This is a genomic window from Collinsella sp. An271 (genome assembly GCF_002159695.1).
Lineage (GTDB): Bacteria > Actinomycetota > Coriobacteriia > Coriobacteriales > Coriobacteriaceae > Collinsella > Collinsella ihumii.
Genome location: NZ_NFJE01000003.1, coordinates 230,381 through 286,304, shown reverse-complemented (window position 1 = coordinate 286,304; position 55,924 = coordinate 230,381). Strand labels below are relative to the sequence as shown.

General features: G+C 65.4%; 54 protein-coding genes and 1 tRNA gene (2 of these 55 cut by a window edge). 15 read left to right on the top strand and 40 right to left on the bottom strand.

The annotated features are described in order from the left end of the window. A protein-coding gene (locus tag B5F74_RS04385) for a hexose kinase (RefSeq protein WP_087200324.1) crosses the window boundary here: on the bottom strand, window positions 1-771 show its 5' portion. Its footprint begins 165 nt before the window's first position; only the first 771 of its 936 coding nucleotides appear in the window; the start codon lies at window positions 769-771; its stop codon lies beyond the left edge, outside the window. A gap of 509 nt (window positions 772-1,280) precedes the next feature. On the opposite strand from B5F74_RS04385, the gene B5F74_RS04380 reads away from it, so the two are divergent. The 3 genes from B5F74_RS04380 to B5F74_RS04370 all read left to right on the top strand — a co-directional run bounded on the left by B5F74_RS04380 (window position 1,281) and on the right by B5F74_RS04370 (window position 4,052). Further along, window positions 1,281-2,138, top strand: coding sequence for a hypothetical protein (locus B5F74_RS04380; protein WP_087200322.1), 858 nt, complete (start codon window positions 1,281-1,283; stop codon window positions 2,136-2,138). Window positions 2,139-2,219: 81 nt separating this feature from the next. Beyond that, a complete protein-coding gene (locus B5F74_RS04375) occupies window positions 2,220-2,900 on the top strand; it encodes a PspA/IM30 family protein (RefSeq protein ID WP_087200320.1) in 681 nt (226 codons plus the stop codon). A gap of 93 nt (window positions 2,901-2,993) precedes the next feature. Beyond that, the gene (locus tag B5F74_RS04370) at window positions 2,994-4,052 is read left to right on the top strand and encodes an aldose epimerase family protein (RefSeq protein ID WP_087200318.1); all 1,059 of its coding nucleotides are present in this window, start codon (window positions 2,994-2,996) and stop codon (window positions 4,050-4,052) included. A 108-nt stretch (window positions 4,053-4,160) separates the two neighbouring features. On the opposite strand, the gene nagA is transcribed toward B5F74_RS04370, so the two are convergent. From nagA to B5F74_RS04200, 34 genes are all read right to left on the bottom strand, one after another. Beyond that, the gene (nagA, locus tag B5F74_RS04365; RefSeq protein ID WP_087200316.1) at window positions 4,161-5,321 is read right to left on the bottom strand and encodes an N-acetylglucosamine-6-phosphate deacetylase; all 1,161 of its coding nucleotides are present in this window, start codon (window positions 5,319-5,321) and stop codon (window positions 4,161-4,163) included. A gap of 123 nt (window positions 5,322-5,444) precedes the next feature. Then, a complete protein-coding gene (locus B5F74_RS04360; protein WP_087200314.1) occupies window positions 5,445-6,605 on the bottom strand; it encodes an SIS domain-containing protein in 1,161 nt (386 codons plus the stop codon). Window positions 6,606-6,834: 229 nt separating this feature from the next. Further along, window positions 6,835-7,566 (bottom strand): GntR family transcriptional regulator, encoded by a 732-nt coding sequence (locus B5F74_RS04355; RefSeq protein WP_066828649.1) that lies wholly within the window; start codon window positions 7,564-7,566, stop codon window positions 6,835-6,837. Between the two features lie 206 nt (window positions 7,567-7,772). Continuing rightward, on the bottom strand, window positions 7,773-8,846 hold the full coding sequence (locus B5F74_RS04350) for a PTS system mannose/fructose/sorbose family transporter subunit IID (protein ID WP_087200313.1): 1,074 nt from the start codon (window positions 8,844-8,846) through the stop codon (window positions 7,773-7,775). After that, complete coding sequence (locus B5F74_RS04345) at window positions 8,836-9,630, bottom strand: PTS sugar transporter subunit IIC (RefSeq protein WP_066828653.1); 795 nt, start codon at window positions 9,628-9,630, stop codon at window positions 8,836-8,838. The genes B5F74_RS04350 and B5F74_RS04345 overlap by 11 nt, the downstream gene beginning before the upstream one ends. A 93-nt stretch (window positions 9,631-9,723) precedes the next feature. Continuing rightward, window positions 9,724-10,206 carry a PTS N-acetylgalactosamine transporter subunit IIB gene (agaV, locus tag B5F74_RS04340; RefSeq protein ID WP_066828655.1) on the bottom strand — a complete coding sequence of 161 codons (483 nt, stop codon included), beginning with the start codon at window positions 10,204-10,206 and terminating at the stop codon, window positions 9,724-9,726. Between the two features lie 105 nt (window positions 10,207-10,311). Beyond that, on the bottom strand, window positions 10,312-10,596 hold the full coding sequence (gene yajC, locus B5F74_RS04335) for a preprotein translocase subunit YajC (RefSeq protein ID WP_087200312.1): 285 nt from the start codon (window positions 10,594-10,596) through the stop codon (window positions 10,312-10,314). Continuing rightward, entirely contained in the window at window positions 10,596-11,036 is a 441-nt protein-coding gene (locus B5F74_RS04330; protein ID WP_066828659.1) for a PTS fructose transporter subunit IIA, read from the bottom strand. Before B5F74_RS04330 ends, yajC begins: the two co-directional genes overlap by 1 nt. Before the next feature lie 708 nt (window positions 11,037-11,744). Further along, window positions 11,745-11,820 (bottom strand) — tRNA-Thr (locus tag B5F74_RS04325). 89 nt (window positions 11,821-11,909) lie between these two features. Continuing rightward, window positions 11,910-12,383, bottom strand: a complete 474-nt coding sequence (locus B5F74_RS04320; protein WP_087200311.1) for a YhcH/YjgK/YiaL family protein — start codon at window positions 12,381-12,383, stop codon at window positions 11,910-11,912. Between the two features lie 175 nt (window positions 12,384-12,558). Further along, window positions 12,559-13,797 carry a purine-nucleoside phosphorylase gene (locus tag B5F74_RS04315; RefSeq protein ID WP_087200309.1) on the bottom strand — a complete coding sequence of 413 codons (1,239 nt, stop codon included), beginning with the start codon at window positions 13,795-13,797 and terminating at the stop codon, window positions 12,559-12,561. A 10-nt stretch (window positions 13,798-13,807) separates the two neighbouring features. Continuing rightward, window positions 13,808-14,977, bottom strand: coding sequence for a hypothetical protein (locus B5F74_RS04310; protein WP_087200307.1), 1,170 nt, complete (start codon window positions 14,975-14,977; stop codon window positions 13,808-13,810). Between the two features lie 75 nt (window positions 14,978-15,052). Next, window positions 15,053-15,751 carry a hypothetical protein gene (locus tag B5F74_RS04305; RefSeq protein ID WP_087200305.1) on the bottom strand — a complete coding sequence of 233 codons (699 nt, stop codon included), beginning with the start codon at window positions 15,749-15,751 and terminating at the stop codon, window positions 15,053-15,055. 6 nt (window positions 15,752-15,757) lie between these two features. Continuing rightward, window positions 15,758-16,192 (bottom strand): hypothetical protein, encoded by a 435-nt coding sequence (locus tag B5F74_RS04300; protein WP_087200303.1) that lies wholly within the window; start codon window positions 16,190-16,192, stop codon window positions 15,758-15,760. A 3-nt stretch (window positions 16,193-16,195) separates the two neighbouring features. Continuing rightward, complete coding sequence (locus tag B5F74_RS04295; RefSeq protein ID WP_087200301.1) at window positions 16,196-17,296, bottom strand: NAD(P)-dependent oxidoreductase; 1,101 nt, start codon at window positions 17,294-17,296, stop codon at window positions 16,196-16,198. Window positions 17,297-17,452: 156 nt separating this feature from the next. Then, on the bottom strand, window positions 17,453-18,415 hold the full coding sequence (locus B5F74_RS04290; RefSeq protein WP_066828673.1) for a DegV family protein: 963 nt from the start codon (window positions 18,413-18,415) through the stop codon (window positions 17,453-17,455). Between the two features lie 80 nt (window positions 18,416-18,495). Next, window positions 18,496-19,080: a ribosome-associated translation inhibitor RaiA gene (gene raiA / locus B5F74_RS04285; protein WP_087200298.1), complete on the bottom strand. Its 585-nt coding sequence runs from the start codon at window positions 19,078-19,080 to the stop codon at window positions 18,496-18,498. Window positions 19,081-19,258: 178 nt separating this feature from the next. Beyond that, window positions 19,259-20,194: an ABC transporter substrate-binding protein gene (locus B5F74_RS04280; protein ID WP_158095690.1), complete on the bottom strand. Its 936-nt coding sequence runs from the start codon at window positions 20,192-20,194 to the stop codon at window positions 19,259-19,261. Window positions 20,195-20,782: 588 nt separating this feature from the next. Beyond that, window positions 20,783-21,553 (bottom strand): phosphoribosyltransferase family protein, encoded by a 771-nt coding sequence (locus tag B5F74_RS04275; RefSeq protein ID WP_087200294.1) that lies wholly within the window; start codon window positions 21,551-21,553, stop codon window positions 20,783-20,785. A gap of 174 nt (window positions 21,554-21,727) precedes the next feature. Further along, complete coding sequence (gene ricT / locus B5F74_RS04270) at window positions 21,728-23,368, bottom strand: regulatory iron-sulfur-containing complex subunit RicT (protein WP_087200292.1); 1,641 nt, start codon at window positions 23,366-23,368, stop codon at window positions 21,728-21,730. Then, window positions 23,359-24,489, bottom strand: coding sequence for a DNA polymerase III subunit delta' (holB, locus tag B5F74_RS04265; RefSeq protein WP_087200290.1), 1,131 nt, complete (start codon window positions 24,487-24,489; stop codon window positions 23,359-23,361). Before holB ends, ricT begins: the two co-directional genes overlap by 10 nt. A 2-nt stretch (window positions 24,490-24,491) precedes the next feature. After that, window positions 24,492-25,166: a dTMP kinase gene (tmk, locus tag B5F74_RS04260; protein ID WP_087200288.1), complete on the bottom strand. Its 675-nt coding sequence runs from the start codon at window positions 25,164-25,166 to the stop codon at window positions 24,492-24,494. Between the two features lie 362 nt (window positions 25,167-25,528). After that, entirely contained in the window at window positions 25,529-26,509 is a 981-nt protein-coding gene (locus B5F74_RS04255) for a hypothetical protein (RefSeq protein ID WP_087200286.1), read from the bottom strand. A 305-nt stretch (window positions 26,510-26,814) separates the two neighbouring features. Continuing rightward, the gene (locus B5F74_RS04250) at window positions 26,815-29,373 is read right to left on the bottom strand and encodes a DNA topoisomerase I (protein ID WP_087200284.1); all 2,559 of its coding nucleotides are present in this window, start codon (window positions 29,371-29,373) and stop codon (window positions 26,815-26,817) included. Window positions 29,374-29,796: 423 nt separating this feature from the next. Further along, a complete protein-coding gene (locus tag B5F74_RS04245) occupies window positions 29,797-30,687 on the bottom strand; it encodes a DUF4097 family beta strand repeat-containing protein (protein ID WP_087200282.1) in 891 nt (296 codons plus the stop codon). Between the two features lie 2 nt (window positions 30,688-30,689). Then, the gene (locus B5F74_RS04240; RefSeq protein WP_087200281.1) at window positions 30,690-31,388 is read right to left on the bottom strand and encodes a helix-turn-helix transcriptional regulator; all 699 of its coding nucleotides are present in this window, start codon (window positions 31,386-31,388) and stop codon (window positions 30,690-30,692) included. A gap of 292 nt (window positions 31,389-31,680) precedes the next feature. Beyond that, window positions 31,681-32,364 carry a hydrogenase nickel incorporation protein HypB gene (gene hypB / locus B5F74_RS04235; RefSeq protein WP_087200279.1) on the bottom strand — a complete coding sequence of 228 codons (684 nt, stop codon included), beginning with the start codon at window positions 32,362-32,364 and terminating at the stop codon, window positions 31,681-31,683. Window positions 32,365-32,403: 39 nt separating this feature from the next. Further along, the gene (locus B5F74_RS04230) at window positions 32,404-32,757 is read right to left on the bottom strand and encodes a hydrogenase maturation nickel metallochaperone HypA (RefSeq protein ID WP_087200278.1); all 354 of its coding nucleotides are present in this window, start codon (window positions 32,755-32,757) and stop codon (window positions 32,404-32,406) included. 8 nt (window positions 32,758-32,765) lie between these two features. Beyond that, window positions 32,766-33,557, bottom strand: a complete 792-nt coding sequence (gene tatC / locus B5F74_RS04225; protein WP_204212440.1) for a twin-arginine translocase subunit TatC — start codon at window positions 33,555-33,557, stop codon at window positions 32,766-32,768. After that, on the bottom strand, window positions 33,557-34,159 hold the full coding sequence (locus B5F74_RS04220; protein ID WP_087200276.1) for a twin-arginine translocase TatA/TatE family subunit: 603 nt from the start codon (window positions 34,157-34,159) through the stop codon (window positions 33,557-33,559). Before B5F74_RS04220 ends, tatC begins: the two co-directional genes overlap by 1 nt. Window positions 34,160-34,308: 149 nt before the next feature. Next, window positions 34,309-34,623, bottom strand: a complete 315-nt coding sequence (locus tag B5F74_RS04215; RefSeq protein ID WP_087200274.1) for an STAS domain-containing protein — start codon at window positions 34,621-34,623, stop codon at window positions 34,309-34,311. 60 nt (window positions 34,624-34,683) lie between these two features. Next, window positions 34,684-35,391 carry a tetratricopeptide repeat protein gene (locus B5F74_RS04210; RefSeq protein ID WP_087200272.1) on the bottom strand — a complete coding sequence of 236 codons (708 nt, stop codon included), beginning with the start codon at window positions 35,389-35,391 and terminating at the stop codon, window positions 34,684-34,686. Between the two features lie 22 nt (window positions 35,392-35,413). Further along, window positions 35,414-35,800: a hypothetical protein gene (locus B5F74_RS04205; protein ID WP_087200270.1), complete on the bottom strand. Its 387-nt coding sequence runs from the start codon at window positions 35,798-35,800 to the stop codon at window positions 35,414-35,416. Window positions 35,801-36,071: 271 nt separating this feature from the next. Then, window positions 36,072-37,355 carry an aminotransferase class I/II-fold pyridoxal phosphate-dependent enzyme gene (locus tag B5F74_RS04200; protein ID WP_087200268.1) on the bottom strand — a complete coding sequence of 428 codons (1,284 nt, stop codon included), beginning with the start codon at window positions 37,353-37,355 and terminating at the stop codon, window positions 36,072-36,074. Window positions 37,356-37,544: 189 nt separating this feature from the next. Here B5F74_RS04200 and B5F74_RS04195 point away from each other — a divergent pair, with 189 nt between their 5' ends. After that, a complete protein-coding gene (locus tag B5F74_RS04195) occupies window positions 37,545-37,799 on the top strand; it encodes a hypothetical protein (protein ID WP_066828745.1) in 255 nt (84 codons plus the stop codon). Between the two features lie 46 nt (window positions 37,800-37,845). Next, entirely contained in the window at window positions 37,846-38,259 is a 414-nt protein-coding gene (locus tag B5F74_RS04190) for a hypothetical protein (protein WP_087200267.1), read from the top strand. A gap of 298 nt (window positions 38,260-38,557) precedes the next feature. Here B5F74_RS04190 and nhaA read toward each other — a convergent pair whose 3' ends face one another. Continuing rightward, window positions 38,558-39,883, bottom strand: coding sequence for a Na+/H+ antiporter NhaA (gene nhaA / locus B5F74_RS04185; protein ID WP_239283352.1), 1,326 nt, complete (start codon window positions 39,881-39,883; stop codon window positions 38,558-38,560). Between the two features lie 636 nt (window positions 39,884-40,519). Between nhaA and thiS the strand changes: the two genes are divergently transcribed. The 5 genes from thiS to B5F74_RS04160 all read left to right on the top strand — a co-directional run bounded on the left by thiS (window position 40,520) and on the right by B5F74_RS04160 (window position 44,392). Then, window positions 40,520-40,717: a sulfur carrier protein ThiS gene (gene thiS / locus B5F74_RS04180; protein WP_087200263.1), complete on the top strand. Its 198-nt coding sequence runs from the start codon at window positions 40,520-40,522 to the stop codon at window positions 40,715-40,717. Beyond that, on the top strand, window positions 40,717-41,364 hold the full coding sequence (gene thiF, locus B5F74_RS04175; protein WP_087200261.1) for a sulfur carrier protein ThiS adenylyltransferase ThiF: 648 nt from the start codon (window positions 40,717-40,719) through the stop codon (window positions 41,362-41,364). The genes thiS and thiF overlap by 1 nt, the downstream gene beginning before the upstream one ends. A gap of 107 nt (window positions 41,365-41,471) precedes the next feature. After that, window positions 41,472-42,281: a thiazole synthase gene (locus B5F74_RS04170; RefSeq protein ID WP_087200259.1), complete on the top strand. Its 810-nt coding sequence runs from the start codon at window positions 41,472-41,474 to the stop codon at window positions 42,279-42,281. A 2-nt stretch (window positions 42,282-42,283) separates the two neighbouring features. Beyond that, entirely contained in the window at window positions 42,284-43,615 is a 1,332-nt protein-coding gene (gene thiH, locus B5F74_RS04165) for a 2-iminoacetate synthase ThiH (protein ID WP_087200257.1), read from the top strand. Window positions 43,616-43,672: 57 nt separating this feature from the next. Continuing rightward, window positions 43,673-44,392 (top strand): thiamine phosphate synthase, encoded by a 720-nt coding sequence (locus tag B5F74_RS04160; RefSeq protein ID WP_239283345.1) that lies wholly within the window; start codon window positions 43,673-43,675, stop codon window positions 44,390-44,392. Window positions 44,393-44,720: 328 nt separating this feature from the next. Here B5F74_RS04160 and B5F74_RS04155 read toward each other — a convergent pair whose 3' ends face one another. After that, complete coding sequence (locus B5F74_RS04155) at window positions 44,721-45,647, bottom strand: DHHA2 domain-containing protein (RefSeq protein ID WP_066828752.1); 927 nt, start codon at window positions 45,645-45,647, stop codon at window positions 44,721-44,723. A gap of 513 nt (window positions 45,648-46,160) precedes the next feature. After that, window positions 46,161-46,958, bottom strand: coding sequence for an AraC family transcriptional regulator (locus B5F74_RS04150; protein WP_239283344.1), 798 nt, complete (start codon window positions 46,956-46,958; stop codon window positions 46,161-46,163). Window positions 46,959-47,430: 472 nt separating this feature from the next. Here B5F74_RS04150 and ugpC point away from each other — a divergent pair, with 472 nt between their 5' ends. The 5 genes from ugpC (at window position 47,431) to B5F74_RS04125 (ending at window position 53,942) form a co-directional block, all read left to right on the top strand. Beyond that, window positions 47,431-48,546 (top strand): sn-glycerol-3-phosphate ABC transporter ATP-binding protein UgpC, encoded by a 1,116-nt coding sequence (gene ugpC, locus B5F74_RS04145; RefSeq protein WP_087200252.1) that lies wholly within the window; start codon window positions 47,431-47,433, stop codon window positions 48,544-48,546. Between the two features lie 18 nt (window positions 48,547-48,564). Then, entirely contained in the window at window positions 48,565-49,851 is a 1,287-nt protein-coding gene (locus tag B5F74_RS04140; RefSeq protein ID WP_087200250.1) for an extracellular solute-binding protein, read from the top strand. Between the two features lie 12 nt (window positions 49,852-49,863). After that, window positions 49,864-50,730, top strand: a complete 867-nt coding sequence (locus B5F74_RS04135) for a sugar ABC transporter permease (RefSeq protein WP_087200248.1) — start codon at window positions 49,864-49,866, stop codon at window positions 50,728-50,730. Next, window positions 50,730-51,575: a carbohydrate ABC transporter permease gene (locus B5F74_RS04130; RefSeq protein ID WP_087200246.1), complete on the top strand. Its 846-nt coding sequence runs from the start codon at window positions 50,730-50,732 to the stop codon at window positions 51,573-51,575. Before B5F74_RS04135 ends, B5F74_RS04130 begins: the two co-directional genes overlap by 1 nt. Window positions 51,576-51,746: 171 nt before the next feature. Further along, window positions 51,747-53,942: an alpha-galactosidase gene (locus tag B5F74_RS04125; RefSeq protein WP_087200244.1), complete on the top strand. Its 2,196-nt coding sequence runs from the start codon at window positions 51,747-51,749 to the stop codon at window positions 53,940-53,942. A 164-nt stretch (window positions 53,943-54,106) separates the two neighbouring features. Here the strand turns inward: B5F74_RS04125 and B5F74_RS04120 are convergent, their stop codons facing one another. Together B5F74_RS04120 and B5F74_RS04115 are read right to left on the bottom strand one after the other, a co-directional pair. After that, window positions 54,107-55,774 carry a UDP-glucose--hexose-1-phosphate uridylyltransferase gene (locus tag B5F74_RS04120; RefSeq protein WP_087200242.1) on the bottom strand — a complete coding sequence of 556 codons (1,668 nt, stop codon included), beginning with the start codon at window positions 55,772-55,774 and terminating at the stop codon, window positions 54,107-54,109. Further along, window positions 55,765-55,924, bottom strand: the end of a protein-coding gene (locus tag B5F74_RS04115) for a galactokinase family protein (RefSeq protein ID WP_087200240.1). 1,025 nt of this gene lie beyond the right edge of the window; 160 of the gene's 1,185 nt are visible here — the last part of the coding sequence; its start codon lies beyond the right edge, outside the window; it ends in the stop codon at window positions 55,765-55,767. Before B5F74_RS04115 ends, B5F74_RS04120 begins: the two co-directional genes overlap by 10 nt.

Here is a 55,924-nt window from a genome sequence, read left to right as displayed (position 1 = left end):
CGTGGAGTCTCCCGAGCCGGTCGCGTTGACCGCCTCGATGCGCGGCGTGCGAGCGCGCAGCGTGCGCCCGTCATGGAACGCGACCGAGCCGGCGGCGCCCATGCTGACCACGACCCACGGGATGCCGGCAAAGCGGGCGTCCGCCGCCAGGGTCTGACGCAGATCCGACAGGTCGTCGGAGGTGAAGCTCGTGCCCAGCAGGCCGTTGATCTCGGTGAGGTTGGGCTTGACGAGCGTCGGCTTGACATCCGCCTCGAGCGCGGCGTCGAGCGCGGCACCCGACGTGTCCAGCAGCACCGGGACGCCCGCCCCGGCCGCGATGGCGACCAGGCGCGCGTAGGTGTCGGCGGGAACCCCCTTGGGCAGCGAGCCGGAAAGCGTCACGCACGACGCCTTGGAAACCAGATCGGCGTAGTTGCCCACGAACGCCTCGAGCTCCTCGGCGCTCACGGTCGGGCCGCTCTCCAGAAACTCGGTCTGGTTGCCGTCGTGCAGCAGCGCGATGCAGGTGCGGGACTCGCCCGCGATCGGCGTGAAGCGATGGGTGATGCCGTCGGCGTCCATCAGCTCGCCCAGATATGCGCCGGAATGGCCTCCGAGCAGGCCGGTCGCCACCACGTCATCCCCCAGCTGCACGAGCACGCGGCTCACGTTCAGGCCCTTGCCGCCCGCCGTCTTGGCCGGCGTCACGCGGTTGACGTCGTCGATGACCAGGTGGTCGACGGAATAGCGCGTATCGATCGAGGGGTTCATGGTAACGGTGAGGATCATGTTCGTTCCTTCCTCCGGACAGCCTGCGGCCCTAACTGAACGCCATTGTACCGTGCGCGCCATCCGCCTTGGCTCGCGCGCTCGCCAACGGTCGGATCCAACCGCAACCAAACGAAAGCGGCGGGCGGGCAAAACCGGGCAAACTCCGAGCGGGCGCGTTCGGCGTACAAATGCGCGTTGAAGGTCACGCATGCCCGCGGGAGTGGGAATAATCTGTCTATTGAAAGACACGCGCGGCCGTGCCGCGCGCAGGCAGAAAGGGCATCTCCATGGGTAGATCGGGTTCACCCGGCGGGGGGCGCTCGGGCGGAGGCTTCGGCTCCGGCGGCGGACGCCGCTCGGGCGGGTTTTCCGGAGGCCGCGGAGGATTCGGAAGAAGCGGCGGCAGAAGCGCCCGGCGTCCCGGGTCGTTCGGCGGATTCGGCGGCGCGCCCATGGGAGGCATGGGGGGACCGCCCCCGCGCTCCTCGGGCGGGGGCTTTCTGGGCGGCTTTCTCATGGGGAGCCTCATGAACAGGCGCCCCACCGTCGTCGTCACGGACGGCGGAGGCAAGGGCCCGGTGCGTGGAGGCGGAAGCGGAGGACGGAGCGGATGCGCGGGCGCGATCATCGCCCTCGTGGTGCTCGCCCTGCTCGGCGCGCTCGTCGCGGCCTTCATGCCCTCCTGCTCGTCCGACTACACCGAGCAAAACGCATCGACCGTCATCCGCGAGGAGCTGGCACCCGGCTCGGTCACCGAGACCGCCTACTACACTGACCAGGATGGCGACTGGATCCACGATCCGGCGGCCCTCGAGTCAGGCATGCGCGCGTTTTACGAGAAGACCGGCGTGCAGCCCTACGTGTACATCCTGCCCAACGGGACCACCACGTCGGTGTCGCAGCTCACCGATCTCGCCGAGGAACTCTACGACCAGCTCTTCAGCGACGAGGGACACTTCCTGCTCGTCTTCTGCGATGACGGGAACGGCTCGTACACCTGCGGCTACGCGATCGGGTCTTTGGCCGCCGACGTGATGGACAGCGAAGCGTGCAGCATCCTCGCCACGCAGATCGAGCGCGCCTACAACGACTACTCGCTGTCCGAGGAGGAGATATTCTCCGAGGCGTTCGCGAACACCGCCGACCTCATCATGGGGGCAGCTGAGCGCAAGCAGACATCCGACATGATGGGGACCGTGGGGCTGGCGGTCGTCGGCGTCGCCGTGGTCGGCGGCATCGCGGTCTTCATCGTCAAGAAGAAGAGGACGGCCGACCGCGAGCGTCGCGAGCAGGCGGAGAAGATCCTCAACACCCCGCTCGAGACGTTCGGCGACTCGGACATCGAGGACCTGGCGGATAAATACGAAGATGACGCCACAAGCTGATCGGCGCGTCGATAGGCCGCCTTGCCCGCAAGGCGGCGACATAGAAGAAGAGGCACCGGCCTCCCTGCAGAAAGGAATGCAATGGGAATCTTAGAGCGCTTCACCACGATCGTGAAAGCCAACATCAACGAGCTGCTCGACCACGCCGAGGATCCGGCGAAGATGATCGACCAGTACCTCGTCGACCTCACCGAGTCGCTCGCCGAGGTCAGGCAGGAGACCGCCGGTGTCATCGCCGAGGAGAAGCGCTGCCGCCGCATGGTCGACGACAACGCCGCCGAGATCGCGCGCATGGAGGATCTCGCGAAGAAGGCCCTCGCCGCGGGCAACGAAGGCGACGCACGCACGTTTTTGGGCAAAAAGCAGCAGCTCGCGACCGCTGGCGCCGAGCTGGAGAAGGCATACGACGCCGCGCACGCCAACGCCGACAAGATGCGCCAGATGCACGACAAGCTCGTGCGCGACATCGAGAACCTCAAGAGCCGCCGCGAGACCATCAAGGCCAAGGTCGCCGTCGCCAAGACGCAGGTGAAGGTCGCCGGCTTCACCTCCAGCTCCGACCGCGCCGAGAGCGCCATCGAGGCGTTCGACCGCATGGAGGCCAAGGCGGATCGCATGCTCGACACCGCCGACGCCATGGCGGAGCTGAACGAGGAGCCGGCAGATGAGGTTGCCGACCTCGAGAAGAAGTACGCCTCTGCGGTCAACGACGCCGCCGTCGACGACGACCTCGCGCGCCTCAAGGCGGAGATGGGCCTGTAGGAGCCCGCCCCGGCGCCGTCCGGCAAGGGCAATCGGCCGTCGTTTCCCTATAATGGGGGCAGCGAATTTACGCACCTCGAACAAGGAGGAACCATGATCAGCGCAACACCTTTTGGAACGACACCGGATGGCGCACAGGTCACCTGCTATGCCATCGACAACGGCAGCATCACCGTCCGTGTCATGGACTTCGGCGCCACCATCATCGGGATCGACGCCCCCGATGAGAACGGCGAGTGCGCCGACATCGTCTTGGGCTACGGAACGATCGACGGCTACACCGCGACCAACCCCTCCTGCTACGGCGCGACCATCGCCCCTTCCGCCAACCGTATCGGCGGCGCCGAGCTCACCATCGACGGCGAGACGTGGCACCTCGTGAAGAACGAAGGGGAGAACAACCTCCACACCGACCTCGATCACGGCCTGCACAAGCGCGTGTGGAACGCCGAGGTCATTGACGCCGAGAACACCGTCCGCTTCACCACCGCCCTCGCCCACGGCGAGCTCGGCCTTCCCGGCGAGCGCGCGTTCACGGCGGAGTACACGCTCACGCCCGCCGGCGTCCTGCGCCTGCGCTACGCGGCGACCTCCGATCGCCGCACGTTCGTGAACATGACCAACCATGCCTACTTCAACCTGGCCGGCCATGATTCCGGAAGCATCTTGGGACAGGTCGTCTCCGTCAACGCGTCGCAGGTGCTCGTCGTCGACGAGCACTCGGTTCCCACCGGGGAGCTGCGCGACGTCGAGGGCACCGCGTTCGATTTCCGCTCGCCCAAGCCGCTCGGCCGCGATATCGAGGCCGACGACGAGCAACTCCGCATCGCCCACGGCTTCGACCACTGCTTCTGCGTCGACGGGTTCCGCGCGACCGGCGCGCACCTGCGTCCCGCCCTCCACGCCGAAGACCCCGAGAGCGGCCGCGTGCTCGACATCTCCATCACGACCCCCGGCGCCCATCTGTACACGGGCAACTTCGTGGGCGACGAGCATGCCAAGGACGACGCGACCTACCGGGCCAACGACGGCTTTGCCTTTGAGCCCGAGTACTACCCGAACACGCCCAACATCCCGAGCTTCCCGCAGTGCTTCTGCGGACCCGAGCATCCGTACGAGAGCGTCATCGAGTACCGGTTCTCCACGCTCTAAAACATGCGGCCCCCTGCCGGGGGATGTGCACATGAAAAAGACGGCCGGGGGCGACCCCGACCGTCTTTTTCATGTGCACATCCCCCGGCAGGGGGCCGAGCAGAAGCTTTACGCCTTATACACCGACGCGCCGCCCAGATAGGTCTCAACGAGCGTCATATCGGGCTCGAGCACCACGAAGTCGGCCGCGCGGCCGGGACGGATCGAGCCGCACACGTCGTCGATCTCGTTGGCCTCGGCGGGCGCCTGGGTGGCCATGTAGACCGCCTGCTGCGGCGTGGCGATGCCCCAGTCGACCACGTTCTTGACCGCCTGGTTCATGCGCAGGATGGAACCGGCGAGCGAGCCGCCGTCCTTCAGGCGCGCCGTGCCGTCCTTCACGATCACCGGCAGCTCGCCCAGGAAGTAATCGCCGTCCGGCATGCCGCCGGCGCACATGCAGTCGGTGATGAGGCAGGTGTGCTCGCGGCCCTTGGCGTTCATGACGATGGCGGCAGCGAACGGATTCACATGATGGCCGTCGCAGATGAGCTCGGAGAACGACTTATCGCCCGAATACAGCGCGGCGCCGACCATGCCGGGCTCGCGATGATGCAGCGGGCTCATGCCGTTGTACGTGTGGACGAACACCGTCGCGCCGGCGTCCAGGCAGGCCAGGGCCTCCAGGATGCCCGCATCGGAGTGGCCGAGCGCCACGACGACGCCCATCTTGCGCGCCTCGCGAATGAAGTCCGGGCTCTCCGGGTACTCGGCGGCGATGGCGATCTTCTTCACGAGGCCGTGCGCGGCATCCTGCCACACGCGCAGCTTCTCGATCTGCGGGGCCGACAGGTAGGCCGGGTTCTGAGCACCCTTGTGCTTCTCGGTAAAGAACGGGCCCTCCAGGAAGATGCCCTGGATGCGCGCCATGGGCTCCTCGCCCGGTTCCTCGCTCGCCTCGTACACGCTTGCGCAGGCGTCGGCGAGCTGCTCGGTGGTGGCGGTCAGCGTCGTCGGCATCCACGAGGTCACGCCGTTGCGCAGGATGCCGCGGGAGATGGTGCGCACGCTGTCGGCCTTGCAGTCCATGACGTCATGATCGTCGAACCCGTGGATGTGCGTGTCGACGAAGCCGGGGGCGATCTGCTTGCCCGTGTAGTCGAGAATCTCGCAGTCGGGCTTCTCAGTCGTATAGGCGCCGAACACGCCGTCCTCGACCATCAGATAACCGCCGTGCGCAACACGCGTCGGGAAGAAGAACGTATCGGCGGTAATCGCATAGGTGCTCATGCTGAGCTCTCCTTTCACATTCTGCAGGTGCTGCAGCTGAAGGGTACGCCCCCTCGTGTAGTAAAATGCCCACCCCGCCGGACTCGACGAGGCGGGCTGGGCAAGCTGTCGCGTCGCGCTTACTTACGCGCCGTAGGGATGGATCGTGACGCCCTTCACCACGCGGTTGACGGTGCCGGTGGGGCTCGGCGTGTCGGGCGTGTTGCCCACGCGCACGGAGTTGAGCAGGCTCACGGTCTGGCCGACCATGATGAACGGCAGGGCCAGGTAGCCCTCGGGCAGCGCGTCGTAACCCTTGAACGTGAAGGAGGCGTGCTCGAAGGCGGTCGCGCCCTCCTGCTGGATGGCGATCGTCTTCATGGCGATGCCGTCGCCGTTGATCTCCTCAAGGATGTCGAGGTCGTACTGGCGGGTGTACTCGTCGTTGTTCACGAACACGAACACGAGCGTCTTGTCGTCGACGAAGGACTTGGGCCCGTGACGGTAGCCCATCGAGGTGTCCCACGAGGTGGCGACAAGACCGCGGGCGAGCTCGAGGATCTTGAGCTGAGCCTCCTGGGCGAGGCCGCCGAAGGAGCCGGAGCCCAGATAGGTCATGCGGTTGAAGTCGCAGTTCAGGAACTCGGCGATCTCGGCCTCGCGAGCAACGACCTCCTCGCCCATCTTGGCAGCGGTCTCGATCCATGCGGCCTTGGCGTCCTCGTCAGAGCAATCGAACAGCAGCATGGTGATGAGCGACATACACGAATAGCTGCCCGTCATGGCGAAGCCCTGGTCGTTCGCGCGCGGGATCAGGATCGTGTAGGCGTTCGGGTCGTCGGCGGACTCGACGGCGAGCTTGCCCTCGGGGGCGCAGGTGATGTTCAGGAACTTGATGTTCTTCACGACCTTGCGGGCGACCTCGACGGCGGCAAGGCTCTCGGGGCTGTTGCCGGAGCGGGCAAAGGAGACGAGCACGGTCGGATCGTCCGGACGCAGGAAGTCGAGCGGCGCGGAGACGATGTCGGTAGTTGCGACGGGCATGAAGTTGAAGGCGTCGGTGTCGCCGGCGTGACGCAGGTAGGGCGCCACCGTGTCGCCGACGTAATCGGACGTGCCGGCGCCTGCGAACACGACGCTCACGCGACCGAGCTTCTTGATATCGGCCAGGAACTCCTCGACACCCGCCTTGTTCTCCTTGTAGATGTTGTAGGCGTCGCGCCACAGATCAGGCTGCTGCTTGATCTCGGTCGTGGTGATGTGGGCGCCCATGGCCTTCAGCGCCTCGAGGTCCTTCTCGAACATTTCTACTCCTTTGCAAACAAGCTCGGCTTGGCGACGAAGCCGTCGACAAGCACTGACACCACGTATCAGGGGACCGCGCATCCTCTGTCGGCCGCAAGCCCCCCAGATGACAGGGCATCCCCTACCCGTCTCGACAGGTCGAACGTAACCGGTCTGTCGTGCACGAGTGCCCCTGCGAGGGCCGAGTGCGTGCTCGCTCAGCTCTCGCAGGTGCACTGAGGTGCTCGGATCATTCGTTCCGATAGTGGAAGATCTTGTATTTGAACTGGTCAGCACGGGCAACGGAGAGCGTGTACTCGATGATCTCGTTGCCCATGTTGTACGTGGTCCGCACCAGGTCGAGCACGGGCGCGCCCTCGCTGATGTCGAGCAGATGCGCGTCGGCGGGGCGGGCGATGCTCGCGAAAAACTCCTCCTCCGCCACGCGGATCTTCTCGTGGAAGTACTGCTCGATGACGTGATAAAGCGACTCATGCTCGAGCATGGGGCGCTTGAGCGACATGAACTTGCGCACCGGAAGATAAGTCCGCTCGACCATCATCGGAACGCCGTCGGCGCTGCGCAGGCGCTTGATCTTGAAGAGCTTGTCGCCGATGCGCACGCCCAGGCTGCTGGCAAGGTTCTTGTCCGACTCGATCTCGGAGAACTCGAGGATGGTCGTCGCGGGCTTACGGCCCAACTCGCGCATCTGCTCGGTGAAGCTGTAGGTCTGGGAGAGGTTTGTGGTCTGCACGGAACGGTCGGCCACAAAGGTCCCGCGCCCGTGCTGGCGCACGACGAGACCCAGGCGCTCGAGCTCCTGCAGCGCCAGGCGCACCGTTGTGCGCGACAGGCCGTAGTACTTGGAGAGCTCGCGCTCGGAGGGCAGCATGTCGCCGGGGCGGTACTCGTGCTCGATCTTCTCGGTCAGAATATCCACCAGCTGGTCATACAGCGGCTGTTTGCGAGCTGCGATCGCCATGCGCGTCACCCTCCTTACCGGTTATGCGAAAAGACGACCCGGACAGATCTCCTCGAATTCCGAGGGGAACTGTCCCAGCGGTCTCGCCGCATGCGAAAAAACAATACGGCCGCGTCCCTCAACGCGTGCGGGTCGCGGCCGTTCACATCGATCTCAATGTGAGCAGGGATGCGCACGTAGGCGCGCGCATCCCTGCTAAACCGTCCTTAACCCCAGAGGTTGATGAAGGGGAGGGCGCCGACGATGCCGATGATGAGCAGCAGAACGATGCCCTTGATCGGCGTGAAGTTCTTCTTGGCGAACAGGAAGTACAGCAGAAGAACGAGCGCGAGCGGGACGAGCTTGGGCAGCACGGAGTCGAGCGTGGAGGCCACGGAGTAGGAAACCGGAGTCTCGGTAACCTCGCCGTAGGTGACCTGGCTCATGCCGTTGCCCAGGTCGACGATGCCGGTCTCGACGGCGTTGCCGTCGGCGTCGGCAGCGGTCAGGGCGTTGCCGTCCATATCGCTGATGGCGAGCGTACCGGCCTCGGCGGTGTCGGTGTCGACAGCCAGGTCAGCGAAGTTCTCGGCATCCTCGTTGGAGACGACGATGGTGTGGGCAGCAAGGCCGCGGGTGGTGCCGTTGGGGATCGTGAGGTTGATCTGGGTGGCACCCATGGTGACGGTCAGGCAGCCGACGACGAAGACGCCGAGGATGGAGGCTGCACGGGTGAACGCCTGCATGTTGGCGGTCAGCGCATCGATGGCGCCGGTGCCCACACGGTAGGACCAGTTCATCAGGCCGAAGCGGCAAGCGAACTGAGCGATGTTGAAGATCACCAGGAAGATGATCGGAGCGGCGATGTTGCCGGCGATGGCCATGTTCGAGGTGATGCCGGCCGTGATGGGCACGAGCGTCAGCCAGAACAGGGCGTCGCCGATGCCGCCCAGAGGCGAGGCCGCGGAAATGCGGACGGCGCGGATGGTCTGGGTATCAACCTTGTTCTGCTCGAGGGACAGAACGATACCCATAACGAAGGTCACCAGGAAGGGGTGCGTGTTGATGAAGTCCAGGTTGTGGTACATCGACGCCGCGAGGTCCTTCTTGTTGGTGTGGACCTTCTCCAGACCGGGGATCATGGCGAACAGCCAGCCACCGGACTGCATGGTCTCGTAGTTGAACGAAGACTGAAGCCAGCAAGAGCGCAGGGCCATACGGTTCAGAGTCTTCTGGTCGACCTGCGGAGCAGGGGTCAGATCCTCATAGCGCTCGGGGACGACGAACTCATTAGATGCCATCAGAGAAGTCACCTCCGTCAAATGCGCCCTTCAGCTCGGTCTGCTGCTGGAAGTCCCAGAAGGCGATGCCGAAGCCGATGAGGGTAAGGATGAGCAGAGCGGGGCCGGCGATGGCCTCGATGTTGCTCGCGATCAGGGCAAGGCCGAAGCCCATGAAGAAGAAGCCCCACATATCGCGATTCATCATGATCTTGAGCAGGATGGCGAAGCCGACGAACTTCATCATGTTGCCCGCCTGGGACAGACCGGTGTTGAGCCATGCGGGGATGGCGTCGACGATCTGCTGGCCGACGGCGAGGCCGCCGATGAAGAACAGGGTCACGATGACAGCGAAGATCAGGCCGAGGATGATCTCGGAGATGATCGTCCACTTGGTGATCGCCTTGGTGTCGGCCTTCTCGGCAGCGCTGCGGAAGAACTCAAGCAGCGGAGCGCGCAGCGTGAAGAACAGGGTCACGCCGTACTGGCCGAGGAGCGCGAACGGAATCGCGGTGGCAACGGCCATATCCGGATCCATGTCGAGCGTGCAGGCGAAGATAGCAGCCATGATGCCGCCGATGACCGCGTTGGGCGGCTGGGCACCTCCGATCGGCATGTTACCGATGGTCATGAGCTGATACGTACCACCGACGATCAGGCCGGTGTTCACATCGCCAAGGATGGCACCGATGATAGCGCCGGTGACGATGGGCTGGTACAGCGACTCCAGGAAGTCGAACTGGTCGATAGCCGCGACGAAGGTGACCAAGAAGACCAAAATGATCTGAACAGCATTAACGTCCATCTATGCTCCTCCTTTCGAATGTGTTCAATGCGAACTGTTACGACTGTTTGCGCCGGGCACATGCCAACCGACGCGCTTGAGAGACGACGACTCTTAGCTGAAGAGCTTGCTGACGTCCTCAACCGGCGTGCTCGGAACACGCCTGATCTCCAGTTCCACCCCCAAATCCTGAAGCTCCTTGAAAGCGGCGACGTCGGCGTCGTCAACGGCGACCGTCGTTGCAACCTGCCGCTTTCCCTCCGACATGTGCATGTTGCCGATGTTGACCTTCTTTATAGGCACCCCGCCCTTGACGAGCTTCAGCACGTCCTGCGGAGTCTCGGCCACGATGAAGATCTTCTGCTTGGGCGACGCCTTCGCGATGATGTCGATGGTGTGCTGCAGCGAGAAGAAGCGGGTGGCGACGCCGGCCGGGGCCGCCATCTTCATGAGGTTCTGGCGCATGGTGTTGTTGGAGACCTCGTCGTTGGCAACGAGGATGAGGTTGGCGCCCAGGGTGGAGTTCCACTGGGTGGCGACCTGACCATGGATCAGACGATTGTCGATGCGGGTAAGAAGAATGTTGGGCTCTGCCATGTTGATACGCATCCTTTCGAATCTGCTCTGGAGTCCTGTACGTACGATGCTGTTTATTCAGGGAGCCAACGCGTAGAAGGTCCCGAAAAACCGAATCCCTGGAGGTTAGCGCTGGATTTCCTGGATGGCGTAGCGGGAGACATCCATCACGGCGCCGGAACGAACCTTAACCTCGACCTTGTCGCCGTTGATGCTCTTGATGGTTCCGTAGATACCGCCGGCGAACATGATCTCCTGGCCTGGGGCGAGCTCGTTGTGAAGCTCCTTGAAGTAGTTGCGCTTCTTCCTGACGCCCACCTGAGACCAGATCAGGTAGACGACCCCCATGATGGCGAAAAGTATCAGCAGCGCCACCGAGGAGGACAGAACGCTTCCCCAGAAGCCCTCCATTAAATACCGTCCTCGCCGTCAAACTCGTCGCCCTCGGGAACGGAGGCCTCGAGCTTCTTGTGGACGATGCCCATCTTGCCGATCTCGACCGCCTGGTCGGCGAGCTCGTCGAGCGTCGAGCCTGCACCGCGGGTGAGCAGAAGCTCGATCAGCATGGGCAGGTTGGCACCGGTGACCACCTCGACATCGGCGATGTCCTGGGAGATCATCATGGCCTGGTTGAACGGCGTGCCGCCCAGCAGGTCCACGAACACGAGGACGCCGTCGGTCTCGGCGCGCATGGCGCTGATGGCGGCGCGGAGGTCCTCGCCGTAGCTGGCGGCCTTGGACCCGTCAAACGGAACGATCTGGAACGCGGGCTGGTCGCCGGCGACCATGTCGATAGCGCTCGCAAGACCGTTGGAGAACTGAGCGTGCCCCGTAAGGATGAAACCGATCATGAAACCCACCTTTCCGCGGGATGCTTTTTCTCGCAGCCGCCTGCTTCTCTTCACGAAAACTGGTAGTAACCACGTGACGTGTGACTCCATTCTAGCAGGCGCACGATTGTTTGTTATGTGTTTTCCTGCAAGCGGTCCCAATCCGCCACTCACAGACGTTTTTCTACCGTCCACCCTACTTTTTGCGTCATTACCAGCACATTTTTTCTTCTGAATTCCCCTTGAGCGGATAGTCTTTCACCTGCTGGAACAGGCTATTTTATTTCGTAAAAGTAAAATTGCGTACTCCGCACTTCCTTCATATATGTGATGAACAACGAACTGGTATGAACTGGTTCGCTTTGTCTGCTTACACGTTTAACCATCCCCACTGGTCCACACCTCTTGCAAATCGGGGACGTACCTTTTTCTTGCACGCACGCGAGGGGAATACCGAGGGACCGTGCGCCCTTCCCTGCCGTTCATGAGCCTTTGCGCGAACCTCGAGATGCATCTCAAGGCCTTTATAACCCCTGCTAGGCTCCCTGCGGCCTTGATTCGCGGGCTTTAATGCGCCGGACACGAGCCCGAAAACGAATGGTAGCGAGTGCAAACCGGGGACGTACCTTCCGCGTGCATTAATGCACGCGGAAGGTACGTCCCCGGTTTGCACTCCCCCGATGGCGCGGCATGAAAAAGGGTCCCTGTGGGGACCCTTTTTGCAATCAATGGAGCCAACGAGCGGATTCGAACCGCTGACCCACGCATTACGAGTGCGTTGCTCTACCAGCTGAGCCACGTTGGCTTGTATTGGCCGGATTTCTGCATCCGACGATTGCTTATAGTACGGCCTGACGGGCGATAGCGCAAGGGGTCAGTTTCGCCTCCACAAAACTACGCATCCCAGCAATCGTCGGCAAGCACCTTGAAGCAAATCTTCTTGACCGGCTGCGCGCCGTCGTCACCGTATTGGAGCGTGGGCATATGCGGCTCGCCGACGACGAACACCGCGAACTTCCCATCCGCCAGATCGCCCTCGATAAAGGCGCCGGCGTCCACGAGCTCGAAGTCGTCCGCCTCGTTGAACGGCTCCACCTGCACGGTATCACCCAGCGCGACGCGATACGCCTCGCGCCCCGAAAGGTCGATCTGCACATCGTGGTAGCGACGATGCGTCTCGTAGTGCGCCTCGGAAGCGCACCGGGTGGTGGCCTCCATCACGTTGGCGTACACCTTGTCGCCCAGGATCTCATGGCTTCCGCACGCAAGCTGCGCCGGATCGTTTTCCTCAAGCCAGTCGATCAGTACATCGAGTCCGCGCATCATCCCCCGGTACCGGGGCAGATCGGTCAGTGCACCGCAAATCATTCGTGCCATTCTCTCATGGTTACGACCGCGCCGCTCCCGTGCAGCGCGGCACATGCCTCGTACACCATACCAGCCCGCAACGCCCGCAGCACCCGCACCTGTAAACGGCATCGGCCCGAAGCGGCGCATCGCGCCCGGCGCCCCGCCGCGCGAAGAGGCGGCGGGCTGCATCCGCCTACGCGTGCGAGCCTCCCAGATAGCGCAGGACGCCCAGGATGATCTTTTGGCAGACCTCGCCCCCGCGCTCGGCCTCCTCCAGCACCTCAGCATGCGTGTTAGACGCCAGCCCGGCCTTGTTGGTCACGAGCGTGAGCCCCAGCACCTGCATGCCCAGCGCATGCGCCATGATCGCCTCGCAAACCGTGGACATGCCCACGTAGTCGGCTCCGAGCACGCCCAGCGCGCGCACCTCGGCCGCCGTCTCGTAGGTCGGGCCCAGAAGCCCGGCGTACACGCCCTCGGCAAGCGGTGCGCCGGCATCCTGCGCGGCGGCGCGGGCGAACTCCGCCAGATAGCTCGAGTACCCGCCCGCCATGGAGATGAACGGCACCTCGATCTCGGCTTCCGCCACGCACGCGGCGCTCGCCAGCGGATTCACGCCGGTCAGGTTCATCTGGTCGCGGATGATGCCCGTCGTACCCGGCTCGATATCGCCCACCGCGCCCGAGGCGCAGGTGAGGATGATGTCCCGGCAACCCAGGCGGTGGGCATGGCGGATGAGGGAGGTCACCTCGAGGGCGGAGTACCCCTGGTACAAATGCACGCGGCCGGGATAGACCACCACCGGCACGCCGTCGATCGTCCCCACGAGCACCTCGAAGCGATGTCCCTCGACCGGAATCGCCTCGGCAGGGAACCCCTCGATGTCCTCATAGGGAATGCGGCGCACCGCGCGCACGCGATCGGCCACAGTGCCCAGGCCGCTTCCCAGCACGATGGCCGCCGGATGCTCAAAACTCGGCTCGCAGTACTTGACCAGCTCTTCATCGACCACGGTGAATCCCTCCCGCTTCAGCATCTGCGCCGCCACGCCGTCGCCCGGCACCACCCGTCCGGAAAACGTCCCGTCGTAGATGGCGCCCGACCCGCATGACGGACTCCGTGCCTTCAGGATAGCAAGCCGTGCACCCGAGGCCTTCGCGATATCGACCGAACGGGCCGCACCGTCCGTGTACGCGCGCGTCACGTCGACGCCGTCGGAGCGCACGACGCGGTCCCCTCGCACCTCGGCGGGCGTGCGCGGGCACTGCAGGCCGCCGAGCATCTCGGGGCAGATGGACGCCACCGCGCGCTCGCCGCCTTGAGCGCGCAGCCGCCGGGCCAGGCGCAGACACCCCAAATGAGGCTTGGAGCCCCCATCGTAGCGACAGGCGGCTCCAAGCAGGCAATCACTTATGACGATGCGCAGCGGCATGCGCGCATCCTTACTGGTACAGACCGTACAGGTCGATGTCGGCGTTCGCGAACAGGCCGTTGCGGAACTCCGACCACGTCGTGGTGGCCTCGGAGCTCGACTGCGCGTACAGCTGGTAGGCGGTGTAGTAGGCGGTCAGCGCCTGCTCGTAGCTCGCGGAGTCGGCCGTGAAATCGGTGCCCGACAGCGCACTGTAGTAGGGGCCGTCCTGCGAGGCCCAGGTGCCGGCAGCGCTGTCCCACTCGTCGCCGGCGAGCCCGATGATGTAGTCGGCGTATTCCTTGGAGCGCGTCGAGGTGTCGCCGTTCTCGGGCTCCGTGGGCGCCGTGGGCACCGTCGAGGTGCTCTCGGGGACGATCTGGTCGTACAGCTTCTGCAGGGTCGCCTGCTGACGCACGATCTCTTTGGCCTGGTCCTCGCTCACCTGGTACTGCTCGGCCATGGTAGCGAAGTCGGACATGCCGATGGTGTCCTGGGCGAACTGGATCATCTCGTCCTCGGAGACCGTGATGCCGCGCGCGTCGGCCTCGCCCAGAAGGATCTGGTTGCGCACGTAGGCGATCGCGGTGTCGGCGGTGGGCGTCGGGTAGGTGCCGTCGTCCTGTTTCACCGCATCCAGGCTGTACTGCGACTCGATGAGCTCGCGCGCCGTCACGTCGTGGTCCTCGCCGTTGTACGAATACCGGGCGACCGTGGTGTCGAGCTGGTCGTCGGTGAGCGTCGCCGTGTCGATGCCCTCGGCACCCGAGGCGAAGCCGCCCGAACCGATGAAGTAGCCGACCACCGCGGCGACGATCACGCAGATGACGGCGATGGCCGCGAACAGCGGCATCTTGCTCTTGCCGCCGCCCGTGCCGCCCGCACCGGTGCCGTCCTTCGTGTCGGAAGGCCCGCGCGGGACATCGGACGACGCCGCGGGCTCGGCGTCCTTCGCATCGTCGGCGTCCTTCTTGGCATGGCGGCCGAAATGGCTGCCAGCGCCCGCGGCGCCCACGGCGCTCTGCTCCTGGGCGTCATCGGCCTCGTCCTCGCCGTCGGCCTCGGCGGCGATGTCCTCGGCGCTTTTGCCGGCGACCAGATCGTACTCGGGCGTCGGCAGGTCATCGGGCGTATCGGAGCGCTCGATGATCTCGATGCCGTCGATGACGTCGTGCTCTTCCTTCTTCTGAACCAGACCCATGGGTAGGTACTCCTTCACTCAGGCGCGAGCCCGCATGCGCGAGCGCGCGCGTCGGCAGCCGCAGGTCCTTTGCGGCTACTCCTCGTCGTCGTCCATGTCGCTGTCCTTGGCGACAGCGCGGGCGCGCTTCTGCGGATGGTCGAGCTTGAAGCGCTTGACCAGCGCATTGTAGATCTCCCCGGAACGGGCCTTGAGGTAGGAGCCCTTCCCGTTCTCGGCATCGAACTGTAGGCGGCCGGCCAGCTCGCTCGCCACGCCGCCCTCGATCTTGCCCGACGCGAACGTGTGCAGGCAGCCGAGCATATCGCGATACTCGAGATCGCCGTGATAGCACTGAATCGCCTCGTCGAGGATCGGCCACACCTTCTTGGAGCGGCCGCGCTCCGTAGCGCCCCACGTGCACAGCATGCGGAACGCCGACAGGCGAAGCGTCGACGACAGGTCGTCGAACAGGGCGGCCTCGGCCCCGTCGTAGGCGGCGCCGATCTCCTTGGCGTGATCGGGCACGAGGATCGTCAGCGCGTCAAGGATCTCCCAGCGCGTCTGCGCCTCGGGGCGATACAGCGCGTCGATGAGGTCGGAGATGTAGGGTACGAGCAGGTCGGGTTCGCGTTCGGCGAGCAGATGAACCACGCGCGCGGCAAGCTGGCGCTTCAAGCGGCTGCGGCCGGCAAGGTCGTCGATCAGGGCCGCCAGCGCATCGCGGTTGTGCTCGACGCCGGCCAGACGCTGGGCCTCCTCGGCGGTCAACTCCTGGTTTAGCTCTTCTGCCATAAACTATTACCTCGCATCCTTTGCGTTCGTCCGTGTCTTGGACCGCTTGTCCTCGGTAACCGAGATCAGATCCGGAGCCGGCGCGCCTTCCTTCCGGCGGCGACGGCGCTCCTCGCCGCCTCCCCGCTCGGCGGTCTCACGGTGCGAGCGGTTGACGTTGAACATCTTATCAAGCGCGCGCCACGGACCCGTCGACTCCCCGAAGGCCATCTTGAGCCCCGCGATGCAGCCGGCAAGCAGGCCGATGATCGCGCCGTAGAGCAGCGGCAGCCCCGCGAAGATGAACGCGAGCAGCACGGTGACGATAATCGCCGCGGCGTTCATCTTCCAGTAGTCCGCCTTGGTGACCGCACGCTCGCCCACATTGCTGCCGATCAGAAACCCGATGTAGACGCCGAACAGCAACAGCAGCAGCGAGCAGATAAGAAATGCTATCTCCATGCGCTACTCCGCGTGGTCCTCATCGTGATGGTGCCCGCAGGCGCACTCGTGGCCATCGTCGTGATGGTGGCCGCCGCAGCACTCGTGGTCGTCGCCGCGGTGGTGATCATGGCCGCAGGTGCACTCGTGGTCGCCATGGCCGTGGTCGTGGCCGCAGCCGCACTCGTCGTCCTCTTCGTGGGCGGCGGTGTACTTGGACCAGTCGAGACCGGCGGCGACCGCCTCGGCCTCCTCCTGGTACAGCAGCGTGACGGCCTGTGTGCCCAGCTCGCCGCCGCCGATGGCCTCGAGCATGTCGTAGAGCGTGAAGGCGGTGTCGGCGCCGGGCAGCGCGATCTCCTTCTCCTCGGCGACCTGCAGCGCCAGGCCGATATCCTTGAGGAAGTGCTTGACCATGAAGCCGGGCTTCCAGTCGCCCACGAGCGACTTGGGCGCGAGCTGCTCCATGGCGCCGGACTTGCCCGTGCCGCCGAGAATCATCTCGCGCGTGAGGTCCAGATCGAGATCGGACTGCTGGGCGAACGACAGGGCGTCGGCCATGCCCACCATGGACGCGGCGAGCGACACCTGGTTGGCGAGCTTGGCCGCCTGGCCCTTGCCCGCGCCGCCGAAGCAGAAGATCTTGGCGGAGAAGGTCTCGAGCACCTCGCGAACCGGGGCGATGTCGGTCTCGGTGGCGCCGATGATCAGCGTGAGCGTGCCGGCGATCGCGCCCGCCTCGCCGCCGGTCACCGGGCAGTCGAAGGCGTGCTTGCCCATGGTCTCGGCGGCCTCGGAGATGTCGCGGGCGAGCTCGGGCGAGCTCGTGGTCAGGTCGATGAGGTAGGCGCCGGGCTTCGCGGACTGCAGCAGGCCGTCGCCCGCCAGGTAGATCTCCTCGACGTCGGTGGGGAAGCCGACCATGGTGAACACGACATCGGCGTCCTTCGCCGCCTCGGCGGGGCTTTCCGCCCAGTGCGCGCCGCGCGCGACGAGATCGTCGGTCTTGGATTTCGTGCGGTTGTAGACCGTGACGTCGTACCCGGCGTCCAGGATGTGGCCGGCGATGGGGGCGCCCATGATGCCGGTGCCGATAAACGCGATGCTGGGCTTCTTGTCTGCCATGTAACGAACTCCTATCTCAGGTGTGTATAGCCAAATCAAAACACGTATCTACCCACAACCCGCCCCCTCGCGCACGTCTCACGCGAGAAACACGGGCCTCGGTGGCATGCCGGCCAGGCCATCCCGCATCCGGCACGAGGTCGCAGCCGAGATGCGCTATGCGTCCGCGCCGCGCACCTTCTTGGCGATACGGTCGGTGAGCGAGATCTTCTCGGCGCGGTCGCGCCCCCAGAAAATCAAGGCGACCATGCCCGGGCCCACATGCGCGCCGATGGTGGGGCCGACCGCCCCGCGGATGATCGTGATGTCGGAGCAGCCCTCCTCCTTGCGCACCGCGGCCTCGACCCAGTCGGCGTCCTTTTCCGCATCGGCCGACACGATCGTGATGGGCAGCGAGGGGTCGAGCACGTAGTTTTCCTTGAACGACTTGATGAGCGACTTGAGCGCCTTCTTGCGGCCGCGGTTGACGCCGATCAGCGACAGCGAGCCGGACAGGTCGAAGGAGAGCTCGGGCTTGATGTCGAGCTTGGAGGACAGCTGGGCAGCCGCCGGCGGGATGCGGCCTCCCGCAGCCAGCGAATCCAGGCTGTCGAGCGTGAAGTAGCCGTGCACGTAGGTCTTGGCCTCGTCCGCCCACGAAGCGATCTGCTTGGCGGAAAGGCCGGCGGCGCGCTGGCGCACCGCCTCGAGCGCCAGCAGCTCGCCGCATGCGCAGGGCAGCGCGTTGTCCACCACGTAGAGCTCGAAGTCGGGGTACTGCTCGCGCACCTGATCGGCCGCGGACAGCGCCGAGTTGTAGCTGCTCGAGAGCGCCGAGGTGAAGCACAGGTAGACCGTCGGCGTGCCCTCTTTGGCGCACTCGGTGAAAAACTCGAGGTAGCGGCCGAGCGACACCGCCGACGTGGACGCCTTCACGCCCGAGCGCAGCTTGTCGTAGAACTCCTTGGGCGTGATCGAGGTCCAGATGTCGTCGGTGTACTCCTCCCCGTCCAGGATATAGGGGAAGCCCAGGATGTCGACATCGAGCGACGCCGCGATCTGCGGCGTCAGGTCGGCGCAGGTGTCGACGACGATCCGCGCGCGCTGCGCGTGACCGGAACCCGCTGAGGTGCTGTTCATAGAAACCCTTTCGCGTATCAAAAAAGCGGCCACCCCGCATGGGATGGCCGCCATCCGAAAACGTCATGCTTGAGAGCATTCTACTCGTCGGGGTCCTCGATCTTGGGCTTGATGATGCCGTATCCACCATTCTTACGGTGATAGACCACATTGATCAGACCCGTGGTGGCGTTTTCGAACACATAGAAGTCATGTCCGAGCAGATCGGTCTGGACGAGGGCCTGCTCCTCGGTCATCGGCGTGATGTCGATGATCTTCTCGCGGACGAGCTGGTCGTCCTCCTCCTCGGGAATCAGCAGGTCCGCCAGATCCTCGACGGGCTTGACGGGCGCGACGTCCGCCGCCGACGGGCCCTGCTGACGGTTGTCCACGACCTTGGTCTTGAACTTGCGCAGCTGACGGGTGACCTTGTCGGACGCGATGTCGATGGCCGAGTACATATCGGTGCCGTGCTCGGCGACGCGGATGACCGAGCCGCGGGCGCGAACCGTGACCTCGACGATGGCAGGGGTGGGATTTGAGGGGTTCTTCTCATAACGCAGGACGACGTCGACGGTCATGGGTTCTATGTCGAACACCTTGCACGCCTCGCCGACCTTCTCTTCTACGCGCGCACGCAGAGCATCGGTAACTGTGGTCTTCCGCCCAGAAACCTTGATATCCATACGTGGCTCCTTTTCTATCCGGGAACAGGACGTATCTGTGTTGTACCCACAAAATTTGGTAGAAAAACGGCAAATGAAACTCGCCCGTTGGCGAATTTGACGCCGCCGAACACCGATACGAGCGTCTCGCGGGACCGATATTAGGTTATGCGAAGCCGTCCGACCCTGATGCGCCGCCTTATGCGCCGAGCTCGTTGATGTCGACGCCGTCGAGCAGCATGATGCCGGTGTCCCCGCCGTCGCCGGTCGCATCGTCGGGACCGGTGGACTCGACCGTGATGCCCGTGAGCATGTGGTCGGAAAGCGACACGGGCAGCGTCCCGAACCAGGTGGCGTGGATGGCGTCGAGCGTGCCGTCGTCCGCCATGTCCTCAAGCGCGCCGTTCACCTCGTCGATCAGGGTGGAGCTGCCCTCGCTCGCCGCGATGCCCAGCACGTTCACCGCATCGAGCGTGCCCGCGAACGAGACGCCCTCGTAGGCACGCGCAAGGTAGCCGCCGCTCGTCGCGTCGCACGCCACGCAGTCGACCTCGCCGGAGCTCAACGCCTCGAAGCACTCGTTCACGTTCATATAGGTGCTCTGCTGGCCGACGACTCCCGCCTTGTTCAGGGAATCCTGGGCGGCGGAGGAGCCCTGCACGCCAACGGTCATGGACGCCAGGTCGTCGACGCTCAGCGTCTGGCCCTCGTCGGTTTTGGCGAACAGCGCCGAGGAGTCTTCCAGGCAGTCGCCGAACACGGCGATCGATTCGTCCTCGTCGGATGTCGAGGCGCCGAGATAGATGTCCGCTTGGCCCGATTCGAGTACCTGAGACGAGCTGGTGGCGTCCACAAAGGAGACCTTGAGGCCCAGGCGATGCGCAAGTGCGGCGGCCACGTCGGCATAGTAGCCGGTCACGGTGCCGTCGGCATCGGTGATTCCCTCGGGGGCGCTCGCCGTGTCGAACGCGACGGTCAGCACGCCCTCCTGCACCAGGTCGCCCGACCCGAGCGCAGGTGCGACCTCCTCGCGCACCACGTCCGCACGCGAGGGGATAAGCAACGAGCATCCGCACGAACCTATGGCGGCGGCCAACGCAAGCGCCGTCGCAACAGCTCGACCCGTTCGCCCCATCCCAGCGCAACCCATCTCGACCGTCACCATCCATCCGTATGAGCAGCGCGGGAGCCGAACACGCCTCCCGCGCGCTTGCTGCAGTTTGTTCCCCCAGCTGACCTGGTCTTTGACCCCACACCTGCGCACCGGGACGTTTGCTCAGTCCGCCGCAGCGGACATCACGACTAGCCCGCTCGCCCGCGGGGCGCGTTTCGCCCCTGGCATGTAGAACGGACGGTGCGGCTTACCTCTAGGACGCGCCATGATCGCGCCGCGCGCACGCGGTCGCTTACGTGGATCCCTTTGGCCGCGTCTGCCTTGGACTAGGAAGAGCGTTTCGGCAGGTCGCCGCGCTCATCCGCAACCACAGCCTGGTGGGAACGATGCGCAGTATACCAGCTTGCGACCGCTTCAACGCAAAATTGACGCACTGTTCATCATGGGAAACGCCGATCGGCTCGTGCCTTCCCCTAGGAGGGGGACGGAGGTGCCGATGACACAGAGCGGACCCCTTCGCCCTTCTCGGGAGTGCAAATCGGGGGACGTACCTTCCGCGTGCACTAGTGCACGCGGAAGGTACGTCCCCCGATTTGCACTCGGTATCCCCTACGAACCGCCCACGACGCGCGCGAGGGAGAGCGCATCGACATGGCGCGCGCCGGCGTCGATGAGCGCATCGGCTGCCGCGGCGACGGTGGCGCCCGTGGTGACGACGTCGTCGATCAGCAGCACGCGCATGCCCGCGACGTCGGCCACGACCTCGTAGGCGCCGAGCGCCTCCCGGCGCCGGCCCTCGCGCCCCAGCGCGCGCTGGTCGGACGCGCCGTGCTTTGCCAGCGCGTCGAGCAGCGGTTTGCCCGCGAGCTCGCACAGATGGCGCGCGGGCAGCTCCATGTGGTCGAAGCCGCGCCGCCGAAAGGCCGAGGCCGTCGCGGGCACGAACGAGACGGCGTCGGCATCCGAGAGGATGCCCCCGTAGCGTTCGGGCACCACCGCCTCGGCGTGCTCGGCGGTATCCAGCAGCATCTCGGCAAACAGCGGGGCCAGGCGCCGCTCCCCCGCATCCTTGTAGGCGCGGATCATCCGGGCAAGCGGTTCGGTGAACTCCGCCATGGCGAGCACGCGCTCGGGAGCCCGCACGATCGGTGGGGCCGCCCCCTCTTGCAGCGGGGCGCATTCGGTGCATACCAGGCTGCCGAAGGGAGCCCCGCAGCGGGTGCAGCTGAGCGATGGGTCGATGAGCCTCAGCTCGTGCAGGCACCGCTCGCAGACGAGCGCGCCCGGCCGCTCGCACCCCGCGCAGCGCGTGGGAGAGAGAATCTCGAGCGCGGCATCGCGCGCCTGCTCGAGCAGCGTCGCGAGAACCTGCCTGGACATGGGCCACCCCCTTACCGCCCTCGCCTGAAATGCTGAGACTATACCCCGCGCCGCGCCCCGCATGCGCGAGCGCGGCGCATTCTTTGCGCAGGGCGCGCCAGGTGCACGCGGTATCGGCGCCGCCCCTATGAAAAAACGGCACCCCGTCTGCCGGGGCGCCGTCATCTCATCGGGTTACTGCTGCGGGGAATCTCCCTCGCCGCCTGAACGCGGCTTGCGCGAACGCCTCCTGCGGCGGCGCTTCTGCGTTGCCGCTGCGTCTCCGGCCTCCGCCTGATCGCGACGCGCGGCGTCGGGGGCCTGCGTGCTCTTCGCCGCAGCTCCCCCGCCGTCTCCGGGACGACGGCGCGAGACCTTCACCTCGCCGGAGGCCACCTGCTCCGCCACCGAGGGCACGTCGGGCTTCGACTGCTGCTGGCGAGGGGCCTCGGGGCGTGCGCCCTCGGCCGCGGACTTATGGCGGCGACGGCGCGAACGACCGGGAGCCGCCTGATCTGACGGGGCGGCCTTGCCCTCGGTCGCGCGCTCCTGCTCCTGGGCGCGGGCGGCAGCGTTGCGGAACGCCTCGTTGCGGTCCTCGGCGCTTAAGTGGCGGCGGCGACGGCGCGAAGGCGCGGCGCCTGCGGGCTGCTGCGCGGAAGCCTCGCGCTGTGTGGGAGCCTCGGGAGCGGTGCCGTCGGCGGCTTGCGAGCGACGGCGACGACGGCGCTGGGAAGAGGAGGCGTCCGACGCGTCCGCTTCCGCCTTGCCCTTGCCGCGCCCGCGCGAGGACCTGCCGGAACCCTGGCCCGCAGCGGCAGCCTCGGCCTCGCGCTGCTTTTTGCGCCGCGGGGTCGGGCTCGAGGCCGCGATGCGGTCGGAGCTGTCCAGACCGTCGCCCACATCGACGCCCATCTCGCGGTCAAGCTCCATCAGGGCGAGCTTGATCTCGGGCGACTCGATCTTGTCGAGAATGTCGCGCGTCACGGTGTCGGGACGACAGGCGCACCCCTGCTCCTTGCTGCGCTTGACGCATTCGTCGGAGCACGTCATGTCGGCCAGGTTCACGCGGAACACCTTGCCGCTCTCGAGCCGCAAGACCAGCTGCTCCTTCGGCGTGTCGTACTCCTGGATGCGCGCGCGGCCGAGCGGGGTCTCGATGATCGCCTTTTTCTTGGGCGCGCGGCCCTTGAAGTCCTTGTAGGCCTCGAACTCGTAGCGCAAGCAGCACATCAGACGGCCGCACACGCCCGAGATCTTGGAGGAGTTGAGCGGCAGGTCCTGCTCTTTCGCCATGCGGATCGACACCGGCTCGAACTGGCCGCCGAAGCGCGTGCAGCACAGCTCCTGGCCGCAATGCGCATAGCCGCCCACCAGGCGCGTCTCGTCGCGCACGCCGATCTGGCGCATGTCGACCCGCATGCGGAACCGGCTCGACAGGTCCTTGACGAGCTGGCGGAAGTCGACGCGGTCCTCGGCGGCGAAGTAGAAGACGACCTTCTCGCCGCCGAAGAGGAACTCGACGCCCACGGGCTTCATATCGAGCTGGTTCTTCTCCACAAGCTCGCGAAAGTCGGCCATGGCGGCCTCGCCGCGACGCGCAAGCTCGTCGGCGCGGTCGCAATCGGCGTCGCTCGCGATGCCGAGCACGGGCTTGAGCGGGGCGGACAGGTCCTTCTCGGCGACCTCGCGCGGATCGGCGGTCACCATGCCGAACTCCGTGCCGCGCTCAGTCGAGCAGATGGCGTAATCGCCCTGCACGATATCGAGCCCGTGCGGGTCGAACCACAGATCGCGCGACGCGAAGGGGAACTTGACGGGAACAACTACAGGCATACAAGCGCCTTTCTGATATCGAAGAGCATGACCTCGACGGTCAGCTGGGGGGTAATGTTGCGAGCGATGCGCTTCTCGGCGCGGCCGACCGCCTCGAGCGCGGCGATAGCGCCGGCGGTCGTGGTGGACGCGGCGAGGCGCTCGACGATGTCGCGCACGTCGTCGTTGACGACGCCGTCCGGCGCGCCCTCGAGAAGCATCAGCACGTCGCGCAGCAGGGTGCGCACGCTTGCCAGCGCCTCCATGATACCCGAACGCTCGCGCGCGGAAAGCTCGCGCTTGTTCCTCTCCTCGAGCTGCTTCAAGGCTCCACGAGAGAGGTAGTCCGCATTTTGCTCCAGCACCGCCTGCTGCGTGGATTTGACGTCGGCGAGCGGCGCGTGGATGGCGACCATAAGGTCTTTGGCCGCAAGCAGGATGTCCGCCTCGTCGGCGCGCGGGAGCGCATCGACCGCCCGCAGCATCTGGCGGCGGGCCTCCTGGCGCTCGGCGCTCTTGAGAAACGCCGCGGCGCGCGCGGGGCTTCCCGCCACGGCCACCGCCATGCGGCAGCGCGGCTCGGGCAGGCCGGTCGCGCGCGCGACGGCATCCGTCGACTCATCGGTCGACAGCATGCGGAACGGCACACACTGGCAGCGCGACACGATCGTGGGCAGCATGACGTCGGTCGAGGTGCCGAGCAGGATGAACGTCGTGTTCTCCGGCGGCTCCTCAAGCGTCTTGAGCAGCGCGTTTGCCGAATTGGCGCGCAGCTGCTCGGCGCGGTCGACGATATAGACCTTGCGCGGGGCGCGGATGGGCGCGAGCGCCACGTCCTCGAGCAGGTCGCGGATCTGGGCGATCAGGTATCCCGTGGCGCTTTCCGGCTCATAGAGATGCACGTCCGGATGGGTCTTGCGCGCGACGCGGATGCAGCTGTCGCACGCGCCGCAGCCGCCCTGCTCGCACAGCAGCGCCTGCGCGAGCGCCCAGGCCGCGTCGAGCTTGCCGGATCCGGGCGCCCCCACGAACAGGTACGCGTGGCTCGCGCGGTCGGTCCGGACGGCGCGTTCCAGGAAATCCCGCACGCGCGGCTGCGTGTCGAGCTGCGCCAGCAGGCTGTTGTTCGCCGATGCGGACATCGCTACTCCGCGGGCGCCATCAGCGCCGACAGCGCCGAGCGCGCATCGTCGGCGGAGACGGCGAGGCCCACGCCGGCGAGCTCCGCCAGCACGCAGGCGAACACGGCATCGATGGGCTGGGTCGCGTCGACGAGGCGCACGCGCTCGGGATGCTCGCGCGAGATCGTGCGGAATCCGTCGGCGACCCGCTGCTGGTACTCCAGGCCCTTGGCCTCCATGCGGTCCGGGGCGTCGTCGCGCTGCTCGCGACGCGATGCCGCGGCGGCGGGGTCGATATCGAACACGAGCGTGAGGTCGGGCACGCAGTCACCGACCGCCAGCGCGTTCGCGACGTCGGCGTCTTCACGGGCGACCGTGCCCGCGAACGCCTGGTAGGCCGACGTGGAGTCGAAGAACCGGTCGCATACGACCACCTTGCCCTCGGCGAGCGCGGGGCGCACGATCTCGTGCACGAGCTGGGCGCGCGCCGCCTCGTAGAGCAACAGCTCGCAGGTATCGCACATCGCCTTGTTCTCGGGGTCGAGCAGAAGCGCGCGTATCTTCTCGGAGATGGCCACGCCGCCCGGCTCGCGCAGGCTCACGACCTCATGGCCGGCATGTTTGAGCGCCGCGGCGACCAGGCGCGCCTGCGTCGACTTACCGCAGCCGTCGATTCCTTCAAGCGTGATAAACGGCATTCGATCTCCCTTCAGTTGCACCCCGTCATCATACCCCAGGACCCCTGGGCGGCACTGATCAATTGCCTTCGAGGCGATCGGCCCCGTGGCGAGACGGATGCGGGTGAGGACGAGGAAGGCACAGTGGCGCTGCGGCGACGCAGTCTGAGCGCGTAGGCGCCCGCCACGGGGGCAACCGGCGCGGAATGAATTGATCAGCGCTTCCCAAACTACGCGTTCCGCAGCATGACCTGAATCGACGGTACGCCATAGGCACGCGGCCTCATCGAGAGTACGCTATAGGCACGGTTTCGAGTGCAAAACGTGCCTATAGCGTACCGTGAACAGGCCGGCGTGCCTATAGCGTACCGTCGATTGTCCGCTTACGACGTCTCGCGGAGCGGTATCCCTGCACAGGTCAACAAGCGGCGCATGTAATCCTCGTCAATCGCCTGGGCAAATGAAAAGCGGACGACGAGAGCCCTCGTGAGGTTGAGGTGCGATTCGCGCAAGCGCTCATCGGAAAAGTTCTCGATCGCCGCCTCGATATCCTTCGCGACATCGCCCGTCCCTTTGTATTTTCCCTTTCCATCCAATTCCGCCATAACCTCGGTTCCGTCGGACAGAAGCCAATAGTAGTCAACGCGCTTTACCTGAGTCGAATCCATGGGATCGACAACCTCGCGCTGCAGTTCGGGAACCACGAAGCCGAGTTCGATCATGACGGCGCGGGCGACGGACTCCCCGCCGTTCTCGCTTTTGCCGTCGACCCATTGCAGCACCTTGCGTGCCGTCGCAATCCCACGCTTCCTCTTACCGCAACTGTCGAAATACACCTTGAGCTCCGAAACCGTCGTCAGGTTCCAATGCACAGCGGAATCGACCACAGCAAGACCGTAGCGAAAGCTTGCGGAACAGGCACAGTCGAGCAGCGTCTGGAAGAGTGATGTCACCCGGATGCCCGCCACGACCATAGGCTCGACATCCCCCATCTGATGGCAGGTGATAAACCCGCCAGGCTTGTATTTACGTTCATGAGATCCGACGACGATGTGCACCGTGTCCAGGTACCGGTGAGAAACCTGAAGCCCATAGACAAGGGCAGCAGAAAAGGATGCGAAGATCCACGTAGGATGCTTTTGAGCCACGGCACGGATGAGATACATCGCTTGGGCGCGTTTCGAGAGGCTCTTGTACACGTCGCTTCGTGCGAAATAGCCTTTCGCCGGCTCAACCACCCGACCAGCATCTCGCCTGCGCTTCAATGCCATGACCTCAGTATGCGACGAAGCGAACGCGAGCCGATACGCGTGCTCCGCCTCATCCAGCAGACGGTCGGCGCACGCTTGCTTCCTCTCGCCCATCTGCAACACCCCCTTTGCGGAGAAACCGTATCAGCAAGATGCCTTACCGGTCTCAAACGGGGATTGACATGCTTCTTACCGCGCAGCTCAAACCCGTAGGCGTGCGCCCGCGCAGAGAAACGTAATCGGCGAATGGCCACCCATGCGCCCCAAACGGCAAGAAGTTGAGAGGCGCCGCGCCCGATGGTCGGCACATCGACGGTACGCCATAGGCACGCGGCTTCACCGAGAGTACGCCATAGGCACGTTTTCGAGTGGAAAACGTGCCTATGGCGTACCGTGAATCCAACCGTGAATCCGGCAGGCTACTTCTTGGAAGATGACTTCTTGGTCGAGGCCGACTTCTTGGCGGTCGTCTTCTTCGTGCTCGACGAGGCACCCTTGCGGCCGCGACCCGATGCGGCCTTCTTCTCCTTGCTCGGGCAATCCATGTTCACGCAGATGCGCCACGGGCCGCGCGCGGTCTGCACGACCACGATCGGGGCCCCGCAGTGCTCGCACACCTCGCCGGTCGCCTCGAGCTTGCCGCGCCCGGGAAGCGGATAGGACACGCCGCACTCCTCGTAGTTCGTGCAGCGGATGAAGCGCTTGCCGCTCTTCTCGGACTTGTGCGCGATCAGGTCGCCATGACGGCCGGCCGCGGCGCATACCGAGCACTCCCCCACCTTGAGGTCGGGCTCGTAGTTGGTCGGGCACTTAGGGTTCACGCACACCTCGTACGCCTTCTGCCTAAACGGCTGGCACTTGATGCGCGGGGCGCCGCACTCGGGGCACACGGCCGCCTCGCCCTCGAGCGGGCTCACGCGCACGCCGGAGGGAACCGGATAGGTCACGTCGCAGTCCGGCCAGCCCATGCAGCCGATGAAGCTGCCGCGGGTCTTGGCGCTCGTCTTCATGACGAGGTCCTTGCCGCACTTGGGGCACGTGCCGACCTTGGCGTCGGCCGTCACCGCATCGGAGATGGCGTCACCCAGATCGTCCTTGTGCTCGATCAGCGCATCGAGCATGCCGGCGAGCAGCGCACGCGAGTGGTAGACCACCTGGTCCTGCGTGTCGGCGCCCTCGGCGACATGCGTCATGTCCTCTTCGAGCTCGCTGGTCATGTCCGGCGTGGTGATGCGCGGCGCGAACTCGTGCAGCGCGTCGATGATCGCCATGCCGAGCTGACTCGGCTCGATGGGGCCGCTCGGCGTACCCTTGAAGTATTTCACCTGGTAGAGGCGCTCGATGATACTCGCGCGCGTGGACTTGGTGCCCAGGCCGCGCTTCTCCATCTCCTGGACGAGCTTGCCTTGGCTGTAGCGCGCCGGGGGCTCGGTCTGCTTGGCCTCGAGCTGCATGTCGCGCACGTCGACCGTATCGCCCTGCTCGAGCGCGGGCAGCTGCTCGTCCTTCTTGAGGCCGAAGGGGTATACGGCGCGGAAGCCGGCGACCTTGAGCACGTCGCCCGAAGCCTGGAACGGCTCACCGGCGACATCGATCTCGATCTTGGTCCCCTCGATGACCGCGGGGTCGGAGAGCGTGGCCAGAAAGCGGCGCGCGATGAGGTTGTAGAGCTTCCACTGGGCGGGCTCGAGCTTGGTGGGATCCGCCGCGGCCGTGGGGTAGATCGGCGGGTGGTCGGTCGTCTCGGTCTTGCCACGCGTCGCGGTGAGCTTCTCGCGCGAGAGCAGCTCGCGGCACGCGGGCGCGTACTGCGGAACGCCCGAGATGGCCTTCACGGTGGCGCGCAGGTCGAGCGAGCGCGGGTAGACCGTGTTGTCGACGCGAGGATACGAGATGAGGCCGTCCATGTAGAGCGACTCGGCGATGCGCATGGTGCGCGCCGGGCTGATGCCCTCCGCGGCGGCGGCCGCCTGCAGCGAGGTGGTGTTGAACGGGGTCGGCGGGCGCTGGGTGCGGCTCTTCTTCACCACGCTCGTGACCGTGCCGGTCGATGCGCCCTCGACATGGGCAAACGCCGTCGCGGCCGCCTGCTCGTCCGTGAAGCGCCCGGCGCTGTGCGCGATCTTGAACGCGTCCTCCTCGCCGGCGCCCTGCGGCGCCGCCTCGCCCGAGATGACCCAGTAGTCCTCGGGCTTGAACGCCAACCGCTCGCGCTCGCGCTCCACGACGAGCGCGAGCGTGGGCGTCTGGACACGGCCGGCGGAGCGCACGTTGCCAAAACCGCCGAACTTGGCCATGGTGAGGTAGCGGGTGAGCGCCGCGCCCCAGATGAGGTCGATGTACTGGCGCGACTCGCCCGCATCGGCCAGGTTCTGGTCGAGTTCCACGAGGTTGTTGAAGGCGTGGTCAATCTCGGCCTTGGTGAACGCGGAGTAGCGGGCGCGCGATACGGGCACGTCCGGGGCGACGTCGCGCACCATGGCGAGCGCGTCGGAACCGATGAGCTCGCCCTCGCGGTCGAAGTCCGTGCCGATCACGACGGAATCGGCCTTTTTGGCAAGGTTCTTGAGCGCGCGGATGATCTCCTTCTCCGCGGGAAGCTTCTCGATGGGCGCCCACACGAGATACGGCAGGCTCGGCACCTTCCAGCCCTTGATGTCGATGCCGTCTTTGAGGAAGGGCTTGCGCTTGGACTCGTACGGCGGGCGGGCGAGCCCGTCGGGCACGTCCGCGGGAAGCATCTCGCCGTCTTGGGAGACCGCATACCAGCCGAGCTTCTTGTCGAATTTGAGCTCCGTGGGGAAATCGGGGGCCAGGATGTGGCCGCGCAGACCGATGGTGACCCACTCCTCGCCGTCGACCGTAAAGCGGTAGACGGGCGTGTTGTAGACCTTGTCGGCCTTGGGCTTGCCGACGCTGCACAGCAGGCGCGCGATCTGCTGGGCGGCGTCGTTCTTCTCGGTGATGACGAGCTTCAAAGCGGCTCCTTACGTATATATGGTGCCCGCGGGGCACGGCCGCGGGCGTCAAGTCGTGTACCGCAACGTACCACAAGTGAGCCGCAAGCGCGAATAATTCACCCGCACGCAAAGTACTGCACGCGCGGGGACGCACCTTCCGCGTGCATTAGCGCAAACATGGGGACGTACCTTGCGCGTGCATTAGTGCACGCGCGGGGACACCCCTTGCCCGCGCGCGAACCCAAGACCCGCCATTGGGGACAGGCGCACATGGCAGATCCTTGATGCCGCCACGTCGAGATGGCAGGCCTTGGGCGATCAGCCGTGTGCTCCCGTCCCCGATAGCGGGTCAGGGGTGTCCCCTGCGTGCATTAGTGCACGCGCAAGGTACGTCCCCGGATTTGCATAAGTGCATGGAACAGGTACGTCCCCGTGCGTGCATTAGGCGATGTGGATTCGTCCGCTCACGCTACCGAGGTCGATGTCGCAGGCGCCGTCTCCGATGACATAGGAGCCGTCCTCATCGACGGTGTTGAGCTCAAAGGGCGTCGACAGTCCTCCCGAGACCGTGTCGGCCGCAAGCGTGAACCCTAGCCCGTCCGGCACATCGAGCTCGATGGCGCCGCTGACGGTGGATACCGAGATCTCGCTCGGCGCGCCCTCGGTCAACGTCAGGTACACCCCGCCGCTCATCGTAGAGACGTCCAACGCCTCATAAACCTCTCCGGAAACCTCTACGGGGCCGCTGACGCCGCCGATCGACGCGTCCTGCGCGCGGATGCCGTCGAGCGTGATGTTGGAGCTCACGCTTGCGACCGAGAGATCCTCGCTGACAACGCGCTCGACATCGATGGTCGAACTGACGCTCTCGATGTCGACGTTGCCGAACATGAGCGCATCGTCACAGGGCACCTCGACGACAAGCTCCATGTGCGGATACGTGCCGCCGCTATCGGGTAGGCCGTCATCGATCTTGAGCGTCTTGCCCTCCTGCGTGAAGGTGGCGTTGCGCGGATCCATCTCGTAGTCGCCGGCGGCAACGCGCTCGATGACGCGAATCTGGTCCCCATCCCCCGCAACGAGCCTGATCGAGCCGCACTTCCAATCGATATCGAGATCGTCCACCTCGGAGGCGGCAAACGATTCGGAGCGGTCGATGGGGGCCTCGAGCGAAACGGGCTTCGACCCGATCGAGAAGCCGCCGATCTGGATGACGGGGAACCAGCGCGTGAACAGCCCGGACCACCCCGAAGCGGCGATCATGAGGATGAGCGCGATCGCCGCGATGCCGACGCCGACCCTCACCTTGTCGCCCTGCGAAAGACGCGACATGGCTATCGCCTCCCCTCTTCATCGGAAGAGATGCCCTGCGGCGCCGCGGGCGCCGCGCCGTCGTCTCCCCTTTCGAGCGAATCGTCCATGATATTGGCGATCCAACGATAGATGGGGATGGTCAGAAACACGAGCCACGCGGTCGTCCACGCATGGATGCCAAAGCAGAACACGAAGAAGAGGACAGTCGCGACCACGCTGTACGGAAACGAGCGCCATGGGCCGCGGCGGCGCGGGGCATCGGATGCGGGGCCCGCCGGGCTTCCTGCGGCCGCAGCGGCGGACGTCCGCGCGCTCGCCGCCTGCTCGCTTGCCGCGGCGGCCGCCTTCGCGGCACGGGCCGCCGCCTCGCTCGCCTGGGTCGCCGCGGCGGTAGCCTGCGCCATGGCCTCCTGATGGGCCCGTTGCTCGCGCAGGGCCTCCTCCCGCTCCGCTTGGGCCCGCGCCGTCTTTTCGGCGCGCTCGGCGTTCTCGAAGGCGACATCGTCCTCGACATCCTTGTCCACGTTCAACAGGTCGTCGAGGCCCACGCCGTACAGGCGCGCGAGCGCGATCAGGTTCTCCGTATCCGGCGAGCTCTCCGCGCGCTCCCATTTGGAAACAGCCTGACGGGACAGGCCCAGCTCGTTGGCGAGCGCTTCTTGACTGTAGCCCTTGGCGCGCCGAAGCTCGGCCAAGCGCTGAGCGATCTGCACGTTCATGTGAACTCCCTTCGCCGACGACACGCGTCCGTCGACCTAGCGACCATACGAGATTCTACCGATATCGATACGCCTCCCCGGTCGACGATTCGATTCCGCCCATGCATGCAACAGTGCACGAAACAGGTACGTCCCCATGTTTGCACCCATGTTTGCACGCTTTGGGCGTCCGGCGCCTCCCTCGGTGGGATGGCAGCTGTACCGTACCGAGAACGCACGATAGCGCGCCAGCAAGTCTGGTGGGAATTTTGCCGCAACTATCGGTTGCGTATGCGCTGAGCAGGAGTTTTGCCTACGCTCGCGCCATCTCGATCTGATGCGCGAGCCACGTTGCCCACGCTTCCATGCCCTCGCCCTTGGTGGCGCTCACCGAGAACCGGGGTGCTGTGGGGTTCAGGTCGTCGAGCACGCGATGGTAGCCCTCGATATCGAAGTCGAACGCGGGCGCGACATCGATCTTGTTGAGCAGCAGCGCCCCGGCGTGCTGGAAGATGCCGGGATACTTGATGGGCTTGTCGTCCCCCTCGGGCACCGACAGGATCATGATCGAGAGGTTCTCGCCCAGGTCGAAGTCGACGGGGCACACGAGGTTGCCCACGTTCTCGATGAAGATGACGTCGATGGCATCGAGGCCCACGCCGGCATCGAGCGCATCGATCGCCTGGCCGATCATGTTGCCCTCGAGATGGCACAGGCCGCCGGTGTTGATCTGGATGGCCGGCATGCCCGCGGCCTTCATCTTGATGGCGTCCACATCGCTCGCGATATCGCCCTCGATGACAGCGCAGCGGTAGCCGAACCGGTCGCGCAGGATCTCGTTCGTGGCGAGAATCGTCGAGCTCTTACCCGAGCCCGGACTCGACAGCACGTTCACCACATAGGTGCCCGTGCGCGCGAACCGCTCGCGCAGCTCGGATGCGATCCGCTCGTTGCGCGACAGGATGGAGCTGCCGATAGCTACCGTCTTTTCCGCCATTCGTTCCTCCTCGGTTTGACAAGACGCCCCCATCTTGCCCTACGTCTCGTCCTCAATCTCCATGGAGACGATGTCCATCTCGCGCCCGGCCACCAGATGGGTCTCGCGGCTTCCGCATGCGGGGCAGCGCAGATGGAACCGGTCATGCTCGAACGTCTCGCCGCACGCGCTGCACACGCTGCGCGGGTGCACGTACTCGACCTCGACGGTCGCCTCCGCAGTCAGGGGATCGTCTTCGCGCAAGACGTCCCACGCGAAGTCGAACGATTCGGGGTTCACCTCCGCCATGTCGCCGATGCGCAGCAAAACAGAAACGACGCGCGAAGCACCCGCCTCGCGCGCCGTTCGCGTCACCACGTCAAGAACTCCCGAAACCAAGCCGAGTTCATGCATGGGCAGACCTACTCGTCGTCCTCGTCATCGGAGAACAGGCTGATGCGCCGTTCGGTCAGGCCCTTCTTGCCCTCGCGCGCCACGATGACGATGCGCGTCACGAACAGCGAGATCTCGTAGAGCGCGAGCATCGCCGCGTACATGAACAGCAGCGTGACCGGGCTCGCATCCGGCGTCACGGAGGCGGACACCACGAGCATGATCACGTAGATGTAGCGCCATGCGGAGCGGAACGTCGCGTACGGCACGATGTGGAACACGGCGAGGTAGAACACGATGAGCGGAAGCTCGAAGGCCACGCCGAAACCGATCATGAGGAGGATCTCGATGTTGATGTAGTCCTCGAGGTTGGGGGCAATGTTGGCGATGGACAGCGTCTCACCGATCAGCCATTCGAAGCCGGCCGGCACGATGACGAAGTAGCAGAAGATCGCGCCAATGAAGAACAGCAGCGTGGCCATAAGCACCGTGGGCACCACCCACTTGCGCTCGTTGGGCTTGAGCGCGGGCAGGAAGAACGCGAGGATCTGCCACACGATCATCGGCGTGCACATGACCGCGGCGGCCTTGATGGCCAGACCGAACTTGATGGCGAAGCCGCCGAGCGACGTGTAGATGGCGGGCTCGATGCCCTCGGGCAGCGCCGGCAGGATCGGCTCCTGCAGGATGTCGACGAGAACCGGCGTGGCGAAATACATGACCACGGTCGCCACGAGCACGGACACGATGACGATGGTCAGACGGCGCCGCAGCTCACCCAGATGGTCGAGCAGCGGCATGCGAGCGGGTCCGATGGGCATTACTGCTCGCCTCCCTCAACGGAATCGGTGGAATCCTCGGCCTGGGCGGCCTTCGACGCGCGGTGCTTGCGCGGACGGCGGGCGTACAGGTCCTCGGTGGTCTGCACGGCCGGCTCGGCCTCGGCCTCGGCCTCGGCGGACGCGGGCGCCTCGGCGGGCTCGTTCGCGTCTGCCTGTTCGGTCGCGGGGGCCTTTGCGGCGGCGGGGGCGTCGGACGCATCGGCCGCAGCCGGCTCGGCGCCCGCCTCGTTGGCGGCTGCCGCCTCGCGCTCGGCCTTCTCGGCCGCCAGGCGCGCGCGGCGCTCGGCGAAGGTCTCCTTGCGCTGGGGCGCCGCCTCGGCGCCCTCGGATGCGTCGAGATCGGCATCCTCGTCATCGACCGCCGCCCGCTCGGCCGCCTTGGCCTTGGGTGCGCTCGCGGCCGCGGCCATCGGGTCGACGACCTCGGTTTGGACGACGTTCGTCAGCTTCTCCTGCGTCTGACGGAACTGACGCAGCGCGCGGCCGATCGTATGGCCCATCTGAGGGAGTTTGTCGGGACCGAAAAGCAGGAAGGCAAACACCAAGATGATTACCAGTTCCGTTCCGCCGATACTAGGCACGGAAAACCTCCTGTTTGCTCATGCGGGCCCGCCGGGTACCGCACCCGACGGGCAGACGATTCATACAACTGCTGAAGTATACCGCGCGGATCGCCGGCACGAATCGCGTACGCGAAATGCGCACGGCGATATGCGCGAGGGCATCGAGGCTATGCCCCGACGATGCCGATCTCCTTGTCGACGCCCAGAAGCTGCGCCACGCGCATGACGTTGGGCTGGGCGTTGATGACCTCGAAGCCCTTCTCGTGCTCCGCCGCATGGTGAGCGGCGCCCACGAGCACGCCGATACCCGTGGAGTCGATGTAGGACACGTTGGTAAAATCGAGCGTGAGCTTCGCGGTGGGCTGCTCGAGCGCCAGGTCGATATGGTCGCGCAGGGCGCCCACGTTGGAGATGTCGACCTCGCCCGCAACGGACACGAGGTAGCGCTCTGGCGTCGGGGTCGTCGTGATTCCGAGTTCCATATTATTGTGCTCCTTACGTTCTCATCGGTTCAACGTGCACGCCGCCGCAGCCGCGCTCCGCTACGAGGCGCTGAGCGCGTCCAGGTGCTGCTGGGCATAGTCCTTCACGCCGTACGCGTCGCTCGAGTCGCTCTCGATCGCGCGCTCGTAGGCCGCTATCGCCTCGTCGGTGCGCCCCTCGGTCTCGTAGAACATGCCGAGGTTCGCCCATGCGGGGCCAAAGCTGCCATCTTCCGCGGTGAAGGATTCGAGCTCCGCGATGGCACGGTCGCGGTCGCCGGTGTAGAAGATCGAGATGGCCCGGTCCACTTCCACCGACTTCGAATCGGGATTCTGCTCGAGATAGTCGTCATAGCGCGCGATGGCCTGGTTGAACAGGTCGACGACGTGCGCGTCGTCCTCGTCGGTGGCCACCACGTCGCGCGCGGCGACGCCCCAGTCGAAATAGCCGTTGGCGAGCTGCAGCAGCGCCGAGGGGTTGCTCGGGTCGCTGTCGTACTGCGCCTGCAGCTGCTCGACGACCGAGGCGTAGTTCGCGTCGACATGGGTCATGTCGTGCTCGCCGGAGGTGACGGCCTGTCCTGCGGCCTGCGAGGAGCCGTCGGTTGCGCCGTCGGCTGCCTGGGAGGTGGAATCCGCGGTGCCGTTCGCGGCGCCCGGGGTCAGCGCACCCGAGAAGACCACGGCCGCGATCGCGACCACGATGACCGCCGCGACCGCCAAGACGATCGCCTGCGCGCGGCGCGTCTGTTGGGCATCAAAAGCCATACGTCGCCTTCCTGCTCGCTACCTACTGCGCCGACCCGGCAGACGACGCCCCGTCGCCCGTGGCGACAGACGCCGTGCCGTCCTCGTTAATGTCCAGCTGGGGATGGCCCTCGGGCAGAACCTCCGAGGAGTCGATCGCGTCGCTGCTCTGCTGGGTGGCGGCGCCCCCGGAGGACCCCAGGGCGTTCAAGGCCGTCGACGTGCCGATAAGATAGCCGATGACCATGCCGAGCAGAAGCGCGATGGCTGCGATGGCGACGACCATCCAAAACGGGGGCGCCGAGGTCTCCCGGGCGGCCTCGCGAGATGGGGCCGGGCCGCGCTGCGCGGGCAAGGCGGCAGGATCTTGGGGTGCGGCGCCCGCCGCCTCCATCAGCTCCTGCTCGTCATCGAAAAACTCGTCGGCCATATCTCAACTCCCGTCGGTTGTGCATGTGCGGCATGCATTCCGTCTATTGTAGCGGGTCCGCGGCACTTTTTGGGACGGGCCGCCCTTGGGCCCATCAAAGCTCTAGCGGGCAGTGCAAATCGGGGGACGTACCTGTTGCGTGCAAAAATGCACGCAACAGGTACGTCCCCCGATTTGCACGATACGCGCACGTGCGCCTTTGCCCCTGTCGGCGCCGCGCCGACAGGGGCAAAGGCGGCTCCGTCCCAAAAGTGCCGCGGAATCCGTTTGGCTACGCGCGGGCCTCGCGCGCAAGCTGGGCGGAAACGAGCTTCACCGCGAGCACCAGCACGTCGAGCGCCTCGGAGAGCTCCTCGACGCTCGGATAGGTCGGGGCGATGCGGATGTTCGTATCGTGCGGATCGTTGCCGCCGGGCCACGTGGCGCCCGCCGGCGTGAGCTTGACGCCCATCTCGGCGCACAGCGCGCCGACGCGCTTGGCAGAGCCCTCCGGGCCGTCAAACGACACGAAGTAGCCGCCGTGCGGATGCGACCACGTGCCGCAGCCGGTGCCGGCAAGGCCCTCCTCGAGCTTCTCCTCGACGCAGGCGAAGCGCGGGCGCAGGAACTCCGCATGCCTGCGCATGTGGGCGCGCACGGCGTCCAGGTCGGGCAGGAAGCGCGTGTGCATGAGCTGGTTGAGCTTGTTGGCGCTGATGAGGCCGACCTTCAGCGTGTTCGCGACCTCGACCACGTTGGCCGCCGACGAGCCGAAAAACGCGATGCCCGCACCCGGGAACGTGATCTTCGACGTGGACGCGACGCCCAGGATGCGGTCCTCGTTTCCCGCCTCGCGCGCCAAGTCGAAAACGTTCGCGAGCACATCCGGCGTATCGGTGAAGTCGTGCACCGCGTACGCGTTGTCCCACACGATGCGGAAGTCCGGCGCGGCCTTCATGGTCGTCAGACGGCGGACCGTCTCATCGGAGTAGGTGATGCCCGTCGGATTGGAGTACTTGGGCACGCAGAACATGCCCTTGATGGAGTCGTCGGCGGCGCACAGGCGCTCGACCTCGTCCATGTCGGGGCCGGTCTCGGTCATGCGGACCGGAACGTTCTCGATGCCGAGATCCTGCGTGATGCCGAAGTGGCGGTCGTAGCCGGGCGCGGGGCACAGCCACTTCACGCGGTCGAGCTTGCTCCACGGGGTGTACCCGGGCACGCCCTTCTCCCAATAGTGGATGAGCACCGACTGCATGATGTTCAGGCTCGAAGACCCCAGCACGATGGTCTGGTCCGCCGGCAGGCCCAAGAACTCGCCCGCAAGGCGACGCGCCGAGGGGATGCCCTCGAAGCAGCCGTAGTTGCTGCAGTCCACGCCCTCGTCGGTGAGATCGGCGCCGCTCGAGAGCAGATCGAGCATCGGGCGGGAGATATCGACCTGCGCCGGCGACGGCTTGCCGCGCGCCATGTCGAGCTTGAGCCCCTTGGCCTTGACCTCGTCAACCTGTCTGGTCAGATCCGCCAAAGCGGCATCAAGCGCGGCAGTATCCATCTGCTCATACATTGTCTGCATACCGGGACCCTCTTCCCTCGCGTGAATCGCTAGCCTGCATCCATGCAAAAACAGGACAGGCGATCGGTCGTACACGTGCGCCTTAGTATACGCACGCGATGTTTCCGATGTGTGTCGACCCTGTACATGCTGCCCCGATTTGCGACCGTGGTAGATTTATAGCGGACAACCCGTACCCAAGGAGGACACATGCGACTTGGATCGTTCCAGGCGGAAGAGTTCGGCGAGCTTCAGCGGCTCGTGGACGGCATGTTCACGGGAAGGCAGGTCATCGACCGGCTCGACCTCGTGGTTCAGGCCGAGATCTTGGACCTCGCGCCCGACCTTATGGAGATCGTGACGCTGCTGCCTCCGGGCACCTACGATCGGCAGCGCCTCTGCGACCAGCTGAACTCGGCGCTCGCGGCCCACGGCTGGGGCGGAACCTACGGCACGGTAGAGTAAGACGGGCGGCCCCGAAACCGAACGCTCACCTTGGAGGAGGTATCGCATGGACAAAGACCTGCGCACAGAGATCGATGAGGCCATCGAGGCCGCGGACCGCGCGCTCGAGCACCTGTACCGCGCGCGCGACCTGCTGCACTCGGCGCGCAACTGGGGCGCGTTCGACATCTTGGCGGGCGGCTTCATCTCATCGCTCATCAAGCGCGGCAAGATGTCCGACGCCCAAGACGAGCTCGACGCGGCCCGCAGCGCGCTCGCGACCTTCGCCTACGAGCTGCGCGATATCGACGGCTTGCAGGGCGTGAACATCCAGACGGGCAATCTAGTGCTGGCGGCCGACCTGTTTTTGGACAACCCCTTTGTGGACCTGTACGTCCAGGGAAAGATCGACGATGCCCGCTACCAGGTCAACCGCGCCATCGAGCAGGTCGAAAAGGTGCGCCGGCAGCTGGCGGGCTGACGCGGGGCGCGCCCATGCCGAGGCCGCGTCGCGCGCTATGATTTCGCGATCGTGGTCAATTCACCCATCGAACCGGGTTCGGTCCATGGCTGAGACAATATATTGCGATGCGTCCCTTCACTTCTTGCAAGACTGAGCGGCGCGTCGACCGAAGAACCCGGCGCTTCATGCCCATGGCGAACGGACAAACCCGCCCGGAGAGCTCCTCTGGGCGGGTTTGTCCGTTTATACGCAGCCGGCATTCCCGGTTCGATGGGTGAATTGACCACGATCGCGGATAGATACCGCGCCACGGCCCCTACGCGCGCTTGTGGCACACGAAATGCATGTAGATCAGGCCGATAAGCGCCGCAGAGATCGATCCCGCCAGGATCGCCGTCTTGGCGGCGAGCAGCTCCGCGGGGATCTCGGTGAACGCCAGGCCGGCGATCAGGATGGACATGGTGAAACCGATGCCGCCCAGGATGCCGACGCCGACGACATGCGGCCAGCGCACGCCGGTCGGGAGCTCGGCGAGCTTCGTCTTGACGAGCAGCGCGGTCATGCCCACGATGCCGATCGGCTTGCCCAGCAGCATGCCGAAGTACACGCCGAGCGCGACGGGGTCGAACAGAAGCGTCGCGGGATCGACGCCGACCAGCCTGACCTGTGCGTTCACGAACGCGAAAATCGGCAGGATGATGAAGTTCACCGGCGTGGAGATGGCGTGCTCCAGACGCTGCAGCGGCGGCGTCACGCGGTGCATCACGCGCTCGACGCCGTTGACCGCATGCGTGAAGTCGTGCTGGCCGAGGATGTGCGCCTCGTCGTCATAGCGGTCGTCGAGCTCGGGGAGCTTCGCGCGCACCCATTCCACCAGGCCGCCCGCATCGATGTCGGAGCGCGCCGGGATGGTGAACGCCAGGATCACGCCGGCGAGCGTCGCGTGGACGCCGGACTGGTACAGGCAGAACCACAGCACGAGACCGAGGGCCAGATACGGCGCCAGGCGGAAGTGCCTGCGGATGTTGAGGACGACCAGCAGCGCGGTCACCACCGCGGCGGCACCGAGCCACATCATGCTCGGGGCATGGCCGTAGAACAGGGCGATGGCCACGATGGCCAGCAGGTCGTCGGCGATGGCGAGCGTCGAGAAGAACACCTTGATCGCCGGGGGCACGCGGTTGCCCAGAAGCGAGAGCACGCCGAGCGCGAAGGCGATATCGGTCGCCATGGGGATGGCCCAGCCGTAGACCGCTCCCCCGCGGTTCACGAACGCGTAGATGCAGGCGGGCGCGATCACGCCGCCCACCGCAGCGAGCATCGGCAGCATGGCCTGGCGCGGGCGCCTGAGCTCTCCGACGGTCATCTCGTATTTGAGCTCGGTGCCGACGAGCAAAAAGAAGATCGCCATGAGGAAGTCGTTGACGAACAGCTCGAAGCTGAACGAGAACTCCCACCCGGCGATGCCGATCGACACCGGCAGGGCGAACCACTCGTGCAGCGCATAGTACGCATCGGTGTTCGCGCAGATCACCGCGGCGACGGCGGCGAGGATCATCACGCAGGCGGAGATGGTGCCGTTGGAGGTGATGCGGTCGAGCACGCTACGGCGCTCGATGCGCAGGCGCTGCTCATCGCTCATGAGCGGCACCCGTATGCTCGGAGCATCCAGGGCAAGCGCCTTGCGCTCGACCGCCTTGGCCGTCCGCTGGTTGTGCATGCGCTTACGCTTTGTCATGTCAGCTCCGATCCTTTCTGCACCAAGCGTCCTTCTCACAAAACCGCGGGCGCCGCATCCGACGTCCCGCGGTTCGTAATAAATTATTATTGACTCTCAAGCCCTCATGCGGCAGTTCTTTGGGAACGCGCGGCAAAAGCGGGCAAGCGGTCTGTAGGCTCCGGGGAAGCCCCGAATACAGCATCCCCTACCCGTGATAAAAACCCACCGATTCGATAGGCGATAACATGGAACATCCACGGGTCGTGCGCAGGTTCTGCACAGGGCGCTTCACAGCAAGGCCCGGCGCTCGCGGGCCCATCGCCACGCCCCCCTCCGCTTTGCTGACGGCGCGACCACAGCGCATTGACGGGCCGGCTTCGGCGAGGTATCCTTCACGTCAGAGTACGCAGCGCGTACGAAGGGGCGCACCACCTCGGGTGCGGTGTCCCTTCGTGCGCGCTTTTTTGTTGGCTCGACGCCCCACTCTTGCAGCGGAGGCGCGGTGGCCGCGGGTGCGTGCTCTTGGCTGGCGACGATTCCGTAACGAGAGGAGGTCCCATGGCACGGGTGAACGGCAAGGAGGATCCGTCGGTCGACGGCCTTACGCTGGTGCAGCTGCTCGACCGGATGGACTTTGAGGGCACGCGCGTGGCGTGCGAGCTCAACGGCGACATCGTGCCGCGCGCGCAGTTTGCCGAACGCACGCTGCGCGCCGACGATGCGCTGGAGATCGTACGGTTTGTGGGAGGCGGCTGATGGACGAGGGCAACGTGCGCGCCGGGGCGGCAGACCCCCTTGCGGCGCGTATCGGAACGGCGGCGCGCGAGCGCCTGCGCGCGGCCTGCGTGGGCATCGCCGGCGCCGGCGGGCTGGGGTCGAACATCGCGGTCATGCTGGCGCGCAGCGGCATCGGCGCCCTGCGCATCGTGGACTTCGACGCGGTCGATGCGAGCAACCTCAACCGCCAGCATTACTTCCGGCAGCACGTGGGCGTGCCCAAGGTCGAGGCGCTAGCCGATCAACTGCGCGCCATCGACCCGAAGATCGTCGTGGACGCCCGGTGCGAACGCGTGACGGCGGCCAACGCACGCGCGCTCTTTGCCGGCTGCCCCCTTGTATGCGAGGCGTTCGACGCCCCGGAGGCCAAGGCGCTCCTGGTCGAGGAGCTTCTCGCCCAGCCTGACGGCCCGGTGGTCATCGCCGGCAACGGCATGGCGGGCCTGGGGCCGGCGGCGGAAATCGTCACGCGCCGGATGGGCCGACGGCTTTACCTCTGCGGCGATGGAAGGTCGGACGTGGGCGCGGGCCAGGTGCTCTACGCGCCGCGCGTGGCGCTGTGCGCCGCCCAGCAGGCGCTTCTCGCCCTGCGCCTCATCATGGGAGAGGAAGCACCGGAGGGCTAGGGCGCGTTCCCTCGTCCCTATCGCACGTAACGCAACGACCCTCTGCGCCCCGTCCCAGCGATGGAACAGGCGCGGCAAGGGTCCCAGAAAAGAGAGGAGCATCATCAATGTCAGAGCATACGCAAACCGCCTGCCAGGCCCCGGAGGCGGATACCTGGCTGCTGGGCGGCAAGGAGTTCAGCTCGCGCTTCATCCTGGGTTCGGGCAAGTTCAGGCTGGACCTGGTCCGCGCGGCCGTCGAGGACGCCGGCGCCGAGATCGTGACCTTGGCCGTGCGGCGCGCCAACACCGGCCAGGAAGGCAACATCCTGGACGCCATCCCGGACGGCGTGACCCTGCTGCCCAACACGTCGGGCGCCCGCACCGCCGAGGAAGCCGTGCGCATCGCCCGCCTGGCGCGCGAGCTGGGTTGCGGCGACCTCGTCAAGGTGGAGGTCATCCGCGACACCAAATACCTGCTGCCGGATAACGTCGAGACCGTCCGCGCCACCGAGCTCCTTGCCAACGAGGGCTTCACCGTGCTGCCCTACATGTACCCCGACCTCAACGTGGCGCGCGATCTGGTCTCCGCCGGCGCCGCCGCGGTCATGCCGCTAGGCGCGCCCATCGGGTCCAACAAGGGCCTGGTCACACGGGATTTCATCCGCATCCTCATCGAGGAGGTCGATCTGCCGGTGATCGTGGACGCCGGGATCGGCCGGCCGTCGCAGGCGTGCGAAGCCATGGAGATGGGCGCCACGGCGGTCATGGCCAACACGGCAGTGGCCACCGCCGGAGACATCCGCCTTATGGCTCGCGCCTTCGGCCAAGCGGTGGAGGCCGGTCGCGCAGCGTACCGGGCCGGCCTGGGCCGCGTGTTGGACACAGGCGAGGCGTCGTCCCCGCTGACCGGTTTTCTTGAGGAAGAGGGGCGGTAGCCATGGCGGACAAGACCGAGCAGGGCGAGAAGGACGCATCGGGCACCGTTCCCGAAAACGCCGCCGCGGCCCTGGCCGCCGGCGACCTCACCACGGCCGACCTTCCGCGCGAAGCGGTGGGCACGCGCGCGTACCGCCTCGCACCGCTGTCCCAGGAGGCGCTCGACGCGGCCATTCACACGGATCGCGCCCTCGATCCGCTCACGTTCCTGCCGGACATGGACGTGCTGGGCGGCGGCATGTTCGACCGGGTGCTCGATGCCGCCGAGGCGTACGATCCGAGCGCCGTGACCGCCGCCGACGTACGCCGCGTGCTGGCCGAGGACACGGTGGGGCCGGAGGACTTCGGCGTGCTTCTCGCCCCCGCAGCAGAACCGTATCTGGAGCAGATGGCCGTACGCGCCCAGCGCGAGCGCGCGCGGTGGTTTGGCGCCAACGTGCAGTTCTTCACGCCCCTCTACATCGCCAACTACTGCGAGAACCGCTGCGTGTACTGCGGTTTCAACTGCGCAAGCGACATCCGCCGCGCGCAGCTGAACGAGACCGAGATCATAGCGGAGCTCGACGCCATCGCGGCCACGGGCCAGGAGGAGATCCTGCTGCTCACCGGCGAGGACCCGCAGCGCAGCAGCGTGGACTATATCGCACGCGCCTGCGAGCTCGCGGCGGAGCGCTTCCGCACGGTGGGCGTGGAGGTCTACCCCGCCAACGTGGCGGACTACGCGCGCCTGCGCGCCGCCGGCGTCGACTACGTCACCGTGTTCCAAGAGACCTACGATCCCGTGCGCTACGGCAAGCTCCACCTGCGCGGCCGCAAGCGCATCATGCCGTACCGCTTCGAGGCGCAGGAGCGCGCGCTGCGCGGCGGCATGCGCGGCGTGGCGTTTGCGCCGCTGCTGGGCCTAGCCGACTTCCGCCGCGATGCCCTGGCCTGCGGCCTGCACGCATGGGAGATCCAGCGCGCCTACCCCGCGGCAGAGATCAGCTTCTCGTGCCCGCGCATGCGCCCGGCCAAGGGCGGCGTCGCTCCGCATGCGCCGCACGTGAGCGAGCGCCAGCTCATGCAGGTCATCTGCGCGTACCGCATCTTCATGCCGTTTGCGGGACTCACGGTGTCCTCGCGCGAAAGCGCGCGGTTCCGTGACCACGCGGCCGTCATCACGGCCACCAAGGTATCGGCAGGCGTGTCGACGGGCGTGGGCGAGCACACCCACCAGGCCGACGAGGGCGACGATCAGTTTGAGATAGCGGACACCCGCGACCTCCCCACCATGTGCACCGCCATGCGACGGATGGGTCTGGAGCCGGTGATGAACGACCACGTGCTGGTGTAGCCGCCGCGCCCGCCCGCAGGCGATGCGCCGATCAACGAAAACTCAGAGAGGAGCGCCATGGTTGACGAGCATATCGTATCCGGTCGATCAATGGAGGTGAGGGCCGTCGGTGCCGCGGGGACGACCGGGGCGGCCAGTCCTGCCGCCATGCAGACGTCCGCCCCGGCTGCCGCCGGCGCTGGGGCGGCACCCGCTGGCGCACCGAGCCTTGCCGTGCTCTTCTCATCCGGACAATTCGCTCGCGTGGCGATAACGGATCGGCTCAACTGCACACGCCCGCTTCCCGATCAGGTGGAGCGGCTGGCCGGCAAGGTCGACGCACTGGTCCTGCGCGAGAAGGACCTGGCGCCAGACGCCTACGAGCGCTTGGCGCGCGACGTGCGCGCAGCCTGCGAGCGCGCGCACGTCGCCTTCATCGCCCACTCCTTTGTCGAGCCCGCCCGGCGCGCGGGCGCTCGGAGCCTGCACCTGCCGCTGCCCGTGCTGACGCGCACGGGCCGCCCGGCGGGCTTTGAGCTGGTGGGCACCAACGTTCACGAGTTGGACGAGGTCGTCGGCGCGGAGGCCCTAGGCGCAGACTACCTCATTGCCAGCCCTGTCTTCGCCCCGTCGTGCAAGCCGCTGCCCGGGCGCGGCCTGGATTTCCTCAACGCGGTTATCGCCCGGGCCCATGTTCCGGTGCTCGCCCTGGGCGGCGTCACCGACACCACCGAGCAACAGATCCGCCAGACCAAGGCCGCAGGAGCCTGCCGCATGTCGGGCTACATGCGCCTCTGACGAGGCTTATGCAGGAGGCCGCCTGCATGCGGAGCTATCGCCGCGGCATACGCGATCGGCACGCATCGTTATTCTCAATGTAAACAGGGTATGACCCGCCGATTGCCGTTCAAAGAGGGCGAAGCGACCCTTGGAAAGAGGACGGCAGGCGCGGGCGCTTCATCGGGGATCTCGAATTGATGCCGGCCCCGGGAATAAGGCTGGATTCGCCGCCGGCGGTCGCAGGGGCGCCCAGCTTGTCTTCCGGCACCGTTGCGCGCAACCGGAAGACAATGCCCGGCACCGCATCACGCGGCACCGGGCATTGAAGAGACAGCTTGCGATCAGGCTACTCGGCGGCGGCGAGGATCGGCGCGGCCACCTGCTTCTTGCGGGAGAGCACGCCGGGCATCCACACGCCCTCGGGCACATCGTCGATGCCGAGACCCTTCTGGGCGACATCGGTCTTGCCCTCGAAGAGCACCTGGGAGCCCTCCTCCATGATGTCGGTCAGGCACAGCACGATGCCGTCGGCGCCCTTGGAGGCCTGGTAGGCGCGCATGGCCTCGCGAATCTCGGGGATCATGCCGAGCGCGCGGGTCTTGTCGACGGTCTCGTACTGGCCGATGAGCAGCTTGTCGGCGCCGACCTCGAACTGCTTGATGTCGTTGCCGACCATCTGCTCGGCCGTGAAGGAGCCGGACGGACGGGTGAGGAAGACCTCCATGCCGAACTTGACCGGGTCGACGCCGAGCTGCTCGCCGAGGCGGGCGGCGACAGCGCGGTCGACATCGGTCGTGGTGGGGCTCTTGAGCATGAGGGTGTCGGTCATCATGGCCGAGAGCAGCAGCTTGGCCTGCGCGTCCGTCGGCTGCTGGCCGAAGACCTCGAACAGCCTCGCCACGATGCAGCAGCTGGAGCCCCAGGGCAGGGAGATGATGTGCAGCGGCGCCGCGGTGGTGAAGCCGCCGAAACGATGGTGGTCGACGACGCCGACAATCTGGGCGCCCTCGAGCCCGGCGACGGACTGGCCGGCCTCGTTGTGGTCGGTGAGCACGACCTGCTGGCCCTCCTCGACCGACTCGAGCAGCTCGGGCTCGGCGATGCCGTTGTCGGCGAGCAGCTTGGCGGACTCGGCGGGCAGCGGGCCCAGGCGACGGGCCTCGTAGGTGTCGCCGTTGTAGTTGACCTGGTTCAGCAGCTGGGTGAGGACGACGGCGCTCATGATGGCGTCGTTGTCGGGATTCTGGTGTCCGAAGACGAGAACCTTGCTCATGGATACCCTCCAAAACGGTTCACGGATATATCAAACGGTGTAATCGTAGCACGCAAGCGGTGCCGCACGGAGCATGCCGCGCACATCGCCGCACGTTTTTCGCGCGCACGCGCGGCGCGCGGGCCGCGCACGGAGGCCGTTGCGGGAACCTGATACCAACCGCGCGGTCCAAACCCCAAGCGTCGATGCGTAACGTACGGCGACGGTGGGGAAACCTCACCGCAAAACCGCAGATAAGAGGGAGTCACTATATTTTGAACATGAATTTGGTATCAATTCAAGAAGTACGAAGGAAAACGGCCATATCTGACAAGCCTGTGACCTGCGGTTCCTTTGCTTGGCCGACCACGGAGGCCCTGGGAGGGGCCTCCGACCAGCACCTACGCGGCCCTTATTGCCCGAAATTTGATACCAAATTCAAAACGAAGCGGCCGCCCACCCTGGTAAAACCTTTTACCGAGGTGCGGTTTCGCACGCGAGCGGATGCAGCGGCCTCCCTCGCCTCTTCCGTCCTCACGCGTGGGTGTTGGCGCGGCGCCACTCGCGCGGGCAGAGGCCGAACGTGCCCTTGAACGCCCGGGAGAAGTGCAGCTGGTTGGGATACCCCACCGCGCGGCCGACCTCGCCCACCGACAGCGCGGTGAGCTTGAGCAGCTGGGCGGCCTTCGTCATGCGGAAGTCGATCAGGTACTGCTGGGGCGACTTGTCCGTGGCGCTCTTGAAGATCTTGCCGAAGTAGCTGCGGTTGAGCCCGGTCTGGCGCGCGATGTCCTCCACGGTGATCCCGTTTTGGTAGTTCTGCTCGATATAGGACATTGCCTCGCGCACATAGAGGTCCTGCAGGCGGTTGGTCGTCGCGGCGCGCTGGTTCACGATGGAGCGCAAGAAGCTGTCGAGGAACAGGTAGGTGTGCCCGATCAGCTGGAACGCCGAGGCGTCCTGATGGTCGACCAGAAAACGCATCTCCTGCTCCATGGAGCTGCGCAGCTCCGCCTTGTCGGATCGGTAGATCGGGCTGGACTCGGACAGGCCGGCAAGCGAGAGCGATTCCTTGACGCGGATACCGTCGAACTCCACCCAGATGTACTCCCACGGGTCGTCCATGTCGGCGTAATAGGTGTTGGTCTGCCCGGGAAAGATGAGGAACCCTTCGCCCTGCCCCAGGTAATAGGTCGTCTGCCGACCCGACTCATCGGAGGCCACGAGTGTCCCGCACCCGGAGATGATGTAGTGGAACAGGTAGTGGCTGCGCCGAAACGGCCCAAAGGCATGTCCTGGTGTGCACACCTCGCGACCGTACTGATATGGCATCAGATCTATGTATTTACCTCGGGAAAACGTCGATGAGACAATCTCGTGGATTGGCATCTGTACCCCTCTCATAGCGTATGACATATATCTTGGTGCCGTGCAAAGCCTGCAAAATGTTATAGGGACAAATATCATTCTATGCGACTTTTTATACCAGTTTGGGAATATCTCTATGCACTTTTGCTATTTTCTATAGTTTTCGCAGGTAGATGCCTATTTTTTGAGCATGATGAAAACTACTTTACGAATGCCCAAAGCCGTTTCCGGTTCATTTTGCCCCGTTTGCCGAACGAGAACTATTTATCCTTCCCAAATAAGCATAGTTTTACCTGCGTTTTAGCGCATTCTGTTAGCTTGTATAGCCTAATAGCTTCTTAAGAACGAATTAAGGCAACTTAATATGAAACCTGCAGTAAGAATTGCCTGCTTGTGGAATCAGACACAGGAAGGCATACAGGAAGGGGTTTAAGCTATGGCAGAACTCTCTCTGGAACACGTGGGGAAGAAATACCCGAACGGTTACGAGGGCGTTAAGGACTTCAACCTGGAGATCGCCGACAAGGAGTTCATCATCTTCGTCGGTCCTTCGGGCTGCGGTAAGTCCACGACCCTGCGCATGATCGCGGGCCTCGAGAACATCACGTCCGGCACCCTCAAGATCGATGGCCGCGTGGTGAACGACGTCGAGCCCAAGGACCGCGACATCGCGATGGTCTTCCAGAACTACGCGCTGTATCCGCATATGACGGTCTACGACAACATGGCCTTCCCCATGAAGCTCCGCAAGGCCGATCCTCAGGAGATCGACAAGCAAGTGCGCGAGACCGCGCGCATCCTCGACCTCGACAAGCTGCTTGACCGCAAGCCAAGTGCGCTCTCCGGCGGTCAGCGCCAGCGCGTCGCCATGGGCCGCGCCATCTGCCGTAACCCCAAGGTCTACCTGATGGACGAGCCCCTGTCCAACCTCGACGCCAAGCTCCGCGTGCAGATGCGCGCCGAGATCTCCAAGCTGCATCAGCGCCTGGGCGCCACCATCATCTACGTGACCCACGACCAGACCGAGGCCATGACGCTCGGCACCCGCATCGTGGTCATGAAGGACGGCGTCATGCAGCAGGTGGACACCCCCACCAAGCTCTACAACGAGCCCTGCAACCTGTTCGTGGCCGGCTTCATCGGTTCCCCGCAGATGAACTTCATCGACGCCACGGTCGGCGAGGCCGCCGGCAAGGTCACCCTCACCTTCGGCTCCAACACCCTCACCCTCACCGACGCCAAGGGCAAGGTGCTCAAGGACAAGGGCTATATGGGCAAGGTCGTCACCATGGGCATCCGTCCCGAGGACGTCGTCGACTCCAACGAGCATCCCGCCGACCGCAAGCTCTCCGAGACCATCGACGCCACGGTGACCGTCTACGAGCTTCTGGGCTCCGAGGCCATGATCTACGCCAACGTGGACGGCGGCGCCATCTCCAGCCATGTGTCCTCCGGCAACCCCGCCCGCGTGGGCAGCCGCATCAAGGTGGCCTTCGACCTCGACAGGATCCACGTGTTCGACAAGCAGTCCGAGCTGGCCATCGTTCACTAAGCGGGAGGAGGGCATAGCATGCTGAACAAACCAATCACCCGCCGCTCTCTTCTGGGGCTCGGCGCGGCCGGGGCGGCAAGCCTCATGTTCGCCGGCTGCACCTCCGAGCGCGCCGACGGCAAGATCGAGGTGGAGATCGTCAGCTACAAGCAGGAGGCCGTGAGCATCTTCGAGCACCTCATGGAGGAGTTCAACGCCGCGCACGACGACATCTACCTCAACATCACGAGCCCGGCCGACGCCGTAACCGTCATGAAGACGCGCTTCGTGCGCGAGAACTACCCCGACGTCATCGGCATCGGCGGCGACGCGGACTACGCGAGCTTCGTGGACTCGAGCATCCTGGCCGACGTGTCGGACTGCCCCACCATGGATTCGGTGAGCCCCGCCTACTCGGACATCCTGAAAAGCGTCACCTACGTCCCCATGGACGGCATCTACGGCGTGCCCTACGTAGCGAACGCCGCGGGCATGCTCTACAACAAGGACCTGTTCGAGGAGCACGGCTGGACCATCCCCGAGACCTGGGACGAGCTGATCGCGCTGTTCGAGCAGATCCAGAGCGAGACGCCCGACATCTACCCCATCTACCTGGGCTACCTTGATACGTGGACCATCCTGTCGCCGTGGAATTCCATCACCATCAACATGGTGCCGTCCGACCTTGCGCGCCAGGTGAACGCCGGCAAGGCCAAGTTCGTCGACTACTACCGCGAGCCCGCCGAGCGCATGCTGCAGCTGCTCGACTACGCCGAGGACGGCCCGTTCGCCTACAGCTACAACGACGCCTGCACCGCCTTCGCGCGCGGCCAGAGCGCCATGTACCCCTGCGGCAGCTTCGCCGTCCCGCAGATCCTCTCGGTGAACCCGGACATGAACATCGGCATGTTCGCCATGCCGTCGGCCGACAACCCCGACGACCGTATCGTCGTCTCCGGCGTCGACCTGCAGTGGTGCGTGGCCGAGACCTGCGAGCACAAGGACGCCGTGTACGAGGTCATCGCCTTCCTGAACGAGCAGGAAAACGTCCAGACCTACATCGACGACCAGCGCGCCATCCCCTGCACCGAGGGCGACTTCACGCTCGACCCGCTGTTCGACGACATCCAGGAGTTCTTGGACGAGGGCCGCGTCCTGGACTACCTCGACCATTCCTACCAATCGGCCATGGCATGCGACGCGCAGTTGCAGACGATGCTGCTCAACGGCGACATCGACGCCTTCCTTACCAAGTGGGACGAGGACTGGCAGCGCTACAACCGCTCCGTCATCCGCAAGGTTCAAGACTACGAGAGCCAACAGTAAGGAGGAAGCGATATGGCAAGCACGGCAACCAAGATCGGGTCGAGTCGCAACAAGACCTTCATGGCGATCCTGATCCCCGTCCTGGTGATTTTCTGCGCGTTCAACACGCTCCCGCTCATCACGGGCTTCCTGTACAGCTTCACGGACTCGAAGGGCTACGGCGCCTTCAACATCGTGGGCCTGCAGAACTACATCGACATGTTCAGCGATACCCGCATCCTGAACTCCTACCTGTTCACGTTCAAGGTGGCCATCGTCGCCACGCTCGCCACGAACGTCATCTCGCTCATGCTGGCCATCGGCCTGTCGAGCAAGATCAAGTTCAAAAGCGCGCTGCGCGGCGTGTACTTCGTGCCCCGCATCCTGGGCGCCCTGGTCGTCGGCTACGTGTTCAGCTACTTCTTCACCTATATCGTCCCCGCCATCACCGGCGGCGAGTCCATCCTCGCCAGCACCGAATGGGCATGGGTCGCCATCGTGATCGTGGTGGTGTGGCAGGCCTGCGCGCAGACCACCATCATCTACATCACCGGCCTGTCCTCGGTACCCGAGGACGTCTACGAGGCCGGCTCGCTCGACGGCGCGACCGGTTGGGACAGGTTCCGCTACATCACGTTCCCGCTCATCATGCCGTCGGTCACCACCAACATGGTGCTCGTGATGAAGGACATGCTGATGGTCTTCGATCAGATCGTCTCGATGACCTCCGGCGGCCCGGCGCAGTCCACCGAGTCGATCTCCTACCTCATCTACAACAACGGTCTGTCCGGCGGCCAGTTCGGCTACCAGTGCGCCAACGCGGTGATCTTCTTCATCCTCATCGCCGTGGTCTCCATCCTGCAGACCAAGTTCTTGAACAGTAAGGAGGAGCAGCTCTAATGGCTAAAGCGAAAGTCAAGGAGCGGGTCAACTGGCCTGTGACCATCCTGCTCATCATCGGTCTGATCACCATCATCTTCCCCCTCTACATGGCGGTCGTCATCGCCTTCAAGGATCCCTCCGAGATGACGAACGACATCGCGGGCATCCTGTCGCTGCCGAGCCACTGGAGCCTCGACAACTTCATCGAGGCCATCCAGGTCACCGATTTCTTCAACTCGTTTTTGAACTCGCTGATCATCACCGTCGTGGCCGTGGTCGCCTCAATCCTCATCCACAGCCTCGCCGCGTACGCGATCGGCCGCAACATGGACCACAAGCGGATCTTCAAGGCCTCCTACTACTTCATCATCGCCGGCATGTACGTGCCCTTCGCGATCCTGATGATGCCGCTCGTCAAGCAGACCGCCGTCATGCACCTCGACAACATGGTCGGCGTCATGATCCTCTACGTCGTGTTCTACATGCCCATGAACATGATGCTCTACACCGGCTACCTGCGTAACATCCCCATCGCGCTGGAAGAGGCCGCGCGCATGGACGGCGCCTCCACCTGGAGCACCTACTGGAAGGTCATCTTCCCGCTCATGAAGCCCATGCACGCGACCGTCGCCGTCATCACCGGCCTGGCCGTGTGGAACGACGTCATGACCCCGCTCGTCATCATGGGCGGCCAGGGTGTCAACACGCTGCCGCTCGCGCAGATGAACTTCCAGACCGCGTTCTCCACGAACTACAACCTGGCGTTCGCCAGTTACCTGCTCGCCATGCTGCCGATGATCGTCTTCTACATCGTCGCGCAGAAGCAGATCATCGGTGGCGTCACGAACGGCGCGGTCAAGTAGCCTTTCTGCGACATGCACACGTAGGAAATGCGACATATGTCTTGCTCGTGTAGCTTATAGCCCCTGCTTCGTGGACCCCTCCTGAGGGGTCCACGTGCCGTAAAATACCCTGCGGTTCGGCGAGGTGCCGGCCGCTCCCATCCCTGCCCATATGTCATAAAGCGAGGTACGATGCCCATACGCATTGACGATGCAACGCGGACCTTCACGCTGCACACGCTACACACGACCTACCAGATGCGGGTCGACGAAGTCGGGTACCTCACGCACCTGTACTACGGTGCGCGCAGCGAGGGCCAGATGTCGTATCTGCCCACGTTCGCCGACCGCAGCGGCTGCTGCACGACGCCCCACGACGTCACGGGCCGCACCTATTCGCTCGACGTCCTGCCCCAGGAGTTCCCGTTCCAGGGCAACGGCGACCTGCGCAGCCCGCTGCTGGTCGTCCGCGACGCCCAGGGCACCTTCGGCTGCGACCTGCGCTACGCGCGCCACGAGGTGCGCTGCGACAAGTACGCGCTCGCCGGCCTGCCCGCCGCCTACTCCGATGCGGACGCAGACGACGCCCAGACGCTGTCCGTCACGCTTGCCGACGAGCGGCTGGGCCTCGAGGTCGAGCTGCTGTACGGCGTGCTGCCCGCCATCGACGTCATCTGCCGCGCCGCCGTCGTGAAGAACCGCGGCGAGGGCCGCGTCACCGTCGAAAAGCTGCAGAGCGCCTGCTTGGACTTCGTCCACGGCAACTTCGACGTCATCACCTTCAACGGCCAGCACTGCATGGAGCGCAAGCCCTGCCGTCAGCGCGTGTTGCCCGGCTCCTTTGCCGTTGGCAGCCGCCGCGGCCAGTCCTCGCACCAATACAACCCGTTCATGATCCTGTGCGACCACGACGCCACCGAGACGGCGGGCCGCGCCTGGTCCATGACGTTCGTGTACAGCGGCAACTTCAAGGCCGAGGTCGAGCAGACCCAGTACCAGCAAATCCGCATGCAGATGGGCCTTTCCGACGAGCTGTTCTCTTATCCGCTGGAGCCCGGCGACGAGCTCGTGGCGCCCGAGGTCATCATGACCTACTCGGGCGCGGGCCTGGAGCGCCTCTCCCACAACCTGCACCGCTGCATCCGCCGGCACATCTGCCGCGGTCCGTGGCGCGACGCCCCGCGCCCCGTGCTCGTGAACAGCTGGGAGGCTCACTACTTCAACTTCACCGGCGACGAGCTCGTGCGTCTTGCCGCCAAGGCCGCCGATCTGGGCATGGACATGCTCGTCATGGACGACGGCTGGTTCGGCGACCGCAACGACGACTTCCGCGCACTCGGCGACTGGTCGGTCAACGAGGAGAAGCTCGGCGGAACGCTCGCCCAGCTCATCGAGAAGATCAACGCGCTCGGCATCAAGTTCGGCATCTGGATGGAGCCGGAGATGGTCAACGAGGATTCCGACCTGTACCGCGCGCATCCCGACTGGGCGCTCGCCGTGCCGGGCAAAGCGCCCGCGCTCGGCCGCGACCAGCTCGTGCTCGACTTCTCGCGCGAAGACGTGCGCGAGAACATCTTCGCCCAAATCTGCTCGGTGCTTGACCAGGGCAACATCGAGTACCTCAAGTGGGATTTCAACCGCAGCATGGTCGACATCTACTCGCACGCCGCCACGGATCAGGGCCGCGTCGTCTACGACTACTACCTGGGCCTGTACGATGTGCTCGAGCGCCTGGTGCAGCGCTACCCCAACCTGCTGATCGAGGGCTGCGCCGCAGGCGGCGGCCGCTTCGACGCGGGCTGGCTCCACTACGCGCCGCAGTTCTGGACGAGCGACAACACCGATGGCCACGACCGCATGACCATCCAGTACGGCACGTCGTTCGGCTATCCGTGCTCCACCATGGGCGCACATGTGTCCGCCTGCCCCAACGAGGTCAACGGCCGCACCGTGTCGCTGTCCGCGCGCGGCCTGGTGGCCATGGCGGGCGGCGGCTTTGGATACGAGCTCGACCTGCTCGAGCTTCCCGAGCGCGCCTGCGAGATCATTCGCAACCAAATCGCCCAGTACCGCTCGATCGAGCAGCTCGTGCGCGAGGGCCTGTACTATCGCCTGACCGACCCCGCGACCGACGACATCTACGCCTGGGAGTTCGTCTCCGAGGACGGCGCCGAGGCCATCGTGAACGCCGTGGTCGCCCGCGCCGAGGGCTACGGCGAGGCGCGCTACGTGGTCCCGCGCGGGCTCACTCCGGACGCGCTGTACCGCGAGGTCAACATGGACCAGGTCTTTGCCGCCAACGCGCTGATGGACATGGGCCTGCCCCTTCCGGTGAGCTCCGCGCTCTACATGAGCCGCAGCTTCCGCTTCGTGCGTGTCGACGCGTAGACTTTTAATGAGAAGCCCCCGCCGTGTGCGGGGGCTTTTTTGTTGCATGGGTTGGAACGAACCCGTCCCCAGCGAACCCATAACAACGCAAGGTCCTCCGTGCCCGCAGGGGTTGGACACGGAGGACCTTGCTTACAGGACCGACGCTGTATACGGCACGTGTGTTACAGCGTGGCGAGGAAATGATCGAGGGCGGTACGGCCCGGCTCGTCCCATTTGAAGACGCCCGCATCCTCCAGGACGCCGGCGAACACGTCGCTCACGCCGTCGCGGATGATCTGGTCGGCCGTCTCGGGCGCGATGTCCGGATGCGCGCAGGCGAGCTCGAGCGCCCATGCAGCATGGGAGGCGCACAAAGGATCGGATTCGAGCGCGAGGGCGAGCGCGGCGCGGTCGTTCGCGCCCGCGTGCACCAGCAGATGCCCGCGCACGGCCCCGAGCTCCTCCACCAGGCGAGGCGGCAGGATGGCAAGACCCATGACCTCGATGAGCCCGATGTTCTCCTTCTTGATGTGATGCCTCTCGGCGTGGGGATGGAATACGCCGAGGGGATGCTCGGGCGTCGTGATGTTGCAGCGCAGGGCCAGGTAGAGCACGTAGTCGGAGCCGTCTTTGCAGGCGACGGGCGTGATGGTGTTATGGCGCACCTCGACGCCGTCCTCGACCGTCGAGGCGAGGATGCCCACCGACGGGTCGCTGTACGCGCGCCAGACGTCGAGCACGTGCGCCGCCGCATCGAGCAGGCGCTCGCGATCGGCGGCCCGCAAGCGCAGCACGCTCATGGGCCAGCGCACGACCTCGCATGCGATGTCGTCGAATCCCGGCATCTCGAACGCGCCTGCCGCCGGCGCCTTCATCATCGGGAAGACATGGCGACCGCCCTGGAAGTGGTCGTGCGACAGGATGGATCCGCCCACGATGGGAAGGTCCGCGTTGGAGCCGATGAAGTAGTGCCCGAACAGGTCCACGAAGTCGAGCAGGCGTCCCATGTTCTCGCGGTCCACGTGCATGAGGCGGTGCTCGGCGCTCATGGCGATACAGTGCTCGTCGAAGTACGCGTACGGGCTGTACTGCAGGCCCCAGTGCTCCCCGCCCAACGTGATGGGCAGGATGCGCAGGTTCTGGCGGGCGGGGTGCGCGCCGTGGGCCGCGCCGGCGCCGCGGCCGGGATAGCCCTCGTTTTCCATGCACAGCTGGCAGGCCGGGTAGACCTCACCGGTCACCGGGGCGGCGCCCGCGGCCGCGATGGCCTTGGGGTCCTTCTCCGGCTTGGAGAGGTTGATGGTGATCTCGAGCTCGCCCCACGGGGTCGACGACGTCCAGGCGATGTTCCGCGCGATGGCGGCGCGGCGCACGTAGCGGCTGTCGCAGCTCATCCGATAGAACCAGTCGGTGGCGGTGCGGGGGCCATAGGCCATATACAGGGTGGAAAACGTCCGCTCGACCTCGGAGGGGCGAGGCATCAGGATGTTCATGACGCGCGTGGCGAGGCGATCGGCGCCCGAGGGCGTGTCCTCCTCACAGCAGTTGGCGATGCCTGCTTCGGCGATGCGCGCGACCGTCCCCTCGAGATCGAACGCGTCGTCGCCGCTCGCCGCAACGACCGGCGCATCCTCGCCCAGCCGCGCGGTCGGAGAGGTCGCATAGGCGGCCTGCAGGAAAATCGCCGCGTTCGGGGCCGAGGGACCGGTCGCCCCGACGGCCTCGAGCACCGTGTTGTACGCCCAGACGGCATCGGCCGGCGACACCAGGCCGCAGCGGACGGCGTGCTGCACGAGCGCCTCGATATCGGACGCGAGCGCCCCCGCGTCGTACTCACGCTCTACAGCCATTGCGCATACGCCCCCTCGGATGCGATGCGGTAGGTGCGGCAGTTGCCCTCGCCCAGCCAGCCGTCCATACCGCGCACGAAGAAGTCGACCATGTCGAGCGGCACGAACGCCTGGATGGAGCCGCCGAACCCGCCACCGTGGATGCGGACG

Excerpts from the sequence above, each read along its gene's own strand:
- B5F74_RS04380 (WP_087200322.1), top strand. The coding sequence starts at position 1,281 with ATGAACAGGCGCCCCACCGTCGTCGTCACGGACGGCGGAGGCAAGGGC.
- B5F74_RS04375 (WP_087200320.1), top strand. The coding sequence starts at position 2,220 with ATGGGAATCTTAGAGCGCTTCACCACGATCGTGAAAGCCAACATCAAC.
- B5F74_RS04370 (WP_087200318.1), top strand. The coding sequence starts at position 2,994 with ATGATCAGCGCAACACCTTTTGGAACGACACCGGATGGCGCACAGGTC.
- nagA (WP_087200316.1), bottom strand. The coding sequence starts at position 5,321 with ATGAGCACCTATGCGATTACCGCCGATACGTTCTTCTTCCCGACGCGT.
- B5F74_RS04360 (WP_087200314.1), bottom strand. The coding sequence starts at position 6,605 with ATGTTCGAGAAGGACCTCGAGGCGCTGAAGGCCATGGGCGCCCACATC.
- B5F74_RS04355 (WP_066828649.1), bottom strand. The coding sequence starts at position 7,566 with ATGGCGATCGCAGCTCGCAAACAGCCGCTGTATGACCAGCTGGTGGAT.
- B5F74_RS04350 (WP_087200313.1), bottom strand. The coding sequence starts at position 8,846 with ATGGCATCTAATGAGTTCGTCGTCCCCGAGCGCTATGAGGATCTGACC.
- B5F74_RS04345 (WP_066828653.1), bottom strand. The coding sequence starts at position 9,630 with ATGGACGTTAATGCTGTTCAGATCATTTTGGTCTTCTTGGTCACCTTC.
- agaV (WP_066828655.1), bottom strand. The coding sequence starts at position 10,206 with ATGGCAGAGCCCAACATTCTTCTTACCCGCATCGACAATCGTCTGATC.
- yajC (WP_087200312.1), bottom strand. The coding sequence starts at position 10,596 with ATGGAGGGCTTCTGGGGAAGCGTTCTGTCCTCCTCGGTGGCGCTGCTG.
- B5F74_RS04330 (WP_066828659.1), bottom strand. The coding sequence starts at position 11,036 with ATGATCGGTTTCATCCTTACGGGGCACGCTCAGTTCTCCAACGGTCTT.
- B5F74_RS04320 (WP_087200311.1), bottom strand. The coding sequence starts at position 12,383 with ATGATTTGCGGTGCACTGACCGATCTGCCCCGGTACCGGGGGATGATG.
- B5F74_RS04315 (WP_087200309.1), bottom strand. The coding sequence starts at position 13,797 with ATGCCGCTGCGCATCGTCATAAGTGATTGCCTGCTTGGAGCCGCCTGT.
- B5F74_RS04310 (WP_087200307.1), bottom strand. The coding sequence starts at position 14,977 with ATGGGTCTGGTTCAGAAGAAGGAAGAGCACGACGTCATCGACGGCATC.
- B5F74_RS04305 (WP_087200305.1), bottom strand. The coding sequence starts at position 15,751 with ATGGCAGAAGAGCTAAACCAGGAGTTGACCGCCGAGGAGGCCCAGCGT.
- B5F74_RS04300 (WP_087200303.1), bottom strand. The coding sequence starts at position 16,192 with ATGGAGATAGCATTTCTTATCTGCTCGCTGCTGCTGTTGCTGTTCGGC.
- B5F74_RS04295 (WP_087200301.1), bottom strand. The coding sequence starts at position 17,296 with ATGGCAGACAAGAAGCCCAGCATCGCGTTTATCGGCACCGGCATCATG.
- B5F74_RS04290 (WP_066828673.1), bottom strand. The coding sequence starts at position 18,415 with ATGAACAGCACCTCAGCGGGTTCCGGTCACGCGCAGCGCGCGCGGATC.
- raiA (WP_087200298.1), bottom strand. The coding sequence starts at position 19,080 with ATGGATATCAAGGTTTCTGGGCGGAAGACCACAGTTACCGATGCTCTG.
- B5F74_RS04280 (WP_158095690.1), bottom strand. The coding sequence starts at position 20,194 with ATGGGGCGAACGGGTCGAGCTGTTGCGACGGCGCTTGCGTTGGCCGCC.
- B5F74_RS04275 (WP_087200294.1), bottom strand. The coding sequence starts at position 21,553 with ATGTCCAGGCAGGTTCTCGCGACGCTGCTCGAGCAGGCGCGCGATGCC.
- ricT (WP_087200292.1), bottom strand. The coding sequence starts at position 23,368 with ATGCCTGTAGTTGTTCCCGTCAAGTTCCCCTTCGCGTCGCGCGATCTG.
- holB (WP_087200290.1), bottom strand. The coding sequence starts at position 24,489 with ATGTCCGCATCGGCGAACAACAGCCTGCTGGCGCAGCTCGACACGCAG.
- tmk (WP_087200288.1), bottom strand. The coding sequence starts at position 25,166 with ATGCCGTTTATCACGCTTGAAGGAATCGACGGCTGCGGTAAGTCGACG.
- B5F74_RS04255 (WP_087200286.1), bottom strand. The coding sequence starts at position 26,509 with ATGGGCGAGAGGAAGCAAGCGTGCGCCGACCGTCTGCTGGATGAGGCG.
- B5F74_RS04245 (WP_087200282.1), bottom strand. The coding sequence starts at position 30,687 with ATGTCGCGTCTTTCGCAGGGCGACAAGGTGAGGGTCGGCGTCGGCATC.
- B5F74_RS04240 (WP_087200281.1), bottom strand. The coding sequence starts at position 31,388 with ATGAACGTGCAGATCGCTCAGCGCTTGGCCGAGCTTCGGCGCGCCAAG.
- hypB (WP_087200279.1), bottom strand. The coding sequence starts at position 32,364 with ATGGCGGAAAAGACGGTAGCTATCGGCAGCTCCATCCTGTCGCGCAAC.
- B5F74_RS04230 (WP_087200278.1), bottom strand. The coding sequence starts at position 32,757 with ATGCATGAACTCGGCTTGGTTTCGGGAGTTCTTGACGTGGTGACGCGA.
- tatC (WP_204212440.1), bottom strand. The coding sequence starts at position 33,557 with ATGCCCATCGGACCCGCTCGCATGCCGCTGCTCGACCATCTGGGTGAG.
- B5F74_RS04215 (WP_087200274.1), bottom strand. The coding sequence starts at position 34,623 with ATGGAACTCGGAATCACGACGACCCCGACGCCAGAGCGCTACCTCGTG.
- B5F74_RS04210 (WP_087200272.1), bottom strand. The coding sequence starts at position 35,391 with ATGGCTTTTGATGCCCAACAGACGCGCCGCGCGCAGGCGATCGTCTTG.
- B5F74_RS04205 (WP_087200270.1), bottom strand. The coding sequence starts at position 35,800 with ATGGCCGACGAGTTTTTCGATGACGAGCAGGAGCTGATGGAGGCGGCG.
- B5F74_RS04200 (WP_087200268.1), bottom strand. The coding sequence starts at position 37,355 with ATGCAGACAATGTATGAGCAGATGGATACTGCCGCGCTTGATGCCGCT.
- B5F74_RS04195 (WP_066828745.1), top strand. The coding sequence starts at position 37,545 with ATGCGACTTGGATCGTTCCAGGCGGAAGAGTTCGGCGAGCTTCAGCGG.
- B5F74_RS04190 (WP_087200267.1), top strand. The coding sequence starts at position 37,846 with ATGGACAAAGACCTGCGCACAGAGATCGATGAGGCCATCGAGGCCGCG.
- nhaA (WP_239283352.1), bottom strand. The coding sequence starts at position 39,883 with ATGAGCGATGAGCAGCGCCTGCGCATCGAGCGCCGTAGCGTGCTCGAC.
- thiS (WP_087200263.1), top strand. The coding sequence starts at position 40,520 with ATGGCACGGGTGAACGGCAAGGAGGATCCGTCGGTCGACGGCCTTACG.
- thiF (WP_087200261.1), top strand. The coding sequence starts at position 40,717 with ATGGACGAGGGCAACGTGCGCGCCGGGGCGGCAGACCCCCTTGCGGCG.
- B5F74_RS04170 (WP_087200259.1), top strand. The coding sequence starts at position 41,472 with ATGTCAGAGCATACGCAAACCGCCTGCCAGGCCCCGGAGGCGGATACC.
- thiH (WP_087200257.1), top strand. The coding sequence starts at position 42,284 with ATGGCGGACAAGACCGAGCAGGGCGAGAAGGACGCATCGGGCACCGTT.
- B5F74_RS04160 (WP_239283345.1), top strand. The coding sequence starts at position 43,673 with ATGGTTGACGAGCATATCGTATCCGGTCGATCAATGGAGGTGAGGGCC.
- B5F74_RS04155 (WP_066828752.1), bottom strand. The coding sequence starts at position 45,647 with ATGAGCAAGGTTCTCGTCTTCGGACACCAGAATCCCGACAACGACGCC.
- B5F74_RS04150 (WP_239283344.1), bottom strand. The coding sequence starts at position 46,958 with ATGCCATATCAGTACGGTCGCGAGGTGTGCACACCAGGACATGCCTTT.
- ugpC (WP_087200252.1), top strand. The coding sequence starts at position 47,431 with ATGGCAGAACTCTCTCTGGAACACGTGGGGAAGAAATACCCGAACGGT.
- B5F74_RS04140 (WP_087200250.1), top strand. The coding sequence starts at position 48,565 with ATGCTGAACAAACCAATCACCCGCCGCTCTCTTCTGGGGCTCGGCGCG.
- B5F74_RS04135 (WP_087200248.1), top strand. The coding sequence starts at position 49,864 with ATGGCAAGCACGGCAACCAAGATCGGGTCGAGTCGCAACAAGACCTTC.
- B5F74_RS04130 (WP_087200246.1), top strand. The coding sequence starts at position 50,730 with ATGGCTAAAGCGAAAGTCAAGGAGCGGGTCAACTGGCCTGTGACCATC.
- B5F74_RS04125 (WP_087200244.1), top strand. The coding sequence starts at position 51,747 with ATGCCCATACGCATTGACGATGCAACGCGGACCTTCACGCTGCACACG.
- B5F74_RS04120 (WP_087200242.1), bottom strand. The coding sequence starts at position 55,774 with ATGGCTGTAGAGCGTGAGTACGACGCGGGGGCGCTCGCGTCCGATATC.